Raw genomic sequence first — 49,818 nt, 5'->3', positions numbered from 1 at the left:
AGATGGCTACGTAGCTCAGTTGGTTAGAGCACATCACTCATAATGATGGGGTCACAGGTTCGAATCCCGTCGTAGCCACCAAATTAAGATTATCGATTTGTTTCGGTAATAAAAAATTGTTGGGGTATCGCCAAGCGGTAAGGCACCGGATTCTGATTCCGGCATTCCGAGGTTCGAATCCTCGTACCCCAGCCAATTTAAAAGTCGTTAAGCAGTCTGTTTAACGCAATTGGGGTGTCGCCAAGCGGTAAGGCTCTGGTTTCTGATACCAGCATTCCGGGGTTCGAATCCCTGCACCCCAGCCACTTAAAACAAACAAGCCCGCTCTGCGGGCTTTTTTGTTTTTGTTGCTCAGAATAGTGCGGCCTGATGCTCTCACCCTACCCCTCTCCCACGGGGAGAGGGAATTAAGATTAGAGTCCGAGGGCGTATTTCAGCGCCTGACGCTTCAGCCCACCGGCACGCTCTGCCGCCATTAAGCCAATGTTACGCAGAATGCGCACCGGGGCCAGATCATTGCTGAAACCGGCATAGAACAGATCCATCCCTGACTGCATGATGAAGTTATCCGCCATACGGCGCGTCTGGTAGCGCTTCAGTACCTGATGGCTGGCCCAGGCTTCCGCGTGAGCGCGTGCGTTGCCCAGCACGTCCAGTAACGCATCGACGTCACGGTATCCAAGATTGACTCCCTGCCCCGCCAGCGGGTGGATGGTGTGTGCCGCATCGCCCACCAGCGCCAGCCCTTCTCGGGCATACTGTAAAGCATGACGGCGCGTGAGCGGGAATGCACCTGCGGTGACTGGCGTCACGTTGCCAAGGCGGCTCGGGAAGTGAAGCAGGATCTCGCGCTGCAGCTGCTCCATCGACAGCCCCTGCAGCTGGCGAATGCGCGCCGGTTTGTCGTACCACACCAGCGAAGCCCAGTTATCAAACAGCGGCAAGAATGCATGCGGGCCGTTCGGCGTAAAGTGCTGCCAGGTGCTTTCGCCCGGAGCATTCTCACACTGAACGGTGATTAACATGCAGGATTGCTGATATTGCCAGGCATGAACCCCAATACCCGCCATCTCCCTGACCTGCGAGTTAGCGCCATCGGCCCCGACGACCAGCTTCACGGCCAGTTCATCGCCGCTGTCGAGCGTCAGCAAATAGCCGCTTTCATGAGGATGCAGTGCCTTAAGTGACGCAGGCATACGCAGCGTCACCTTCGGATGTGCCTCCAGCGCCTGCCAGAGCGCCAGCTGGAGCACGTTGTTTTCCACCATATAGCCCAGGCGCGGCAGCTTCAGCTCGGCGGCGTCAAACGACACGTGGGCATTTTCCCACTCCCAGGTTTCAAGGCGGCTGTAAGGGTGCGCGCGCATCGCCTGCACCGCCTCCCAGACGCCCAGGCCGCGCAGCAGATCGACGGACGCCGCGCTGATGGCGGAAATGCGCACGTCCGGTTTGCTGGCGGGATCGAATGCCGGGGGAGCCGCCTGTTCAATAACGGTTACATCAAATCCCTGCTGCGCCAGCCCCAGCGCCAGCGCGCCGCCGACCATACCGCCGCCGACAACGGCAACTTCGGTGTGTTGGAGTGTCATGGTCAATTTTCCTTATTGGAGAATCCCTTAAGTTTACCGGATTTTTGCGGTCCTGAGACACACAACCTTCATACTGGTCACAACCCCACCAAAGCATTACAATACGCGGCTTGCAATCCTGAGCTGAGCAAGTCGATGACTAAAAAACTCCATATAAAAACCTGGGGCTGTCAGATGAACGAATACGATTCATCCAAGATGGCCGATCTGCTGGATACCACCCACGGATACCAGCTGACTGAAAATGCGAAAGAAGCCGATGTGCTGCTGCTGAACACCTGTTCAATTCGTGAAAAAGCACAGGAAAAAGTCTTTCATGTGTTAGGCCGCTGGAAGCTTCTTAAACGGAAAAATCCGGACCTGATCATTGGCGTCGGTGGCTGCGTCGCCTCGCAGGAAGGTAAGCTGATCCGCCAGAGAGCCCCGTATGTGGATATCGTCTTTGGTCCTCAGACCCTGCACCGCCTGCCGGAGATGATCAATCAGGTTCGCGGTAACCGTAGCCCGGTCGTTGACGTCAGCTTCCCGGAGATCGAGAAATTTGACCGTCTGCCAGAGCCGCGCGCCGATGGCCCGACCGCCTTCGTCTCGATCATGGAAGGCTGCAACAAATACTGTACCTACTGCGTGGTGCCTTACACCCGCGGTGAAGAGGTCAGCCGCCCGGCGGACGACATTCTGTTTGAAATTGCCCAGCTTGCCGCGCAGGGCGTTCGCGAAGTGAACCTGCTGGGCCAGAACGTTAACGCCTGGCGCGGCGAGAACTACGACGGCACCACCGGCAGCTTTGCCGAACTGCTGCGCCTGGTAGCCGCGATTGACGGCATTGACCGTATTCGCTTTACCACCAGCCATCCGATGGAGTTTACCGACGACATCATTGACGTGTATCGCGATACGCCAGAGCTGGTGAGCTTCCTGCACCTGCCGATTCAGTGCGGCTCTGACCGCGTGCTGAACCTGATGGGCCGCCCGCATACGGTGCTGGAGTACAAATCCACCATCCGCAAGCTGCGCGAAGCGCGCCCGGATATCCAGATTAGCTCTGACTTTATCGTCGGTTTCCCTGGCGAAACCGCTGATGACTTCGAGCGCACCATGAAGCTCATCGGTGAAGTGAACTTTGACGTCAGCTACAGCTTCATCTTCTCAGCGCGTCCTGGCACGCCTGCGGCCGACATGGTTGACGACGTGCCGGAAGAAGAGAAAAAGCAGCGTCTGTATATTCTTCAGGAACGCATCAACCAGCAGGCCAACGCCTGGAGCCGCCGCATGCTCGGCACCGTCCAGCGCATTCTGGTGGAAGGCACCTCCCGCAAGAGCATCATGGAGCTGTCCGGTCGTACCGAGAACAACCGCGTGGTGAACTTCGAAGGCACCCCGGACATGATTGGTAAATTTGTGGACGTCGAAATTGTCGAAGTGCTGACCAACTCGCTGCGCGCGAAGGTGGTACGCACCGAGGACGAAATGGGCCTGCGTATTGCCGAGTCACCGGAATCCGTTATTTCTCGTACCCGCAAAGAAAACGATTCTGGCGTTGGGATTTACCAGCCTTGATCCTTCAGGCCTGCCTCTTCGGCAGGCCTTGTATTTCCTCTCATCACCCCCAATATCTACCGCAACGCTTGCGCCTTTATTCTGTGGCGTGAATAATTTCGGTAATGACCGTTCTATTGCGCCGTGTGGCAGCGGGTCAGTTAACCAATTAAAGAGGAACAGTTTGAACATAGATACGCGTGAAATTAGCCTTGAGCCCGCAGACAACGCTCGCCTGCTGAGCCTGTGCGGGCCGTTTGATGACAACATCAAACAACTGGAGCGACGTCTGGGTATCGAAATCAATCGTCGCGATAACCATTTCAAACTCACCGGACGCCCTATCTGCGTCAACGCGGCAGCAGATATTCTGCGCAGCCTGTATGTCGATACCGCCCCGATGCGCGGCGAAATTCAGGATATCGAGCCGGAACAGATCCACCTCGCCATTAAAGAGGCGCGCGTGCTTGAGCAGAGCGCGGAAAGCGTGCCGGACTACGGCAAGGCGATCAATATCAAGACCAAGCGTGGCGTCATCAAGCCGCGTACGCCGAACCAGGCGCAGTACATCGCCAATATTCTTGACCATGACATCACCTTCGGCGTGGGTCCCGCGGGTACAGGTAAAACCTATCTGGCGGTTGCCGCTGCGGTGGATGCGCTGGAGCGTCAGGAGATCCGTCGTATCCTGCTGACCCGTCCTGCCGTTGAAGCGGGTGAAAAACTCGGCTTCCTGCCCGGCGATCTGAGCCAGAAGGTCGACCCTTACCTGCGCCCGCTGTACGACGCGCTGTTCGAGATGCTCGGCTTCGAGAAAGTGGAGAAGCTAATCGAACGTAACGTGATCGAAGTGGCCCCGCTCGCCTACATGCGCGGCCGCACGCTCAACGATGCGTTCATCATTCTCGATGAAAGCCAGAACACCACCATCGAACAGATGAAAATGTTCCTGACGCGTATCGGCTTCAACTCGAAAGCGGTGATCACCGGTGACGTCACCCAGATCGACCTGCCGCGCAGCACTAAATCAGGCCTGCGCCACGCCATTGAGGTGCTGTCAGAGGTAGACGAAATTAGCTTTAACTTCTTCCACAGTGAAGACGTCGTTCGCCACCCGGTGGTCGCGCGCATCGTTAACGCCTATGAAGCCTGGGAAGAGGCGGATCAAAAACGCAGGGCCGAACAGGCCGCGGAACGTAAGCGCGAAGCGCAGGAGCAAGAACAGAAATGAGTCAGGTGATCCTCGATTTACAGCTGGCATGTGAAGACAATTCCGGCATGCCAGAAGAGGCACAGTTTCAGAAATGGCTGGATGCGGTAATCCCCCAGTTTCAGGAAGAATCAGAAGTCACGATTCGCCTGGTGGATGAAGCGGAAAGCCATGAGCTTAACCTGACCTACCGCGGGAAAGATAAGCCAACCAACGTGCTCTCTTTCCCGTTCGAAGCGCCGCCGGGTATTGAGATGCCGCTGCTGGGCGATCTGATCATCTGCCGTCAGGTGGTTGAGCAGGAAGCCAAAGAGCAGCAGAAACCGCTGGAAGCCCACTGGGCGCATATGGTGGTACACGGCAGCCTGCACCTGCTGGGCTACGACCACATTGAAGATGACGAAGCGGAAGAGATGGAGTCCCTTGAGACAGAGATAATGCTTGCTCTGGGCTATGAGGATCCGTACATTGCCGAGAAAGAATAGTCAGTTACTGACTACCATGCCGCCGCGCAGGGACATAGCGCGGCGGTTAACGTTGAACTAACAAGAGAACCCTTAACAAACGCCATGAGCGACGACAATTCACACAGTAGCGACACGACAACCAGTAAAAAGGGATTTTTCTCCCTCATTCTGAACCAGCTTTTCCACGGCGAGCCGAAAAACCGTGATGAACTGCTGGAGCTGATTCGTGATTCCGGGCAGAACGACCTTATCGACGAAGATACGCGCGAAATGCTCGAAGGGGTCATGGACATTGCCGACCAGCGCGTCCGCGACATCATGATCCCCCGCTCGCAGATGATCACCCTGAAACGTAACCAGACGCTGGACGAGTGCCTCGATGTGATCATCGAATCCGCCCACTCGCGTTTCCCGGTCATCAGCGAAGATAAAGATCACATCGAAGGGATTTTGATGGCCAAAGATCTGCTGCCGTTTATGCGCAGCGATGCCGAAGCCTTCAGCATGGAAAAAGTGTTACGCCAGGCCGTGGTCGTGCCGGAAAGTAAACGTGTGGATCGAATGCTGAAAGAGTTTCGCTCTCAGCGTTACCACATGGCGATTGTTATTGATGAATTCGGCGGTGTCTCAGGTCTTGTCACGATCGAAGATATTCTTGAGCTGATCGTGGGCGAAATCGAAGACGAGTACGACGAAGAAGAAGATATCGACTTCCGTCAGCTTAGCCGACACACCTGGACCGTGCGCGCGCTGGCCTCGATTGAAGATTTCAACGACGCCTTCGGTACCCACTTCAGCGATGAAGAGGTCGATACCATTGGCGGGCTGGTGATGCAGGCCTTTGGCCATCTTCCGGCGCGCGGTGAGACCGTTGACATCGACGGTTACCAGTTCAAAGTGGCAATGGCCGACAGCCGACGTATTATACAGGTTCACGTCAGAACGCCGGACGATTCACCGGTGCCAAAACTGGAAGATTAATGTAAATGGCATTTGCCCCATTGCTTGAACGCCAGCGCGTCCGTTTGCTGCTGGCGCTGTTACTCGGAGCCAGCGGTACGCTGGCTTTTTCTCCTTACGATATCTGGCCCGCGGCCATTCTCTCCCTGATGGGGCTTCAGGGGTTAACCCTGAATCGTCGTCCGGTACAGGCCGCTGCGATCGGCTACTTCTGGGGGCTGGGGCTATTTGGCTCCGGCATTAACTGGGTCTACGTCAGCATCGCACAGTTTGGCGGGATGCCGGGGCCGGTTAACGTCTTCCTGGTCGTCCTGCTCGCCGCCTATCTCTCGCTCTATACCGGTCTGTTCGCCGGGATTCTCTCTCGCCTGTGGCCTAAAACCACCTGGCTGCGTGTCGCCATTGCCGCGCCGGTGGTCTGGCAGATTACCGAGTTCCTCCGCGGCTGGGTGCTGACCGGCTTCCCGTGGCTGCAGTTCGGCTACAGCCAGATTGACGGCCCGTTGAAAGGTCTGGCACCGGTAATGGGCGTTGAAGCCATTAACTTCCTGCTGATGGTGGTGAGCGGCCTGCTGGTACTGGCGCTGGTCACGCGCGGCTGGAAGCCGCTGGCTGTGGCGCTGGTGCTGTTCGCTCTGCCCTTCCCGCTGCGCTACATCCAGTGGTTCACGCCCGAGCCCGAGCGCGCCATGCAGGTTTCCATGGTGCAGGGGAATATCCCGCAGTCCATGAAGTGGGACGAAAAAGAGCTGCTGAACACGCTGAAGATCTACGCCAACGCCACCGAAGAGGTGATGGGCAAATCGCAGCTGATTATCTGGCCAGAATCCGCTATTCCCGATCTGGAAATTAACCAGCAGCCGTTCCTCAACATGATGAACGATCTGCTGGTGGCGCGCGGCAGCACCCTGATTACCGGCATTGTTGATGCGCGACTGAATCAGCAGAACCGCTACGACACCTACAACACCATTATTACGCTCGGCAAAGACAGCGAATATAGCTACCACTCCACCGACCGGTACAACAAGAACCACCTCGTGCCGTTCGGTGAATTTGTGCCGCTGGAGTCTATTTTGCGTCCACTGGCACCGTTCTTTGACCTGCCGATGTCCTCCTTCAGCCGCGGTCCGTACGTTCAGCCCCAGCTTCACGCGCACGGTCTGGCCCTGACGGCCGCCATCTGCTACGAAATCATCCTCGGCGAGCAGGTGCGCGATAACTTCCGCCCGGACACCGACTATCTGCTGACCATCTCCAATGATGCGTGGTTCGGTAAATCAATCGGCCCGTGGCAGCACTTCCAGATGGCACGCATGCGTTCTCTGGAGCTGGCGCGTCCGCTGCTGCGTAGCACCAATAACGGCATCACCGCCGTGATTGGCCCGCAGGGCGAAATCCAGGCCATGATCCCGCAGTTCACCCGTGAAGTGCTGACAACCAAAGTCACGCCAACCACGGGCCTGACGCCGTATGCCCGCACCGGCAACTGGCCGCTGTGGATCCTGACCGCGCTGTTCGGCTTTGGCGCCGTGCTGATGAGCCTGCGTCAGCGTCATAAATAATCTTGCCTTCTGATGCCGGGTGGCGGCTGCGCCTTACCCGGCAATTTCCTCCCAATCTTCAATTCTGGCACGCCTGTTGCTTTATTTATTCACGTAAACGCTGTCTGGCTTAACGTGCAACCTTGTCGCACCAGTGTAGATCGTCGCTAGCACCGAAACGGTGCAACGGGAGATTATTGCCTCTGAATGGTGCGGCGCGCTTCGCAAAAATAAACAATAACGCAGCAAAATCTTTACATTAAGCCAGACTAAATGTTAACAAGCTTGCATAACACTGCACTCGCATTGCGCGAGATATAACAACATCACAATGGGTATCTATGCGTCACTGGCGCTGATAAGAAAGGAGTTGGGTATGCAATTACGTAAACTGGCCACAGCAATGCTGGTTATGGGAATGTCCGCAGGCGTGGTTCACGCTGAAGACGCTCCGGCAGCAGGCAGCACTCTCGACAAGATTGCCAAAAACGGCGTCATCGTGGTCGGCCACCGTGAATCTTCCGTCCCGTTCTCTTACTACGACAACACGCAAAAAGTCGTGGGCTATTCACAGGATTACTCCAACGCTATCGTTGAAGCTGTGAAGAAAAAGCTGAACAAACCTGACCTGCAGGTGAAGCTGATCCCAATCACTTCACAGAACCGTATTCCACTGCTGCAAAACGGCACCTTTGACTTCGAGTGTGGTTCCACCACCAACAACCTCGAGCGTCAAAAACAGGCGGCCTTCTCTGACACCATCTTTGTCGTAGGCACCCGTCTGCTGACCAAGAAAGGCGGCGCGATCAAAGATTTTGCGGACCTGAAAGGCAAGGCGGTCGTTGTGACCTCCGGTACCACTTCTGAAGTCCTGCTGCACAAGCTGAACGACGAGAAGAAAATGGATATGCGCATCATCAGCGCGAAAGACCATGGCGACTCCTTCCGTACGCTGGAAAGCGGTCGTGCCGTCGCGTTTATGATGGATGACGCCCTGCTGGCGGGCGAACGTGCGAAGGCGAAGAAACCAGACAACTGGGATATCGTCGGTACCGCGCAGTCCAAAGAAGCCTACGGCTGTATGCTGCGTAAAGACGATCCGCAGTTCAAAAAGCTGATCGATGACACTATCGCCCAGGTGCAGACCTCCGGCGAAGCGGAAAAATGGTTCGACAAGTGGTTTAAGAACCCGATTCCACCAAAAAATCTCAATATGAACTTTGAACTGTCTGACGACATGAAAGCGCTGTTCAAATCTCCAAATGACAAGGCTCTTAACTAATTAGAACAACAGGGGCGGGATCTCCTGCCCTCTCGATTGTCGGGAAGCATGGACAGACATATGCGCTGAGTGGTCGTTCCCCACTCAGCGCGAAAAAAGAGCTTCTCACCAATCTTCGAGGGTAGCGCTGCTACCCTCTTTTTTCTGGAGTTTATTATGTCAATAGACTGGAACTGGGGCATCTTCCTGCAACAAGCCCCGTTCGGCAACACCACCTATCTTGGCTGGCTGTGGAGCGGCTTTCAGGTTACCGTGGCATTATCGATAACGGCGTGGATCATCGCGTTTCTTGTCGGTTCGCTGTTCGGTATTCTGCGCACCGTCCCTAACCGTTTTCTTTCAACAATTGGCACACTGTATGTGGAACTGTTCCGTAACGTTCCGCTCATCGTGCAGTTCTTTACCTGGTATCTGGTCATCCCGGAACTGCTGCCGGAAAATATTGGCATGTGGTTCAAGTCGGAGCTGGATCCGAACGTGCAGTTCTTTGTCTCCTCCATGATGTGTCTGGGGCTGTTTACCGCTGCGCGCGTTTGCGAGCAGGTGCGTGCCGCCATTCAGTCATTGCCACGCGGACAAAAAAATGCGGGCCTGGCGATGGGCCTGACCCTGCCACAAACCTACCGCTACGTGCTGCTGCCTAACGCCTACCGCGTTATCGTTCCACCGATGACCTCTGAGATGATGAACCTGGTGAAAAACTCGGCCATCGCCTCAACCATCGGCCTGGTGGATATGGCTGCACAGGCGGGCAAGCTGCTGGATTACTCCGCTCACGCGTGGGAATCCTTCACCGCGATCACGCTCGCGTATGTTCTGATTAACGCTTTCATCATGCTGGTGATGAACCTGGTTGAACGCAAAGTACGCCTGCCGGGCAATCTGGGAGGCAAATAATGTACGAATTTGACTGGAGTTCTATTGTTCCATCCATGCCTTACCTGCTCGATGGCCTGGTGATTACCCTAAAGATCACCGCGATCGCTATCGTCGTGGGTATCGTCTGGGGCACCCTGCTGGCCGTCATGCGCCTGTCGAGCTTTAAGCCGCTCGCCTGGTTTGCGACTGCCTACGTTAACGTCTTCCGCTCCATCCCGCTGGTGATGGTGCTGCTGTGGTTTTACCTGATTGTTCCAGGCTTCTTACAGAATGTGCTGGGACTGTCGCCGAAAACCGACATCCGCCTGATCTCTGCGATGGTGGCGTTCTCGATGTTTGAGGCCGCTTACTATTCAGAGATTATCCGTGCGGGTATCCAGAGTATCTCCCGTGGGCAGTCCAGCGCCGCGCTGGCGCTGGGAATGACGCACTGGCAGTCCATGCAGCTCATCATTCTGCCTCAGGCGTTTCGCGCCATGGTTCCGCTCCTGCTGACCCAAGGTATCGTGCTGTTCCAGGATACCTCTCTGGTTTACGTTCTGAGTCTGGCGGACTTCTTCCGTACCGCGTCGACCATAGGTGAACGTGATGGTACGCAGGTCGAGATGGTACTCTTCGCGGGTGCGGTCTATTTTGTGATTAGTTTAAGCGCGTCGCTGTTGGTCAGCTGGCTGAAGAAAAGGACGGTATAATGATTTCCCTGAAAAATGTTTCTAAATGGTATGGGCACTTTCAGGTGCTGACCGACTGCTCCACCGAAGTCAAAAAAGGCGATGTGGTGGTGGTGTGCGGGCCGTCCGGTTCCGGTAAGTCTACGCTGATCAAAACGGTTAATGGTCTGGAGCCTGTGCAGCAGGGCGAAATTGTTGTTAACGGCACGAAAGTGAACGACAAGAAAACCAACCTGGCCCAGCTTCGCTCTCACGTCGGCATGGTGTTCCAGCATTTTGAGCTGTTCCCTCATCTGTCCATTATTGAGAACCTGACGCTGGCTCAGGTCAAAGTGCTCAAGCGTGATAAAAAAGCGTCGCGCGAAAAGGGGCTCAAGCTTCTGGAACGCGTGGGGCTTTCTGCACATGCCGATAAGTTCCCGGCACAGCTTTCCGGCGGCCAGCAGCAGCGTGTGGCGATTGCGCGCGCGCTGTGCATGGATCCGGTGGCGATGCTGTTCGATGAGCCCACGTCAGCGCTCGATCCTGAAATGATCAACGAAGTGCTGGACGTGATGGTCGAGCTGGCGCACGAAGGGATGACCATGATGGTGGTGACGCACGAAATGGGCTTCGCCCGTAAAGTGGCCAACCGCGTGATCTTCATGGACGAAGGGAAAATTGTCGAAGACTCACCGAAAGAAGAGTTCTTCGCCAATCCGAAATCCGAACGCGCCAAAGATTTCCTCGCGAAAATTCTGCACTAATCTTCTCGGTGCGCAATCTGCGGATTGCGCACTGCTTCACGCTTTAGATCTCTTTTTCTATTCGGCGTCACATCGCAGCGTTAACCTTGTCACAAAATAATGCTAAGAATGGAGAACGCTATGGCACACCCTATAATTCTCGACTGCGATCCGGGTCATGATGACGCGATCGCGCTCGTCCTCGCGCTTGCCTCACCTGAACTGGACGTGAAAGCGGTCACCTCGTCCGCCGGAAATCAGACGCCGGACAAAACCCTGCGCAACGTTTTACGAATGCTGACGCTGCTGAAACGCACCGATATTCCTGTCGCAGGCGGCGCCGTTAAGCCGCTGATGCGCGAGCTGATCATTGCCGACAACGTTCACGGTGAAAGCGGGCTGGATGGCCCGGCGCTGCCGGAGCCAGGTTTCACACCGCAAGACTGCACCGCCGTCGAGCTAATGGCGAAGGTGCTGCGTGAAAGCGCAGAGCCCGTGACGCTGGTGGCTACCGGCCCGCAGACCAACGTTGCGCTTCTGCTGAACAGCCATCCTGAACTGCACAGCAACATCGCCCGTATCGTCATCATGGGCGGATCAATGGGGCTGGGGAACTGGACGCCTGCGGCCGAATTCAACATCTTTGTTGATCCGGAGGCTGCGGAGATCGTCTTCCAGTCGGGCCTGCCGATTGTGATGGCGGGGCTGGACGTGACGCATCGGGCACAGATTATGGCAGACGATATTGACCGCTTCCGCGCCGTGGGCAACCCGGTTGCGACAACCGTAGCCGAGCTGCTCGACTTCTTTATGGAGTATCACAAAGCCGAGAAATGGGGCTTTCACGGCGCGCCGCTGCATGACCCGTGCACCATCGCCTGGCTGCTGAAGCCTGAAATGTTTACCACGGTGGACAGATGGGTTGGCGTGGAGACGCAGGGGAAATATACCCAGGGGATGACGGTGGTGGATTACTATTCGCTGACGGGAAATAAACCGAATACGACGCTGATGGTGGATATCGACCGGGCGGCGTTTGTGGATTTGCTGGCGGAAAGACTTGCTTACTATTGTGCGGCCTGACGCCCTCACCCTGGCCCTCTCCCACGGGGAGAGGGAACTAAACTGCGCTTTTACTTATGGCTCAAACGGGCGACGCTGGAACTGATCGTGCCCGCACTTCGGGCACAGCGGCAACACATCCGGCGTATATACCGCAATATGGTGATGGCACTTCTCGCACACCAGATTCCCCAGCCCCACCACTTCACCGCTCTGGTACACGCCGTGATGATTTAAATCCTGGAACACCTCGCGCCACTCCAGCTGGGTTTTATCGGTAATATCCGCCAGCTCCTGCCACAGGCTCTCTTTGATCACCCGCATAAAGACGCTGTCGGCGATCTCATCCTGGCTCTCTTCGTAGCTGCGCGCGAACTCTTCCAGATCGCGGCGTACGGCGCGCGTCACCTCTTCCACTTCGGTTCGCGTTAACTCACCCGTTTGCGTCACCCGTTCACGCGCCTGTTCGACCAGCGCGTCAATATCGCGCTCGCCGTTACGCAGCCGTTCCGTCAGTGTCGCCACCAGTTCGCGGTAAAATTGAGCAACCTTGTTCATCATTTTGCCTCCCGGGTAAGTAACTATTTCTAATAATAGACCTTATTTCGCCGCCGCTTTGTCAGGTGAAGCACAGACCCGGTAAATTCCTGCAAAGTGCAATTGCGCGAAAGGCTGTTTTGACGCGGGCGTTTGGGCTATGCTATGCGGATCTGAATTACCACATCCATTGGCTACATTTTTGTAGCTGTATTGAACACAGGACCACTGGCTGCCATGCAAGAGCAATACCGCCCGGAAGAGATAGAATCAAAAGTCCAGCAACACTGGGACGAGAAGCGCACCTTTGAAGTAACCGAAGACGAGAGCAAAGAGAAGTATTACTGCCTGTCGATGCTTCCCTATCCTTCTGGTCGACTACACATGGGCCACGTGCGTAACTACACCATCGGTGATGTGATCGCCCGTTACCAGCGCATGCTGGGCAAAAACGTTCTGCAGCCAATCGGCTGGGATGCGTTCGGCCTGCCTGCAGAAGGCGCAGCGGTAAAAAACAATACCGCTCCGGCACCGTGGACGTACGACAACATCGCGTACATGAAAAACCAGCTCAAAATGCTGGGCTTCGGCTATGACTGGAGCCGCGAGCTGGCGACCTGCACCCCGGAATACTACCGCTGGGAGCAGAAGTTCTTCACCGAGCTGTACAAAAAAGGCCTGGTGTACAAGAAGACCTCTGCCGTTAACTGGTGCCCGAATGACCAGACCGTTCTGGCGAACGAGCAGGTTATCGACGGCTGCTGCTGGCGCTGCGACACCAAAGTTGAGCGTAAAGAGATCCCGCAGTGGTTTATCAAAATCACCGCTTACGCTGACGAACTGCTGAACGATCTGGATACACTGGATCACTGGCCTGACACCGTTAAGACCATGCAGCGCAACTGGATCGGCCGTTCTGAAGGCGTGGAAATTACCTTCAACGTTGAGAACTACGACCAGACCCTGACCGTCTACACCACCCGTCCGGATACCTTCATGGGTGCGACCTATCTGGCCGTGGCCGCAGGTCACCCGCTGGCGCAGAAAGCGGCAGAGAACAACCCGGAACTGGCGACCTTCATCGACGAATGCCGCAACACGAAAGTGGCCGAAGCCGACATGGCGACGATGGAGAAAAAAGGCGTTGCGACGGGCTTCTATGCTAAGCACCCGCTGACGGGCGAAGCGATCCCGGTCTGGGCTGCAAACTTCGTTCTGATGGAGTACGGTACTGGTGCTGTCATGGCCGTTCCGGGCCACGATCAGCGCGACTACGAGTTTGCCACCAAATACAACCTGCCGATTAAAGCCGTTATTCTGGCCGCCGATGGTTCTGAACCTGACCTGTCCGAGCAGGCGTTGACCGAAAAAGGCACCCTGTTCAACTCCGGTGAGTTCAGCGGCCTCAGCTTCGAAGAGGGCTTCAACGCCATCGCCGATAAGCTGGCCTCATTGGGCGTGGGCGAGCGTAAAGTGAACTTCCGTCTGCGCGACTGGGGCGTGTCCCGTCAGCGTTACTGGGGTGCGCCAATTCCAATGGTGACCCTGGAAGACGGCACCGTCATGCCAACGCCTGAAGATCAGCTGCCCGTGATCCTGCCGGAAGACGTGGTTATGGACGGCATCACCAGCCCGATCAAAGCCGATCCTGAGTGGGCTAAAACCACCGTCAACGGCCAGCCTGCACTGCGTGAAACCGACACCTTCGATACCTTTATGGAGTCCTCCTGGTACTACGCGCGCTACACCTGCCCGCAGTATAAAGAAGGCATGCTGGATTCTGACGCCGCCAACTACTGGCTGCCGGTAGATATCTATATTGGTGGTATCGAACACGCCATCATGCACCTGCTCTACTTCCGCTTTTTCCATAAGCTGATGCGCGATGCCGGCATGGTGAACTCTGACGAGCCCGCTAAACAGCTGCTGTGCCAGGGTATGGTGCTGGCAGACGCCTTCTACTATGTTGGCGCGAACGGAGAGCGTAACTGGGTTTCTCCGGTTGATGCGATCGTTGAGCGCGACGAGAAAGGCCGTATCGTGAAGGCGACAGACGCTGAAGGCCATGAACTGGTTTATACCGGCATGAGCAAGATGTCCAAGTCTAAAAACAACGGTATCGACCCGCAGGTGATGGTTGAGCGTTACGGCGCGGACACCGTACGTCTGTTCATGATGTTTGCTTCTCCGGCTGATATGACCCTTGAGTGGCAGGAATCCGGCGTAGAAGGCGCGAACCGCTTCCTGAAACGCGTCTGGAAGCTGGTGTACGAACATACCGCACAGGGTGATGCTCCGGCACTGAACGCCGCTGCGCTGAGCGAAGATCAGCAGGCGCTGCGTCGTGATGTTCATAAAACGATCGCGAAAGTGACCGATGATATTGGTCGTCGTCAGACCTTCAATACCGCAATTGCGGCTATTATGGAACTGATGAACAAGCTGGCGAAAGCCCCGCAGGACGGCGAGCAGGATCGTGCCATCATGCGTGAAGCGCTGCTGGCCGTGGTTCGCATGCTTAACCCGTTCACGCCACACGTCAGCTTCACCCTGTGGCAGGAGCTGAAAGGCGAAGGCGATATCGACAACGCGCCGTGGCCGGTAGCTGACGAAGCAGCGATGGTGGAAAACACCACGCTGGTGGTGGTCCAGGTCAACGGTAAAGTCCGTGGTAAAATTACCGTGGCGGTCGATGCAACTGAAGATCAGGTTCGCGAGCGCGCGGGCCAGGAACCTCTGGTTGCGAAATATCTTGAGGGCGTTACCTTACGTAAAGCGATCTACGTACCGGGTAAACTGCTCAATCTGGTCGTTGGCTAAGCGCGGGAGGAAACGTGCGACAACTGGCAACAATACTCTTATCTCTGGCGGTGCTTGTCACCGCTGGCTGTGGCTGGCACCTGCGCAATACCACGGCGGTGCCTGCTGAGATGAAAACAATGATCTTTGATTCCGGGGATCCAAACGGACCGCTCAGCCGGGCCATTCGTAATCAGCTGCGCCTGAACGGCGTTGAGCTTATTGAGAAAGGTACGCTGCGCCAGGATGTACCGTCTCTGCGCGTACTGGGAATGACGCTGGGCCAGGATACGGCGTCCATCTTCCAGGACGGCCGCACGGCTGAATATCAGATGGTGCTGTCGGTCAACGCGGCTGTACTGATCCCGGGTAAAGACATCTATCCGATCAGCGCAAAAGTGTATCGTTCGTTCTTTGATAACCCGCAAACCGCGCTGGCAAAAGATGCCGAACAGCAGATTATCATCAACGAAATGTACGACAAGGCGGCGGAACAGCTGATCCGCAAACTGCCGGGTATTGCAGCGTCTAACCGAGAAGGCTCTGACATTATTGAAAAACCGGATGCCAGTACGCCTCCTGTTTCTACCTCTCTGGGTAAATGATGATCAGGCTGTATCCTGAACAACTCCGCGCGCAGCTCAATGAAGGGCTGCGCGCGGCGTATCTGCTGCTCGGAAACGACCCGTTACTACTTCAGGAAAGCCTGGATGCCGTGCGGCATGCGGCCGCGGCTCAGGGCTTTGATGAACACCATACCGTTCAGGTGGATAACGCCACCGACTGGAACGCCCTCTTCTCACTCTGTCAGGCGATGAGCCTTTTTGCGTCGCGCCAGACAATCCAGATCCTGCTGCCGGAGAACGGCCCTAACGCTGCCATCAATGAGCAACTCGCCACGCTGGTCAGCCTGTTACACAGCGATCTGCTGTTGATTGTGCGCGGCAGCAAGCTCACCAAAGCGCAGGAAAACGCGGCATGGTTCACCCAGCTCGCGACCCACGCGGTGCTGATCACCTGCCAGACGCCTGAGCAGGCGCACCTGCCTAAATGGGTCGCCGCGAGAGCGAAGCAGCACAACCTTCAACTGGACGATGCGGCGAACCAACTGCTCTGCTACTGCTATGAAGGCAACCTGCTGGCACTGGCACAGGCGCTGGACAGGCTCTCCCTGCTCTGGCCGGACGGCAAGCTGACTTTACCGCGCGTTGAGCAGGCGGTTAACGATGCCGCACACTTCACGCCGTTCCACTGGGTGGATGCTCTGTTGTCGGCGAAAAGCAAACGCGCCCTGCATATTCTCCAGCAGCTGCGCCTGGAGGGCAGTGAACCCGTCATTCTGCTGCGCACGCTGCAGCGCGAGCTGTTGCTGCTGATAACGCTCAAGCGCCAGTCGGCCCATACGCCGTTACGCTCCCTGTTTGATAAACACCGGGTGTGGCAAAACCGGCGGGCAATGACCACCGAGGCCATCAACCGCTTGAGCCATGAACAGCTGCGCCAGGCGGTGCAGCTTCTGATGCGCGCCGAGCTCACCCTAAAACAAGATTACGGCCAGTCGGTGTGGGCGGAGCTGGAAAGCCTTTCCCTGCTGCTCTGCCACAAGGCGCTGGCTGACGTATTTATTGATGGATAGTATGCACTCTTTACAGGCCCTGTATGGCGGCACCTTTGACCCGGTACACTACGGGCATCTGAAGCCGGTAGAAATTCTGGCAAATCTGATCGGCCTGCAGCGCGTTACCATCATGCCCAATAATGTTCCGCCGCACCGCCCCCAGCCTGAAGCAACCAGCGAGCAGCGCAAAGAGATGCTCGCTCTGGCTATCGCGGATAAGCCGCTCTTCAGGCTGGATGAACGGGAATTGCGTCGCGACACCCCCTCGTGGACGTCGCAAACGCTGCAGGAGTGGCGGGCCGAGCAAGGGCCTGACCAGCCGCTCGCCTTTATCATCGGTCAGGACTCCCTGCTCAATTTCCCCACGTGGCACAAGTATGAAACCATTCTGGGGAACAGCCACCTGCTCGTCTGCCGCCGTCCGGGCTACCCGCTGACCATGCGCGAAGCGCAATATCAGCAGTGGCTTGAAGACCATCTCACCGATAACGTTGAAGATCTTCACAACCAGCCCGCCGGGAAGATTTATCTGGCGGAGACGCCGTGGTTCGACATCTCTGCGACCGTTATTCGCGAACGTTTACAGCAGGGTTTAGCCTGTGACGATCTGCTGCCTGCCCCGGTGCTGGCGTATATTCATACGCACGGGTTGTATCAGAAAACCGCAGATAAATAGCCAGAGGGCATAAAAAGCAGCATATTGATTATCCTGCCTTGACAGGTTAAGCCATACTGTTATCCTCCGCTGCCAGACTTTCCCGCCGATCGTTGCTTTACAGAAATTGTTTTACAAAAATGGCGATGCAATCTCAGGCGGAGGGTGGGATGATACCCGCCTTCAAAAGCCCGGACGGTGACATTTGTCCCGACAGGGGCGTCAGTTCAGGTATACTGTCTGGCCACGAATTCATAGTTGTACAATCTCATTCACCCAGGGGGAAAACTTGCAGGGTAAAGCACTCCAGGATTTTGTTATCGACAAAATTGATGACCTGAAAGGTCAGGACATCATCGCTATCGACGTTAAGGGTAAATCCAGTATTACCGACTGCATGATTATCTGCACCGGTACCTCTACGCGTCATGTTGTTTCGATTGCCGACCATGTGGTTCAGGAATCGCGCGCAGCAGGACTCTTACCGCTTGGCGTTGAAGGTGAAGCGACCGCTGACTGGGTGGTTGTTGACCTCGGCGATGTGATTGTCCACGTCATGCAGGAAGAGAGCCGTCGCCTGTATGAGCTGGAAAAACTCTGGGGTTAATGCGTGAAGTTGCAGCTGGTCGCCGTCGGCACCAAAATGCCGGACTGGGTACAAACCGGTTTTACTGAATATCTGCGTCGTTTTCCCAAAGATATGCCGTTCGAACTGGTGGAGATCCCCGCCGGGAAGCGCGGTAAGAACGCGGATATCAAACGTATTCTCGACAAAGAGGGTGAACTGATGCTTGCTGCCGCAGGCAAGAACCGCATCGTCACCCTTGATATTCCAGGTAAACCCTGGGATACGCCGCAGCTGGCGCATGAACTGGAGCGCTGGAAGCAGGATGGCCGCGACGTCAGTCTGTTGATTGGCGGACCTGAAGGGTTATCCCCCGCCTGCAAAGCGGCAGCAGAACAAAGTTGGTCTCTCTCCGCGCTGACGCTGCCCCACCCGCTCGTGCGGGTCCTGGTGGCGGAAAGCTTGTATCGCGCGTGGAGCATTACTACCAACCACCCCTATCACCGCGAGTAATGACTGACCAGGGTAGATTAAGCAGCGGATGAAACTACAGAATTCTTTTCGCGACTATACGGCTGAGTCCGCGCTGTTTGTGCGCCGGGCGCTGGTCGCCTTTACGGGGATTTTGCTGCTTACCGGCGTGCTGATCGCCAACCTTTATAATCTGCAAATTGTCCGCTTTACCGATTACCAGACGCGTTCTAACGAAAACCGCATTAAGCTGGTGCCTATCGCACCCAGCCGCGGCATTATCTACGACCGTAACGGCACCCCTCTGGCGTTAAACCGCACCATCTATCAAGTCGAGATGATGCCGGAGAAGGTCGATAACGTGCAGAATACGCTGGAAGCGCTAAGGAGCGTTGTCGATCTTAACGATGATGATATCGCGGCCTTCAAAAAAGAGCGCGCCCGCTCTCACCGTTTCACCTCCATTCCGGTTAAAACCAATCTGACGGAAGTCCAGGTCGCCCGTTTTGCGGTGAACCAGTACCGCTTCCCCGGTGTGGAAGTGAAGGGTTACAAGCGTCGCTACTATCCTTACGGATCCGCGCTGACGCATGTGATTGGCTACGTTTCCAAGATTAACGATAAAGACGTCGAGCGCCTCGATAAAGACGGCAAGCTGGCGAACTACGCCGCGACGCACGATATCGGCAAGCTGGGGATTGAACGCTACTACGAAGATGTCCTGCACGGGCAGACCGGCTATGAAGAAGTTGAGGTTAACAACCGTGGCCGCGTCATCCGCCAGCTTAAAGAAGTGCCGCCTCAGGCGGGGCACGACGTCTATCTGACGCTCGATCTCAAACTGCAGCAGTATATTGAAACCCTGCTGGCGGGCAGCCGCGCCGCCGTGGTGGTCACCGACCCGCGCACCGGCGGCATTCTGGCCATGGTTTCCATGCCAAGCTATGACCCGAACCTCTTTGTTGACGGCATCTCCAGCAAAGACTACTCCGGCCTGCTGAATGACCCTAACACCCCGCTGGTGAACCGCGCCACGCAAGGCGTTTACCCGCCGGCATCCACGGTTAAACCGTACGTGGCGGTCTCGGCGCTGAGCGCGGGCGTTATCAACCGCAATACCAGCCTGTTTGACCCTGGCTGGTGGCAGCTACCGGGCTCTGAAAAACGCTATCGCGACTGGAAGAAATGGGGCCACGGCCATCTGAACGTTACGAAATCTCTGGAAGAATCTGCAGATACCTTCTTCTATCAGGTGGCGTATGACATGGGCATTGACCGCCTGTCAGAGTGGATGAGCAAATTCGGCTACGGGCACTACACCGGCGTGGATCTGGCTGAAGAGCGCTCCGGCAACATGCCAACCCGTGAGTGGAAGCTGAAGCGCTTTAAGAAGCCGTGGTATCAGGGTGATACCATACCGGTGGGTATCGGCCAGGGTTACTGGACGGCCACCCCGCTTCAGATGAACAAAGCGATGATGATCCTCATTAACGACGGCGTGGTGAAAGTTCCGCATCTGCTGCAAAGCACCGTTGAAGATGGCAAAAAAGTGCCGTGGGTGCAGCCCCATGAAGCGCCGGTAGGCGACATCCATTCCGGCTTCTGGGAAATAGCGAAAGACGGTATGTACGGTGTGGCAAACCGTCCAAACGGAACCGCGCACAAGTATTTCGCCGGTACGCCATATAAAGTGGCCGCGAAATCCGGTACGGCGCAGGTCTTTGGCCTGAAAGCCAATGAAACCTATAACGCACACCGCATAGCCGAACGTCTGCGTGACCATAAGCTAATGACGGCGTTTGCCCCTTATGATAACCCGCAGGTGGCGGTGGCAATGATTCTGGAGAACGGCGGCGCTGGCCCGGCAGTAGGGACCATCATGCGCCAGATCCTGGACCACATTATGCTGGGTGATAACAACACCGAACTGCCGGCTGAAAATCCGGCCGCCGCTGCGGCGGAGGACCAATAATCATGACGGATAATCCAAATAAAAAATCGCTGTGGGATAAAATTCACATCGACCCAGCCATGCTGCTGATCCTGCTGGCCCTGCTGGTTTACAGCGCCCTGGTTATCTGGAGCGCCAGCGGCCAGGACATCGGCATGATGGAACGCAAGATCGGCCAGATCGCGATGGGTCTGGTCATTATGGTGGTGATGGCGCAGATCCCGCCGCGCGTCTATGAAGGCTGGGCGCCGTATCTCTACATCTTCTGTATTATTTTGCTGGTGGCGGTAGATGCGTTCGGTGCCATCTCAAAAGGGGCACAGCGCTGGCTGGATCTGGGCGTTGTTCGTTTCCAGCCCTCGGAGATTGCCAAAATCGCAGTCCCGCTGATGGTGGCGCGCTTTATCAACCGTGACGTCTGTCCGCCGTCGCTGAAAAATACCGCTATCGCCCTGGTGCTGATATTCCTGCCGACACTGCTGGTTGCGGCGCAGCCTGACCTCGGCACCTCGATCCTTATCGCCCTCTCCGGCCTGTTTGTCCTGTTCCTGTCGGGCTTAAGCTGGCGTCTGATTGGTATCGCGGTGATGCTGGTTGCAGCGTTTATCCCTATCCTGTGGTTCTTCCTGATGCATGACTACCAGCGCCAGCGCGTCATGATGCTTCTCGATCCGGAAACCGATCCGCTCGGTGCGGGCTATCATATTATTCAGTCCAAGATTGCGATTGGCTCCGGCGGCCTGCGCGGTAAAGGCTGGCTGCACGGTACCCAGTCGCAGCTGGAGTTTTTACCGGAGCGCCACACCGACTTTATCTTTGCGGTACTGGCGGAAGAGCTGGGACTGGTTGGCATCCTGATCCTGCTGGCGCTCTACGTGCTGCTCATCATGCGAGGTTTGTGGATTGCGGCCCGCGCGCAGACCACCTTCGGCCGCGTCATGGCAGGCGGACTGATGTTGATTTTATTCGTTTATGTCTTCGTAAATATTGGTATGGTGAGTGGTATTCTGCCGGTGGTAGGCGTACCGCTGCCGCTGGTGAGTTACGGAGGCTCGGCACTGATCGTGTTGATGGCCGGGTTTGGTATCGTGATGTCGATCCACACCCACAGAAAAATGTTGTCAAAAAGCGTATAAAAATAAGGGGATCGGAATGCGTAAGCAGTGGCTGGGTATCTGCATTGCGGCAAGTTTACTTGCGGCCTGTACAAGTGATGATGGTCAGCAACAGGCAACCGTCGCGCCGCCGCAGCCTGCGGTGTGTAATGGCCCAATCGTTGAAATTAGCGGTGCCGATCCCGTTTATGAACCGCTGAATGCCAGCGCGAATCAGGATTACGAGCGCGACGGCAAAAGCTACAAAATTGTGCAGGATCCGTCCCGCTTTAGCCAGGCTGGCTTTGCCGCCATTTATGATGCTGAGCCGGGCAGTAACCTGACGGCATCGGGTGAAACATTTGACCCAATGCAGCTGACTGCGGCGCACCCGACGCTACCGATCCCTAGCTACGCCCGTATCACCAACCTGGCGAACGGCCGTATGATCGTCGTGCGTATTAACGACCGCGGCCCGTACGGTAATGACCGGGTGATTTCCCTGTCCCGCGCGTCTGCCGATCGCCTGAATACCTCGAACAACACCAAAGTTCGCATTGACCCAATTATCGTGGCGCAGGATGGTTCGCTCTCCGGGCCGGGAACCGCGTGTACCACGGTGGCGAAACAGACCTATGCCCTCCCCGACCGCCCAAATCTGGACGGCGGCATGGGAAGCGTCTCCTCGCCGGCAGAGCCTTCTCAGCCGGCGGGAGAAATACGCCCGATCAGCAATGACACGCTGCAAAGCGATGATGCCACTGGCGCACCGGTAAAAAGCAGCGGCTTCCTTGGCGCACCAACGAACTTAGCCTCGGGCGTGCTGGAGAGCAGTGAGCCGACGCCAGCCCCTGTTGCCGCTCCCGTCGTGCAGCAGCCTGCCCCGGTAACGGCTCCGGTCACGACCCAGAGCGCAGCCGTTGCCGCTCCCGCAGCAGCCAGCGGCGGCTTTGTCGTCCAGGTGGGCGCAGTGAGCGATCGGGCCCGTGCCCAGCAGTATCAGCAGCGTCTAAGCCAGCAGTTTGGCGTGCCAGGACGCGTTGAGCAAAACGGCGCGGTCTGGCGTATTCAGATGGGGCCGTTTGCCAGCAAGTCGCAGGCGGCATCCCTGCAGCAGCGTTTGCAGAGCGAGGCACAGCTGCAGTCCTTTATCGCTGTTACGAAGTAATTAATCGGCGGTATCCGAAATGTCAGTTTGTGTAAAACACATTCACAAACTCATGCTTAAAGTCGGATGCCTGCCTGAATAGCATTTGCTATAGTAAGGCACTTTTTTTAATTCCATCACGGATGTCGTAGTTCTGACCATGAAGACCACTTTTTCTGCTCGTTTTGTGCAGCGCATGGCGCTGACCACGGCCCTTTGCGCGGCTGCACTCTCTGCAGCTCATGCTGATGACCTGAATATCAAGACCATGATCCCTGGCGTTCCGCAAATCGACGCGGAATCCTACATCCTGATCGATTACAACTCTGGCAAAGTGCTGGCAGAACAGAATGCCGATGCCCGCCGTGACCCGGCCAGCCTGACCAAAATGATGACCAGCTACGTCATCGGCCAGGCAATGAAAGCCGGTAAGTTCAAAGAGACGGATCTGGTCACCATCGGCAACGATGCGTGGGCTACCGGGAACCCGGTTTTCAAAGGTTCCTCGCTGATGTTCCTGAAACCGGGAATGCAGGTTCCGGTTTCTCAGTTAATTCGTGGCATTAACCTGCAGTCCGGTAACGATGCCTGCGTGGCCATGGCCGATTTCGCCGCCGGTAGTCAGGATGCGTTCGTGGGCCTGATGAACAGCTACGTAAATGCCCTGGGTCTGAAGAACAGCCATTTCCAGACCGTACACGGTCTCGATGCAGACGGTCAGTACAGCTCCGCACGTGATATGGCGCTGATTGGTCAGGCGCTGATCCGCGACGTACCTAACGAGTATTCTATCTACAAAGAGAAAGAGTTCACCTTCAACGGCATTCGTCAGACCAACCGTAACGGCCTGCTGTGGGATAACAGCCTGAACGTTGACGGCATCAAAACCGGCCACACCGACAAAGCCGGTTACAACCTGGTAGCCTCTGCCACTGAAGGCCAGATGCGCCTGATCTCTGCCGTGATGGGCGGTCGCACCTTTAAAGGTCGCGAAACCGAGAGTAAGAAGCTGCTGACCTGGGGCTTCCGTTTCTTCGAAACCGTGAACCCGCTGAAAGCAGGCAAAGAATTTGCTTCTGAACCCGTCTGGTTCGGCGATAACGATCGTGCTTCTCTGGGCGTGGATAAAGACCTCTACCTGACCATTCCACGCGGTCGTATGAAGGATCTGAAAGCAAGCTATGTGCTCAACACCACCGAACTGCATGCCCCGCTGCAGAAAAACCAGGTGGTGGGCACCATCAACTTCCAGCTGGACGGTAAAACGATCGACCAGCGTCCACTCGTGGTATTGGAAGAAATTCCTGAAGGCAATTTCTTCGGCAAAATCATTGATTACATTAAACTGATGTTCCATCACTGGTTTGGCTAAAAATCGAACACTTGAAAGTGTGATTTTGATCCCCATATACTAAGTATCCTGATAACTCCCACCTGACGTGGGAGTTATTCTTTTTGACGTTACGCCGGAGCTGACATGAAAACCAAACTTAACGAACTGCTTGAATTCCCTACCCCGTTTACCTACAAAGTAATGGGTCTGGCGAAACCTGAGCTGGTTGATCAGGTGGTTGAAGTGGTACAGCGCCATGCGCCGGGTGACTACTCTCCGTCAGTAAAACCAAGCAGCAAGGGCAACTACCACTCGGTTTCTATTACCATCACTGCCACACATATCGAGCAGGTTGAGACGCTGTACGAAGAGCTCGGCAATATCGAAATCGTTCGTATGGTGCTGTAGCCCCTTTGCGGTTACCCGGTTTACCGGGTAACCCCTCTTCCCCGCTGTGATATACTCCCCCTCATCTTTTTCTCGTCTTCGGAGACGCGTTTTGTATCAGGATAAAATTCTGGTCCGTCATCTCGGGCTGCAACCTTATGAGCCTGTCTCTCAGGCTATGCACGAGTTCACCGATTCACGCGATGACACAACACCTGATGAGATTTGGCTGGTCGAACATCTGCCGGTATTTACGCAGGGCCAGGCGGGAAAAGCGGAACACTTATTAATGACGGGCGATATCCCGGTGATCCAGAGCGACCGCGGCGGTCAGGTCACGTACCATGGGCCCGGGCAGCAGGTGATGTACGTCCTGCTTAATCTGAAGCGCAGAAAGCTTGGCGTACGTGAGCTGGTGACGTTACTGGAACAGACCGTCGTCAACACGCTGGCGGAGTATGGTATTGACGCGCATCCGCGTGCCGATGCGCCGGGCGTCTACGTTGGCGAAATGAAGATCTGCTCTCTGGGGCTACGTATTCGTAAAGGTTGTTCCTTCCACGGTCTGGCATTGAATATTAATATGGATCTTACGCCTTTCCAGCGCATAAACCCCTGCGGCTACGCCGGCATGGAAATGACGCAAATGCGCCAGTGGGTCGATACCGCTACGCCAGAAAATATACGTCCCGTGCTTCTGAAGAATGTGTTAGCGCTACTTAACAATCCCCCGCACGAATATATCCCTGCTTAATATATCATCCAGAATGGCTCGATAATTTGACGGGCCACTGTTTATTTACCGCTTTTACGCTTTACAATAATCCGCAGATTCTATATTTTCGAAGCGCCCGAATATTGCCCTTACATATTATTTAGCCTCCGGACAGCACGGCATACACAGGCTAAGTAATTTGAGTGATAATCACACAACTGTTTGTTTTTGATAAACAAGTGGAACAAAAGCAACACTTTACGAATCTCTACAAGCATAATAAATAAATTGAACTATCATTCATGTTGTGAATGTATACGGAGTGAAAGCGTGGAGTATAATAATTTACCAGCCAAACGCCTGAATGACCCTGGTGGCGAAGATAAGCCGCAAATTTTTCGGACTTTACGTAATATTGATCTCAATTTACTGACTATTTTTGAGGCAGTATATGTCCATAAGGGTATCGTTAATGCTGCGAAAATTCTTAATCTCACGCCATCGGCAATAAGTCAGTCAATTCAAAAGCTACGGGCTATATTTCCCGACCCCTTATTTATCCGTAAGGGCCAGGGCGTCACGCCAACAGCCTATGCGACACATCTCCACGAATACATCAGCCAGGGGCTGGAGTCGATTCTGGGTGCGCTGGATTTAACCGGAAGCTATGACAAACAGAGAACCATCACCATCGGCTGCTCCCCTTCTGTCGGCGTGCTGGTGATGCCCGCGATCTTCCAGGCAGTGAAAGAGCATGCGCCTCAGCTTCTGCTTCGCAATGTGCCTCTTAACGAACCTGACGTTCAGCTTGCTCAGTTCCAGACGGACCTGGTCATCGAAAGCGGCAGCTTTAGCGCCCGAGCGCTGGGGCAAAATGTGCTTTACGCGGATAACCTGGTGCTGGTTTGCCGCAAGCAGCACCCCGTCCTCAGCGAGCCGTTATCCATTGAAAACCTGCGCAACTACGACCACTCGTCTTTCATGACCGAAGGACAGTCTAACCACGCTCTGCGTCAGCGTATTGACGAAATTTTCCCGGAACGTCAGATCAGTTTCAGCAGTTACAATATGTTCACCACCGCATCCCTGATTGGCAGCAGCGATATGCTGTGCATCATGCCTTCACGCCTGTATAACCTGCTGCGGAAATGCTGGCCGCTGGAGAGTATTCCGCTTAGCCAGCTCAATGCAGAATCTATCGAGATTTCACTGCATTACAACAAGCTCAGCTTGCGCGATCCGGTACTGGAAAACGTCATCCGCATTATCCGTCAGGCCTTCTGACAGAGCGTACCCGTACACGTCCCTGCCGCTCGCAGGGCAAAAGGCACAAAACAACAACTATTTTACAAATTGGCGACCTGGCAGGCTGCTTTAACGCCCCTATAAATGATATACTGCCTGTCGTTCGTTCAAAAATAGTTGATAAATACAACATTCCCTTGAATTGAAACGCTTTCCTTCGATATTCGCAACTGGAACACGCACGCTATGAGTAAACCCATTGTGATGGAACGCGGTGTTAAATACCGCGATGCCGATAAAATGGCCCTTATCCCGGTTAAAAACGTGGCTACAGAGCGCGAGGCGCTGTTAAGAAAACCGGAATGGATGAAAATCAAACTTCCGGCAGACTCTTCGCGTATCCAGGGGATCAAAGCGGCGATGCGTAAGAATGGCCTTCACTCTGTTTGTGAAGAAGCCTCTTGCCCGAACCTTGCTGAATGTTTCAATCACGGCACCGCGACGTTTATGATTCTGGGTGCCATCTGTACCCGCCGCTGCCCATTCTGCGACGTGGCGCATGGCCGCCCGGTGGCCCCCGATGCCAACGAGCCGCAAAAACTGGCGCAAACCATCGCCGACATGGCGCTGCGTTATGTGGTTATCACCTCCGTTGACCGCGACGATCTGCGTGATGGCGGTGCTCAGCACTTCGCTGACTGCATTACTGCCATTCGCGAAAAAAGCCCGAACATCAAAATCGAAACGCTGGTTCCTGACTTCCGCGGCCGTATGGACCGCGCGCTGGATATACTGACCGCGACGCCGCCAGATGTGTTTAACCACAACCTGGAGAACGTTCCGCGTCTTTACCGTCAGGTGCGTCCGGGAGCCGACTATAACTGGTCTCTGAAGCTGCTGGAGCGCTTTAAAGAAGCACATCCGCATATCCCGACCAAGTCAGGTCTGATGGTTGGTCTGGGTGAAACCAATGACGAAATCATCGACGTCATGCGCGATCTGCGCCGCCACGGTGTGACCATGTTGACGCTCGGCCAGTATCTGCAGCCAAGCCGTCACCACCTGCCGGTACAGCGCTACGTGAGCCCGGATGAATTTGACGAGATGAAAGCCGAAGCGCTGGCGATGGGCTTTACCCACGCGGCTTGTGGTCCGTTTGTTCGTTCTTCTTACCATGCGGATATGCAGGCGAAAGGCGAAGAAGTCAAATAACGCCGTAATATTCATTTACAGTAATGCAAAAAAACCGGCCTCATGAGCCGGTTTTTTTTCGCAAGCCCTCAGGCATTGCCGTTACTCTTTGTGGGAAAGCTTCTCTGCCGGGATGTCGTCAGCGCTTTTCTTCGCGGCTGCGTCATCGTCGTTCATCGCTTTCTTGAAGCCTTTGATGGCAGCCCCCAGGTCACCACCCAGCGTGCGTAACTTCTTGGTACCAAACAGCAGGACGACCAGTGCGGCAACCACCAGCAGTTTGGTAATACTAATCTCACCCATAGATACCTTCTTTACTTAAAACAGGCTGCATTCAGCGCCAAAACCCGATCGTATTAACGGTCATTTGGCGCGTGCACACAATAGCAATCTGTAACAAGGTGAATCAAGCATTGTTGAAAAAAACATCACAATAATTGCGGTGGCGCAAAGCGACGGTTGCGAAGAACAGGTAATTGCTGACGCGCAAGCGCAACTCTTTCTAAAATTATCTCCGCCATCAGCATAACCGACGCTTCCGCTGCGGCGGCAATCGTCACTCCCAGGGGATCAACCACCCTGCTCTGCCCGATGTTTTTATTGCCGCACTCCCCGGCGGCAACAACATAACAGGTCGTGTCCAGCGCGCGTGCCGCAAGCAGCGTAGCCCAGTGTTGCTCTTTTAGCGGCCCCTTAACCCATGCGGCGGGCAATACCAGCACCTCCGCCCCCTGCAGCGCCAGATGCACCGCCAGCTCCGGGAAACGCAGGTCATAGCAGGTCATCAACCCCACCTTAAACCCGTCGATATCAATGAGCGGTGGGACGACATCTCCCGGATCAACGCGTCGCGACTCCTGAATGCTGAACGCATCATAGAGATGAAGCTTGGCGTAGCGCGCAACAATGGCACCGTCACGGATAGCCACCAGCGTATTCACTGCGCGACCCGGCGTTGAGGGAACGTGCACGGTTAAGACGGTGGTCATCGTACTGCCTACGCTCTGGGCGAGCAGCTGTTGTAAAAATTCGCCGTCAAGGGCCTGTGCGGACTTCACGGACAAATCCGGGTCGTTATCATCCCTTGCCAGCAACGCCTCAGGAAGCACCAGCAGCGACGCGCCTTTCTGTCGGGCCTGTATCATCAGGTTAACGCACTGCACTGCGTTAAGCCGCCAGTCAGGCGTGACCGCAAACTGCCCTACCGCAACATACATATTTGTCCCCTCATTATAAACAGCGTTAAACTCGCTACTCTTACACATCAAATAGCAGGTATTTAGCGTGTTACAACTCCTTTTAGCTGTTTTTATTGGTGGAGGCACGGGGAGCGTTGCGAGGTGGTTACTGAGTATGCGGTTTAATCCCCTGCACCAGGCGATTCCATTAGGAACGCTGGCCGCCAACCTGATTGGTGCTTTTATTATTGGTATGGGGCTGGCCTGGTTTAACCGGATGACGCACATCGATCCCATGTGGAAAGTCTTGATTACCACCGGCTTCTGCGGCGGTTTGACCACCTTTTCAACCTTTTCCGCGGAAACGGTTTTTCTCTTTCAGGAAGGACGTATCGGCTGGGCGCTGGTGAATATCGCGATCAACATGATCGGATCTTTCGCGATGACGGGGATCGCATTTTGGCTTTTTTCCTCTGTAAGCACGCATTAACTGCCGGAGCGTTAATGTTGGCTTAATTTTTCTCTGTCACTCTGAAGGCAATACTGAACGAGGGTGACAAATGAAACAGAGTCTGATGAGCGCAGGCATGGTGTTGTTGAGCGTACTGATCGTGGCCAGCTTCCTGAAAATTTACCTGCTTGGCTGATTCATAACGAAAAAAACCCGCTCAATGAGCGGGTTTTGAAATTCTTGCTGACGCGTCTGAATTACAGAGCGATTACGTTAGCAGCAGAAGGGCCTTTGGCACCGTTAGTGATTTCGAACTCTACACGCTGACCTTCAGCCAGAGTTTTGAAACCATTAGACTGGATTGCAGAGAAGTGTACGAACACGTCTTTGCTGCCATCTTCAGGAGTAATGAAACCGAATCCTTTGGACTCATTAAACCACTTAACGTTACCTTTAATCTTAGACATCAAAATTACCTTTACATTAAAAAACGACACAAATGCTGTGTCGGTTACCAGTACATCAATTGTGGGACCTTTTGTCCAGCGGATCTTTGACAAAAAGTGACTAAAGTCGCGTTAATTTTCACTGACAGATTTTTATCGCTTACGAATCAACGGCTGCACGTTTTTTCACCACCAGGTAATGTTTTGTCAGTTAAAACTGAAAACGCATCCAGGCGAAGTAAACGTTACCGTTGTTATACGTTCCCGGAATGTAGGTCATCTGGAACGTTGCAGGGCCGTAACCAACAGAGGCCAGAGGCAGCAATACGGGGATCGGAATGTACTTCCAGTTGTCGCGCGCGGTCACCCCGGCGGTATAGCCCAGACCAACGTGGAAGTTCTCATCCGCCAGCGGGCGCCAGGTTTTTTCCCAGCCGTAGCCGCCAATCGGTTCCCACTTGTTAAAGGAGTCTTTGAAGGCCATCAGATAGATGCCATGCCAGTTTCCTTTATCATCCCAGCGCGACTGACCAAAACCCGCTCCCCAGGGACGCTCGTTGTATTTATCCGTTTTCTCTTTGTCGTAAGCAAAGCGCGCATGCCACGTTATTGCCGGGACATAGAGATCATAATGTTCAGGCGCTGACCAGGTCTGCGAAACATTATCCGTAAAAGTGGAGAACCAACCTTTATCCGTCGCGTTGTTCTCTGCCTGTGCAACAGAAGAAAACGTTAACTGGCCAATAATAAACAATAAAATAGAGAAAAAAGTATTACGTACAATCACAATGCAATTACCATTCTTGATATTCAAGGCAAAGTTTAACATAGAATAATTGAACCAAGCCTTAACGGTATCACCCCTACTCTTAAATATCAGGCCGCTTTTCGGGAATATTCCTAAAGCGGCGTTCTGCTTATCCCGAATAAACCCACATCATGTACGCCTAATGTCTGTTAACGGTCTCCAGTACTAACAGGCCAGACCACACAAAAGTTTAACATTTTGTTATCATTACATAGACATGTTACGCTGTCTTTGCCGGTCAAGATCCTTATGACATAAATGCCTTAGCCATGGCAAAACGCTGTTATGCTGTTCGTTAGTCGTCTGTTTATTGATTTTAATCAGCAAGGGCGGGCCATTAATTCGGCACATTTTCATCCTTCATTTTTATATTAATTTTTTATATCTCAGGGCAGAAAGACACAGGGGAAATCATGCTTACGTTTATCGAACTCCTAATTGGGGTCGTCGTCATTGTGGGTGTAGCTCGCTACATCATTAAAGGATACTCAGCCACGGGCGTTTTATTTGTCGGTGGTTTAACGCTGCTGATAATCAGCGCAGTAATGGGTCATCAGGTTTTACCTGCCAGCGCAGCCAGCACGGGCTACACCGCCACGGATATTGTTGAATATATTAAAATCCTGCTCATGAGCCGCGGTGGCGATCTGGGTATGATGATCATGATGCTGTGCGGTTTTGCAGCCTATATGACCCATATCGGCGCGAACGACATGGTTGTGAAGCTTGCCTCGAAACCCCTGCAGTACATTAACTCGCCGTATCTGTTGATGGTTGCCGCCTATTTCCTCGCCTGCCTGATGTCGCTGGCCGTTTCATCGGCAACCGGGCTTGGCGTACTGTTAATGGCCACGCTGTTCCCGGTGATGGTGAACGTGGGGATCAGCCGTGGGGCAGCGGCGGCAATTTGCGCCTCCCCCGCGGCCATTATTCTCTCCCCGACGTCAGGTGACGTTGTGCTGGCGGCGAAAGCAGCCGAAATGTCGCTTATCGACTTCGCCTTTAAAACCACGCTGCCGATCTCGATTGTCGCCATTGTGGGAATGGGTATCGCGCATTTCTTCTGGCAGCGCTATCTCGATAAGAAAGAGAACATCAGCCATGAAATGATGGATGTAAGCGAAATCACCACCACCGCGCCGGCGTTCTATGCCATTTTGCCGTTCACGCCAATTATCGGCGTGCTCATTTTTGACGGGAAATGGGGCCCGCAGCTGCACATTATTACTATCCTGGTTATCTGTATGCTCTTAGCCGCTGTGCTGGAGTTCGTGCGCGGTTTCAACACCCAAAAAGTCTTCTCCGGCCTTGAGGTCGCGTATCGCGGTATGGCAGATGCGTTTGCTGGCGTGGTGATGCTGTTGGTTGCAGCAGGTGTCTTTGCCCAGGGTCTGAGCACGATCGGCTTTATCCAGAGCCTGATCTCCATCGCCACCTCGTTTGGCTCGGCCAGTATTATCCTGATGCTGGTCCTGGTGGTACTGACCATGCTGGCGGCAATGACCACCGGTTCCGGGAATGCGCCATTTTACGCCTTCGTTGAGATGATCCCTAAGCTGGCTCACTCGTCCGGTATCAACCCGGCTTATCTTTCCATTCCGATGCTCCAGGCCTCAAACCTGGGTCGTACCATCTCGCCTGTCTCAGGCGTGGTGGTGGCGGTCGCCGGGATGGCCAAAATCTCGCCGTTTGAAGTGGTGAAACGCACGTCAGTGCCGGTGCTGGTTGGGCTAATCATCGTTATTATTGCTACCGAAGTGCTGGTTCCCGGCGCCGCCTAAGTGAAATTCCTGATTACCTAAAAGCGCCTGCGGGCGCTTTTTGTGCTTTAATAACCCACAAAAATGAATTGCGCACAACCAATCAGGAAATCACATGTTCAGGAAGGATATCGTTATCCCGTCTGGCGCAGTAGCGCTTGCACTCAGTCTCTTCTCAGCACAGGCCGAACCCCTCAAGGCCACGCAGTACGGCGATTTCGATCGCTATGTGCTGGCTTTGTCCTGGCAAACGGGATTTTGTCAAAGCATGGTCGAGCGTAACCGCAATGAACCGGATGAATGTCGTCTGCAAAAAGAGCGCGACAATAAAACCGATTTTCTGACCGTTCACGGGCTATGGCCCGGCCTGCCGAAATCCATTGCCGCACGCGGCGTGGATGAACGTCGATGGATGCGATTTGGCTGCGCCACGCGCCCTATCCCGAACATGCCGGAAGTGAAGGCCAGCCGCAAATGCGCAGCAGCCGAAACCGGGCTGTCGCTTTCCGGCGCGGCTAAGCTGAACGAGGTCATGCCGGGCGCGGGTGGAAACTCCTGTCTGGAACGTTACGAATATGCCAAACATGGCGTCTGCTTTGGTTTTGATCCCGATGCCTATTTCGGCACCATGGTGAGAATGAATCAGGAAATGAAAAACAGCGCCGTCGGTCATTTCCTTGCGGAAAATTACGGTAAAACCGTCAGCCGGAGTGATTTTGACAACGCCGTTGCCAAAACCTGGGGCAAGGAAAATATCAAAGCCTTCAAGCTGACCTGCAACGGTAATCCGGCCTATCTGACCGAGATGCAAATTTCACTCAAAGCAGACACCATTAACGCCCCGCTTTCTGCGACATCCTTTGCTCCGCAGCCGCATCCAGGCAACTGCGGAAAACAATTTGTCATTGATAAGGCCGGTTACTGATCGCCCACCACCGGTCGCACCATGTCAAACCGGTGTTCATCACTGATGCCATAGTAAGCCGTCGGCCCACCCGCACGCAGGATGGGCTGCGCTTTCGACGTCTGGTATATCCCCTCTTCCAGCAGCGTTTCGGCAATATGGATCCCGACCACTTCTCCCAGCACCAGCCAGGTATCCACCGGCGTACCGTCGGCGCCGGTAAGCTGAATGCACTGAGACAGGCGGCACTCAAAGTTGACCGGGCTTTCCGCCACGCGGGGGGCGCTCACCAGCTGGCTTGCCGCAGGCGTTAATCCGGAAAAGGTAAATTCGTCCTGGTCGTGAGGCAGCATGGCAGAGGTCTGATTCATCGCTTCCGCAAGATCGCGCGTTGCCAGATTCCAGACAAACTCCTTTGTTTCAACAATATTACGCACGCTGTCCTTCCAGCCGTTGCTTGAAAAGCCAATGATCGGCGGGCGATAGTTAAAGCAGTTGAAGAAGCTATACGGCGCAAGGTTGAGCTGACCGGCCTGGTCGCAAGAGGAGATCCAGCCAATCGGCCGGGGGCCGATAATGGCGTTCAGCGGGTCATGCGGCAGGCCATGCCCCTGAGACGGTTGGTAGAAGTACATAATTCTCTCTCGTTGATGGGTAACGCCCGGGTTCAGAACATACAGCGTAACGCAATCCGCCAGGAATGAAGACTGAATAAATTTCAGTGAAAATTCATATGGCACATGAATGTGACCTTCATCACTTCAAACTTGCGCGTTCAGCCAGTATCATCGGGAGAGTTAAACCCTCGCTGCCAGACGGCGAGGGTTTTCTTTTGGATTGGTTTCTGCGTTAGACGCAGCATTAACGACATGGAGTAAAAAATGTCCAGACCTACAATCATCATCAACGAGCTCGACGCAGAACGTATCGACAGGCTGCTGGAAAAAGCAGAATTCGCCTCACTTCCGGTGGCCGATGCCCTGAATGAGGAACTCGACCGGGCGCAGATGTGCACGCCTGAGACGATGCCGCATAACGTGGTCACCATGAACAGCCAGGTGAAATTCCGCAATCTGACCACCGGTGAAGAGCTGACACGCACGCTGGTTTACCCGGCCCAGATGACCGACAGCAGCGCACAGCTTTCGGTTCTTGCGCCGGTGGGGGCCGCACTGCTGGGGCTGCGCACGGGCGATACCATCCACTGGGACTTGCCGGGCGGTGCCTCCACCCATCTGGAAGTGCTGGAGCTGCTCTACCAGCCAGAAGCCGCGGGCGATTACCTGCGTTAATGTCATTCTGAACAAACGCGACCCGCGTTGCACAGAGGATGCGCCTGCATCCTCTTTCCGAACATCTTCACCCGATTGCGCTACATCGCAGGACAGTACCTTGAGCGCCACCGGCGAGTGACCTCACACCACGCCGCCCGGGAACGCATTTACCAGGCCCTTCACTTTTTGCTCAGCGGCCTCAGGCGTTTCCGCGCCGGGCACCAGAATCACCTTCCGGCACTCCTCCTCCCGTTTTTCGAAAATCTTATAGGCACGTTCCGCATCCGCCAGGGGGAGATAATGCGTCACAATCTCTTCTGGCGTCAGCAGCCCTTTTTCGATCAGCGGTAACAGTTCGCCCAGCCAGGCGTGGACGTGCGTCTGGCCCATCTTAAACGTCAGCCCTTTATCGAAGGCATCCCCAAACAGGAAGCCATGAATAAACCCGGCATACACGCCGGGTACGCTGACCACCCCGCCGCGCCGGACGGCAGCGATACACTGACGCAGCGCTTTGCCGCTGCTGCCCTCAATTTTAAGGTTGCTGAGGATCGTCTCCGTGGTGCTGCCCTTGGCTTCGAACCCGACGGCATCAATGACGGCATCGACACCCCGCTGCCCGGCGGTTTGCTCGATTATCTTTTCCGCCGCGTCGTTATCATCATCAAAATTGATGGGGATAGCACCGTAGCGCGCCTCGGCAAACCGCAGCCGATAGGGGTGATGGTCGATAACAAAGATCTGCTCAGCCCCTAACAGCCGTGCGCAGGCAATCGTCAACAACCCCACCGGACCGGCACCGAAAACGGCGACGCTGGAGCCTTTTTCAATCTGCGCATTTTTTGCCGCCTGCCAGGCGGTGGGTAAAATATCAGAAAGAAACAGGGCCTTATCATCGGAGAGCAGCTGCGGCACCTTAAACGGTCCGACGTTGCCTTTCGGCACGCGCACATATTCCGCCTGTCCTCCCGGCACGCCGCCGTAGAGATGGCTATAGCCAAACAGCGCTGCCGGCGCGGGAATTTGCTTTTTGTTCAGCGCAGCGCCCTGCCCGGCATTGGTATTCTCACAGGCAGCGTACTGCTGCAGACGGCAAAAGAAGCAGTCACCGCAGGCGATGACAAAGGGGATCACCACGCGATCGCCTTTTTGCAGGTCCTTCACCTCTCGACCGCACTCGACGATCTCGCCCATAAATTCATGTCCAAAAATGTCGCCGTGCTGCACCTTTGGGATCTTTCCACGATAGAGATGCAGGTCGGAGCCGCAAATCGCCGTGGCCGTGACGCGCAGGATGATATCGTCGGGCTGTTCAATGATGGGATCGGGGACATTCTCAACGCGAACATGGTGCGGACCGTGGTACGTGAGTGCTTTCATGCGACCTCCGAAAGGTTTCAGGTAAGTTTATAAAGGGTAGCTACCCCTGAAAGTCTGCCGGGAAATACGCGCCTTTTGAGATTTATCCTGGCGAGAGAGGAAAAGTGCCGAAGCGCTTACAGAAACCATTCATATTTTGTGGTTGAATGTATCCAGCGTTTATAAACAAGGAGAAACGGTTATGTATAAGACAATCATTATGCCGGTTGATGTTTTCGAAATGGAACTGAGCGACAAAGCTGTTCGCCACGCGGAATTCCTCGCGCAGCAGGACGGAATTATTCATCTTTTACACGTCTTACCGGGCTCTGCCAGCCTGAGCCTGCACCGCTTTGCCGCCGACGTGCGTCGCTTTGAGGAGCACTTACAGCACGAAGCCGAAACGCGGCTGCAGACCATGGTCGGGCATTTCAGCATCGACCCTTCCCGCATCAAAACCCACGTCCGGTTCGGTAGCGTGCGCGATGCCGTCAATGAACTGGCCGCGGAGCTGAATGCAGACGTGGTGGTGATCGGTTCACGTAATCCCTCCATTACCACTCACCTGCTGGGGTCGAACGCCTCCAGCGTGATCCGCCACACCCATATTCCGGTGATGGTGGTCCGGTAAATACCAACAAAAAACCCCGCTTTCGCGGGGTTTTGTTTATCAGTACAGGTGACCAATATTGACGATGGTGCTGACGGTATCGCCGAAGAAGGTCAGGCGGCTGAGTACCACGCCCACCAGCAGGAGCGCAAACACCGCTTTCTGCATCGGCTGGCGCTTCAGCGATAACGCGCCACCCACAACGCAGCACAGCAGGCTGCCCAGATAGAGCGGCGAGCTTAACCAGGCGTGAGCGGTCATTTTCATGATGGTACCGCCGCTGAGCCACATCACCGGCGCGGCAATCAGCAGCGCCATCAGGGCGATAATCCCCTGGCGCAGCGCGGCGTTTGATCCTTTCAGCCCGAGCAGCGGCGTTGCGGCACAGCCCATCACCCAGACCGTCGCAAAGAACAACATCATGGTGATGCCGTTGGCAATGGCCTGCATCGCCGGTGCCGCGTAGGTCATTCCCTGCACCACCACCAGCAGGATCCCGAACAGGGACGCCAGCAGCGCTGCGCCTTTGTTTCCCTTACTCAGGAAGGCCAGCCCAATCATGGCGCCGTACAGGGTCGCGCCCAGAATTTCGCGGCTCAGCCAGGCATGTTTCAGGTTAATCAACGCGTTGTATGCGTGTTCCGGGTGCGCCAGATGCAGCACCGCGGCAATGGAGGCAACGCCCAGAATCAGCCCGGTAATCAGCCAGTGAAGGCGGGTGCCATGCACTTCACCACGGAGCGTGCGCCAGGTCAGGAGCAGCGTCATCCCGACGGACATCTGGCTTAGCACGGTAAAGATAACGAGCGGTAATTCATACTTTTCCATTATTTATCCCCCGGCTGTTTTGGCTGACGGGCCAGAATGAAGCGCGTACCCGGATTAAGCTGAGGCATCTTCGGGAAGCCCGGCGGATACTGCACGGCATTGTTCGGCAGCGGATCGGCATCCAGATCGATAATCGACAAGGCACCGACCGGACACGCGTTCACGCAGGCCGGGGCCATACCGATATCGAGACGTTCATAGCACATGCTGCACTTCTCCGCCTTTTGCGTCTCTTCATTGAAGCGTGGCGCGCCGTACGGGCAGTTACGGATGCAGTTTTTACAGCCGATACAGCGTTCAGGGTTATGGACCACCACGCCGTCATCACGCTTGGTGTAGGCTTCCACCGGGCATGCCGCCAGACAGGCCGGGTTTTCACAGTGGTTACAGGCCAGCGAGAAAAACGCACGCTCCTCATGCGGATAAATTTCTTTATCCAGCGGATAGACATAGCGCCAGAAGCGATCCGGCTCAAGCTGGTTAAAGCTCTTGCAGGCCATGGCGCATCCGCGGCAGCCAATACATTTATCACTGTTCACTAAAAATGCGCGTCTCATGCGTCTGCTCCTTCATTCGCGATAAGGGCAATGTCGACAAACTGGCTGTGGATCGCCGCGCCAGGCGCGCCGGTTGCCATCTTGCCCATATCGGCTGGCGTATCTTTCACGACGTTCTGCACGTTGTACTTAAGCTTGTTAAACCAGGACTCATACATCACCACGAAATCTTCCGGCACGTTGGTGGTGATCTTCGCCCGCAGCTCCACTTCGCCCACGTCGTTAAACACGCGGACTTTCGCCAGCTCGCGAATACCCTTCTTGTGCGCGGCGGCTGGGTGGATATAGACAAACGGCTCCGGCCAGAAGACCTGCATCCAGTCGAGGTTGACGAACTGAGAGTGGAGGCCGTACTGCAAATGCGGAGTAAACAGATGGAACGGCAGCTTGCCCTCCGCGGCAGGCAGATACTCCGGCAGCGCTTTATGGCCGTTCTTTTCACACAGCTCGGAGAGGAACTCATACTTGCCCGATGGCGTTTTAAACTTGCGGTCGTGCCAGGCCGCCGAGCTGACCATTTTGGCTTTCACCGGACCATCCAGCAGATCGTCCCAGGAGCGGATGCCGAACTGCTTCGCCATGCCCTCATTGAACTCAAGGTCGAGCCATTTTTTCTGGTCAATGTCCTGCGGGAAGGTACAGGAGCCCGGCTCCATTTTGTTGATGGTACGCGAGAGCAGCACGGCAATATCCAAATCGCTCTTGCACTCGTACATCGGTTTAATGGCCGGTTCATTCACCGAAAGCCAGTAATGCCAGTAAGACGACGACAGGTTCCAGTGCTCAAAGGTGGTGGTCACCGGCAGCACAATATCGGCATGCTGCACCGTCTCGTTGAAGAACTGATCGACGCAGACCACCATCTCCAGCTTGCTGAAGGCTTTTTCCATTTTGTTGCGGTCAAAGTCCTGCGCGAACGGGTTCTTGCACGCCACCCACAGCATACGAATGGGCGGATCGTTGGCATCTAGAATGCTCTGCGCGGTCTGGTTCAGGTTCAGCGCGCGGTCGGAATAGTGGCTCTTTTCGCCGCTGTCGCTGACGAACTCCCCTACCGGACCGCTTTCTCCCACCATGCCAACAGATCCGACCGGTGGCTTCTGCGTCATCGCATGATAGTTGTAGCCCCAGGTCTGCAGATGGCCGTAGCGGGCACCGCCGCCTTCCACACCGATGTTGCCTGTCATGGCAACAAAAGCGTCAATGGCGCGCACGTTCGCCCCACCGTTGACGTGGCGCTGCATTCCGTAGCCGATCCAGACGGTGGCAGGTTTTACCGCGGTGAACTCTTCCGCCAGTTGGCGAATCACCTCTGCCGACAGGCCACAGATTTCAGATGCCCACTCCACGGTAATATTGCTGCGCAGATACTGTTCAAATTCCGGGAAGCCGTGCGCGAAGTTGTTCACAAACTCCTGGTCGACGCGGCCAATATCCAGCAGGTGCCGCGCCATTCCCAGCGCCAATGCGCCGTCCGATCCCGGGCGCACGCGCAGATACAAATCGGCTTTCGCGGCGGTTTGCGAGAACAGCGGATCAATGACCACCACTTTCGCCCCTTTCTCACGCGCCTGATAGATGTACTTCATGGTATGCATGGAGCACCAGGCCGGGTTTGCGCCCCAGATAATGATGTATTTGGCTTTCACCAGATCTTCCGGGTCGTTACACCACATGTCGCCCATGTCATAGTGCTGAGCATCGATACCTGCTGGCCAGCATGGCGTACCGGCGAACCGCGTGGTGTAACCGAGAGAAGACATCATCCCCTCCACGGCATAACTCATCACGCCCAGGTTGCCGGAGTATTTCGACAGCGCCAGGCCGAGCATAGACCCGTCTTTCTTTTTAATCTCCAGCATCTTGCTGGCAATGCGCTGCATGGCCTCATCCCAGGAGATGCGACGCCATTTACCGCTGCCGCGCCCATCCTGGATCATCGGGTATTTAATACGGTCCGGGGAGTAGACCCGGCGCGGGTAGGTCAGCCCTTTCACACACGGGGCACCGTGTGTAAACGTGGACTCGCTTGCCCCGTCAACGAAGGTGATGACGTCATCTTTGACCCAGGTTTTTAAGCTGCAGGTGTCGTAGCAGTTACGCGGGCAAGCGTTACGGAAAATTTTGTAGGTTTTTGGGTTAAACGGAATGGGGGGCTGTGCCATGGCACATCGGGATGATAATAGTCCGCCGGGTAATGCGGCAACGGTACCCAGCGCAATCAGTCCTTTTAAAAAGGAGCGCCGGTTTAGCTGCCCTTTATCAATACTCATAATATTACTCTCGTCTTTAATTCATCAAACCAATTAGTCATCTGCAACGCGAGACATTTAATTGCGGTTGTTTTCGCGCAATCCTTTATTTTTGCAATAAATGCGGGGAGCCATAATTCAAGATGCCCCTGCACAAAGCGGGCGAGTGCGTCATGATATTGCGGCGAATGTCTGGCATGCGCGGAGAGCATCACCACCAGCTCCATTTCATAGCTGACGTGATCGTCGGGAACGCTATTTTCCCCGGTCACAAAAAGCCCGATGCTGCGCAGAAATTCGCGTACGCTCAGCGTTGTAGCGCCCATCAGCAGAGGCTCTTCGTCCAGATACACCGAGGCATAAGGCGGCGCCAATAGCGTTGCAGGGCCGACAAACAGGGCGTTGAAATCATACTCAACCTCTAACGCCTCATCCTGCTGCCAGGTTTCACTTTCCGGGAATAAAGGATGTAACGAGGCGCATCGCGATGCCATGTCCGCCGCGTTAAAGAAATCACGAAACATCAATCCCTTTATTTCAAATGGGGTTAACGTCTCATATATTGAAGAAGTAGATGTATCTTTGCCATTCATATTAAATATAAATATTTATCGCTATAAAAACGACAAGATATTATCAGCAGGCTTATTATTTTCTTTGATCGAAGCAGGTAATTAACGCATGAGGGGGTTAATAACGAGGATAATTGAGGGTAAAAAAATCTAAAAAAAAGCCACCTCATAAAGAGGTGGCTACTGCAGGTATGTCTTACTTTCTTTTATTATGCGGTTTTGGTGCGGATCAGGTAGTCAAACGCGCTCAGGGACGCTTTTGCACCTTCGCCAGTCGCGATGATGATCTGCTTGTACGGCACGGTGGTGCAGTCGCCCGCGGCAAACACGCCCTTCACGCTGGTTTCACATTTCGCATCGATGATAATCTCGCCCATGCGGTTGCGCTCAATCGCGCCTTCAAGCCAGGTGGTGTTCGGCAGCAGGCCAATTTGCACGAAGATCCCCGAAAGCTGAACGCTATGAACGTCGCCGCTTACGCGGTCACGGTACTCCAGACCGGTCACTTTGCTGCCGTCGCCCTTCACTTCTGTGGTCTGCGCGTTCAGCACGATGTCGACGTTTTTCAGGCTGTGAACTTTATCCTGCAGCACCTGGTCGGCCTTCATCTCAGGCGCGAACTCCAGCAGCGTCACGTGTTCAACAATCCCCGCCAGGTCGATAGCCGCTTCCACGCCGGAGTTACCGCCGCCGATCACCGCCACCCGTTTGCCTTTAAACAGCGGGCCGTCACAGTGCGGGCAATAGGTCACGCCTTTGGTACGGTATTGATCTTCGCCCGGCACGTTCATGTTGCGCCATTTTGCCCCGGTAGCAACGATCACGCTGCGAGCTTTCAGCACCGCGCCAGAGGCGGTTTCAATCTGGTGTAAGCCCCCTTCCACCGCCGCCGGAATCAGCTTGCTGGCGCTCTGGCTGTCGATCACATCTACCTCGTAATCGCTGACATGAGCCTTCAGCGCACCGGCCAGCTTCTGACCTTCGGTTTTTGGTACGGAAATGTAGTTTTCAATATCCACGGTATCCAGCACCTGTCCGCCAAAGCGTTCGCCCATAAGACCGGTACGAATACCTTTACGTGCAGAGTAAACCGCTGCCGCCGCGCCCGCAGGGCCGGAACCGACAATCAGCACATCGTACGCATCGCGTTTGTTCAGTTCTTCCGCCGCGCGTTTTTCCGCGCCGGTATCCACTTTCGCGACGATTTCCGTCAGCGTCATGCGGCCCTGGCCGAACTCCTGACCGTTCAGATACACCGCCGGAACACCCATCACGTTGCGATCGGTGATTTCATTCTGGAACGTACCGCCGTCAATGGCCGTATGCTTGATGCGCGGGTTAAGGACCGACATCAGGTTCAGCGCCTGCACCACGTCCGGGCAGTTGTGGCAGGAGAGCGAATAATAGGTTTCAAACTCAAAATCGCCGTCGATATCGCGGATCTGCTCCAGCAGCGCCTGCGCTTCTTTTGACGGATGACCGCCGGTCCACAGCAGCGCCAGCACCAGTGAGGTAAATTCATGCCCCAGCGGAGAGCCGGCAAAACGCGGTCCCTTGTCCGAGCCCGGGTTAGTAATCAGGAAAGAGGGTTTACGAACCGCAAGCGAATTGTCTTCTTTGAAGGTCACTTTCGGAGACAGTTCAGCGATCTCCGCCAGCAGCTCTTTGATTTCTGCCGATTTCGCGCTGTCGTCCAGCGTGGCAATCAGCTCAACGGGTTTAGTCAGTTTCTCAAGGTAGGCCTTGAGCTGGGTTTTCATATTGGTGTCGAGCATAGTTCTCCCCTCTCTTAAGACGTCATCATGCAAGCTGCCTTTGCGGGCGGCCTGAATGCAACTTGCATCATGGTGCTGGAATGAAATGGGCGCGGGGGCGCCCATTGATTGCCGGATGGTGAAAACTTAGATTTTACCGACCAGGTCCAGGGATGGAGCCAGGGTCGCTTCGCCTTCTTTCCATTTAGCCGGGCACACTTCACCTGGGTGAGAAGCCACGTACTGAGCCGCTTTCACTTTACGCAGCAGGTCAGAAGCATCACGGCCGATACCTTCAGCGGTAACTTCGATAGCCTGGATAATGCCCTGCGGGTCAACCACGAAGGTTGCACGGTCGGCCAGGCCTTCATCTTCACGCATGTTGTCGAAGTTACGGGTCAGGGCGCCAGTCGGGTCGCCGATCATCGCGTATTTGATTTTCGCGATGGTTTCAGAGCTGCTGTGCCACGCTTTGTGGGTGAAGTGGGTATCGGTAGAGACAGAGTAAACGTCTACGCCCAGCTTCTGCAGTTCGTCGTAATGGTCAGCTACGTCACCCAGTTCGGTCGGGCAAACGAAGGTGAAGTCAGCCGGATAGAAGAAGAAGACGCTCCAGCGACCTTCGGTATCTTTCTCGGTTACTTCAATGAACTCACCGTTTTTGAACGCCTGGTTTTTGAAAGGTTTAATTTTAGTGTTAATCAAAGACATCTGTACTTCCTCCGTGTTTTCGTTGAGAGCTAAGGTAACCAACTTTGCTCATCGGGGCTAATGCGTATGCTTTATCAAATCAATCAGCCAAACCTTACAACTTCAACAAGACAGCAAGGTGAACCTGCTGCGGTACTCCAGAAAGTATAAAGGCCGCCTCAACGGGCGGCCCTGATACCTGAATGCCCGCAGGTACATTCAGTGCCAGCCGAGGCTGGCGTTGCGTTGCGCTCTACATACCTTGTATCAAGGTCGTAACAGCAAGTTGATTACACCACCAGCACCCATCGAGAGCAATCCATCAAAAGCGCGTTCCTGCCTATGGCTGTGATAGGTTTTGACTGAGAGAAATACATTACGCTCGTAAATTAACTTTACGTAATCAATTTACGGCAATATATAAATGTCAACATTTATTAAATTAAACCCAGCCCATTCAAAGATAAAATTATCTTAATCTCACATGTAATTCTATTTCAATAATCCGATGGCGTGATATATTAAGATAACTTAAATAACACTTTAAGTTAGTTAACCACAAGGATTGTAAATGGTTAGCTTTAATCTATAGTTATCATCAATATGTTAACAACAGACTCACGGCAAACAGGATGACACATGGCAAATCTTTATGACCTTAAAAAATTCGACCTTAATTTACTGGTCATTTTTGAGTGTATCTATCAACATCTTAGCATCAGCAAGGCCGCTGAAACGCTTTACATTACCCCTTCAGCCGTCAGTCAGTCTTTGCAACGCCTGCGTGGCCAGCTTAACGATCCGCTGTTTATCCGTTCCGGCAAGGGGATCTCCCCCACGACCGTCGGGACTAACCTGCACCTGCATCTTGAGCAAAACCTCAATCAGATTGAGCAGACCATCAACCTGATGCATAGCACCGATATCAATAAAAACTTTGTCATTTATTGTTCTCAGATGGTGACGCCAGGCTACCTTCTCAACCCTATTCAGTTGTTGATGAATCAGGAAAATTGCTCAGTAGAACAACGTGATATGCTTGTTTCTGCGGAGTCAGCAGAGGATTTACTGGCCTACCGTAAAGCCGATCTCATTTTTACCGTGGCGCCCGTTAATAATCGCTCCGTTGTCTGCTCGCATTTCACCACAATTCCCACAGTCATGATCTGCCGCGAAGACCATCCCAGAATAGGTACAGAAGTCTCCGTCGAGGAGTTGTACCAGGAAAAGTTCACGATGTATCAAAGCACCAACAGTGGCGTGAAGGAGCGTCAGGCTGAAGTCAACGAGGCGTTCCCGGAAAGAAACATCGCGTTTCGGTCAGACTCCCTCAGTTCGCTTCTCTCCATGATCGCCATGTCTGATTTAGTTGGTTATATTCCTGTGTCCATTTTTGAAACCTATAAAGCGGCCTTAAAATTAAAAATCGTTAACACTCCCTTTAAATTACCTGAAGTGGACATCTATATGGTCTACAACCGCGCGTCGTTAAACAGCAGCGTATTCGCCAGCTTTATTGAAAAAATGCATAAGCTGGCTCAATAGAATGGACGCGTCATCGCGAAGGTATTCCCAGCAAGAATAAAGTGAAGGCGTAAAATAATTAGTTGAGAATGAGAACATATAATAACATGATGGCAGTTTAATAGCATTAACGATATTCCATACGCAGGATGCGACTCATCATGTCTATCTATAAATACCCTCTTCAGGAAAACGTTCTGGAGGCTGCTTCAGAACGCATAAACTGGACGCTGCAAAATTTTACCCGCGTGTGCGTCTCTTTTTCTGGCGGAAAAGATTCAACGGTGATGCTTCATCTTGCTGCGCAGCGGGCGCGGCAGCTGAACAGAAAAATAGATGTCCTCTTTCTGGACTGGGAAGCACAGTTCTCCTGCACCATTGAGCATATTGAGAACATGAGGACCCAGTATCGTGACGTCATCAATCAGTTCTGGTGGGTGGCGCTGCCAATCACCACGCAAAATGCCCTCTCTCAGTACCAGCCGGAATGGCAGTGCTGGGAACCCGGCATAAGTTGGGTCAGACAGCCTCCGCCTGATGCCATCACCAGTACGTGTTATTTTGATTTTTATCAGCAGGGGATGACCTTCGAGGCCTTCGTCAGGGACTTTGCCGAATGGTATGCGCGAAGGCGCCCCGCCGCAGTGATGGTGGGCATCCGCGCCGACGAATCCTATAACCGCTTCCTGGCAATCGCCTGCGCGCGCAAGCAGCGCTTTTCCGACGACAAACCCTGGACGACCGTCGCGCCCGGCGGTCATGCCTGGTATATCTATCCTCTCTACGACTGGAAAACCGCCGACATCTGGACCTGGTTTGCCAAAACGGGCTGCGCCTATAACCCCCTCTACAATCTGATGTACCAGGCCGGCGTGCCGCCGCGCTACATGCGCATCTGTGAACCCTTTGGCCCGGAGCAGCGACAGGGCTTATGGCTCTATCATGTCGTTGAACCTGAACGCTGGGCCGCCATGTGCGCACGCGTTAGCGGTGTGCGCAGCGGCGGGATTTACGCGGGGCACGACAACCACTTCTACGGTCACAGAAAGATCCTCAAGCCCGACCACCTCAGCTGGCAAGAGTACGCCATGCTGCTCCTCGACAGCATGCCGCAACAGACGGCTGAACATTATCGCAATAAAGTCGCGGTGTACCTGCACTGGTATCAGAAGCGCGGGATGTCCGATCTTCCCGATACGCAGGAGGGTGATATCGGCTCAAAGGATATTCCGTCCTGGCGGCGAATATGCAAGGTTCTGCTCAACAACGATTACTGGTGTCGGGCCCTCTCCTTTAGCCCGAACAAACCAAAGCACTATCAGCGCTATAGCGAACGGATGAAATCAAAACGCAATGAGTGGGGGATCTTATGCAGCAACGACTGATTACCGAACTGGAAACCTATTTGCAGACGCTCACCGACGAGCAACGTATAGATGCCATCAATGCTTTTCGCCAGGCCATGCATCATCTCAGCCCCTTCAGCGACCAGCCCGTCGACTGCGTGCTGTGGATAAAGCAGGACGCTATCGTTGCCAACGACTACAACCCAAATAACGTGGCGCCGCCGGAAAAGCGTCTGCTGAGTCAATCGCTCGAGCTCGACGGGTTTACGCAGCCCATCGTGGTGACGGAAAGCGAGCCGGCGCATTACGAAATTGTCGACGGCTTCCATCGTCACGAAATCGGTAAAAGCAGGGCCGCGCTGAAGCGCCAGCTTCGGGGCTATTTGCCCGTCACCTGCCTGCGCAAAGATCGCCAGCAAAAGCTTGACCGGATGGCCGCCACCATCCGCCACAACCGCGCGCGGGGACGCCACCAGATCAACGCCATGTCCGACATCGTCCGGGAGTTGGCCCAGCTTGGCTGGAACGATGAGAAAATCGGTAAGGAACTGGGGATGGACAGCGACGAGGTGCTGCGCCTGAAGCAGATCAACGGCCTGCTGGAGCTTTTTGCAGACCGTCGCTATTCCGAAGCCTGGACGGTGAAATAGTCAGAGCGTCGCCAGACGCTCCGCCGCCGCCAGCAGCGTCGATTCCTGCTTCGCAAAGCACAGACGAACCAGCTTATGCGGGAAGGGATCGGCGCAGAACACCGACAGCGGAATAGCCGCCACGCCCACCTCCGTCGTCAGCCACCGGCAAAAGCTGACGTCGTCCAGATCGGAAATCGCGCTGTAGTCCGCCAGCAGGAAGTAGGTTCCTCCGCAGGGCAGTATTTCCAGGCGGCTTTTGCCGAGCGCGGCCACGAACAGATCCCGACGCGCGCGGTAAAAATCCGGCAGCTCGCGATAGTGCTGCGGTTCGCTGCGCAGCATGTCCGCCAGCGCCAGCTGGGCAGGCGTGTTGACCGCAAAGGTCAGGTACTGGTGCACCTTGCGCAGCTCCGCGCTGATGGCCGCCGGGGCCACGCAGTACCCTACCTTCCAGCCGGTCATATGGTAGGTTTTTCCAAATGACGACACCGCTACCGCTCGCTCGCGAAGCTGCGGATGGGCCAGCACGCTGGCGTGCCCTTCCGCCGCAAAGCAGATGTGCTCGTAGACTTCATCGCTCAGGACGTAAATTTCCCGTTCGGCAATAGCCTGCCACAGCGCGGCAAAATCGGCCTTTTGCCACACCGTAGCCGACGGGTTGTGCGGGGTATTCAGGATCACCAGACGCGTTTTATCACTCAGCAGCGCGGCGAACGCCTGCCAGTCAGGACGGAAGTGCGGCGGCTGGAGGGCCATGCGCTTCACCACGCCACCGGAGAGTTCAACCGCAGGCGCATAGCTGTCGTAGCTCGGGTCAAAGCAAATAACTTCATCCCCAGCGCGCACCAGCGCGGTGATGGCCGCGTACAGCGCTTCGGTCGCCCCTGCCGTCACCGTGATCTCGCTGTTCGCATCGGGGTGATAGCCATAAAGCGCCGCCGTTTTGTCGGCAATGGCTTCCCGCAGCGCCTGCACGCCGGTCATCGGCGCATACTGATTCGCCCCCTGCGCCACGTGGTGCGCCAGACGTTCCTGCAAATATTTCGGACCATCGAAATCGGGGAACCCCTGCGAGAGGTTAATGGCATTGTGCTGCTGCGCCAGGGCGCTCATCTGCGTAAAGATGGTGGTACCGAGATTGGGAAGTTTACTTTGCGGAATCAATGCATTAATGCTCATTGTGTTGTGCCTGCTTGTAATACTTATGTTGCTGCCACTATAACACGATGTTAGTCTTTGGCAATCAAGACGCTTAGACGTCTAAACAATATGAATATTCCTGTCCGAGAGGGTAAAGGGAAAATGACAGACAACCTGCAACTCACGCATCTGGTCGACGCCTGCCGCTGGATAGGTGCCAAAGGCTGGGCACCCGCCACCGGCGGTAATATGTCGGTGCGTCAGGACGAGCACCTCTGCTGGCTCAGCGAATCCGGCAAGGACAAAGGCAGCCTGACCACCGAAGATTTTCTACAGGTTGAGATCGCCACCAACCGCGCGCCGTCCGGTCGAAAACCGTCGGCGGAGACCGGGCTGCACACCCTTATCTATCGCCTGTTCCCGGAGGCTAACGCTGTCCTGCACGTTCATACCGTTAACGCCACGGTGCTGTCGCGTCTGGTCAAAGAAGCCGAACTGAATATCAGCGGTTTCGAGATGCAGAAATCGCTTACCGGGCAGACTACCCATCTGGATACCGTCGCCATCCCGGTGTTTGATAACGACCAGGACATCGACGCCCTCGCCTCGCGCATCGCCCATTACGCCCAAGAGCGTCCGCTTAATTATGGTTTTCTTCTGCGCGGCCATGGCTTAACCTGCTGGGGACGCGACGTGGCCGAAGCCCGCCGTCATCTGGAAGGTTTAGAATTCTTATTTGAATGCGAAATGCGTTTACGACAACTGGAGAGAGTATGATTCGCGCGATTGTGACGGATATTGAAGGGACCACCAGCGATATCCGTTTTGTCCATGACGTTTTGTTCCCCTACGCGCGTGAGCGGCTGGCGGCCTTCGTAACCGCTCAGCAGTACGCCGAGCCGGTCAAATCCATTCTGGACAACCTGCGCGAAGAAATCGCTCACCCACACGCCAGCGTCGGCGAACTTATCGATGCTCTGTTTGCCTTTATGGATGAAGACCGCAAATCGACCGCGCTAAAAGCGCTGCAGGGGATCATCTGGCACGACGGCTACGTCAACGGCGACTTTACCGGCCATCTCTACCCGGACGTGCTCCCCGCGCTGGAAAAATGGAAGGCGCAAGGAATTGATCTCTATGTTTATTCCTCTGGCTCCGTTGCCGCGCAGAAACTGTTATTTGGCTACAGCGTCGAAGGTGATATTACTCATCTGTTCAGCGGCTACTTCGACACCCGCATCGGCGCCAAGCGCGAGGTGCAGTCTTATCAGAACATTGCAGCGCAAACGGGCATTGCCCCGTCGCAGATCCTGTTCCTCTCCGATATCCATCAGGAGCTGGACGCGGCTGAACGGGCAGGCTTTCGTACCCTGCAGCTGATTCGCGGCGATGATGACGGCGCAAGCCACCACCATCAGGTCCACCAGTTTGACGAGATTAACCCGGAGCAGATCCCTTCATGAGCGCATTGACCATTTATTCCGACAAAGACGCCAGCCAGCACCAGTGGCACAGCACCGACGCCGCCGAGATTGCCCAACAGCTCAACGCCAAAGGCGTGCGCTTTGAGCGCTGGGCGGCAGACCGTGATTTAGGGCAGGATCCTGCGCCCGAAGCCGTGATCGCGGCGTATCAGCATGCGATCGACAAGCTGGTGGCAGAGAAAGGCTACCAGAGCTGGGACGTGATCAGCCTGCGCGCCGACAATCCGCAGAAAGAGGCGCTGCGCGCGAAGTTTCTCAACGAGCACACCCACGGCGAAGACGAAGTGCGTTTTTTCGTGGAAGGCGCGGGCTTGTTCTGCCTGCACATTGGCGATGAGGTGTACCAGGTACTGTGCGAGAAAAACGACCTGATTTCCGTGCCGGCGGGCACGCCGCACTGGTTTGATATGGGCTCAGAGCCGAGCTTTACGGCCATTCGTATTTTCGACAATCCGGAGGGATGGGTGGCGCAGTTTACGGGCGATGCAATCGCGGATGCGTATCCACGCCTGGCCTGATCTTTTCTCTCTCTCCCTGTGGGTGTACAGTCCGGGGACATGGTAGACAGGTGTTCGGGGACATGGTGAACACTTTTTAACATCCTTTACCCATG

At 54.8% G+C, this 49,818-nt stretch carries 50 protein-coding genes and 3 tRNA genes; 38 read left to right on the top strand and 15 right to left on the bottom strand.

What is annotated here, in order from left to right; translation table 11 throughout:
- The first annotated feature begins 4 nt into the window (after positions 1–4).
- From IM303_RS13450 to IM303_RS13440, 3 genes are all read left to right on the top strand, one after another.
- A tRNA-Met gene (locus tag IM303_RS13450) sits at positions 5–81 on the top strand.
- A 39-nt stretch (positions 82–120) separates the two neighbouring features.
- A tRNA-Gln gene (locus IM303_RS13445) sits at positions 121–195 on the top strand.
- A 35-nt stretch (positions 196–230) separates the two neighbouring features.
- A tRNA-Gln gene (locus IM303_RS13440) sits at positions 231–305 on the top strand.
- Between the two features lie 108 nt (positions 306–413).
- Here the strand turns inward: IM303_RS13440 and ubiF are convergent.
- The gene (gene ubiF, locus IM303_RS13435) at positions 414–1,589 is read right to left on the bottom strand and encodes a 3-demethoxyubiquinol 3-hydroxylase (protein WP_047363671.1); all 1,176 of its coding nucleotides are present in this window, start codon (positions 1,587–1,589) and stop codon (positions 414–416) included.
- 135 nt (positions 1,590–1,724) lie between these two features.
- Between ubiF and miaB the strand changes: the two genes are divergently transcribed.
- The 10 genes from miaB (at position 1,725) to rihA (ending at position 11,949) form a co-directional block, all read left to right on the top strand.
- Positions 1,725–3,149, top strand: coding sequence for a tRNA (N6-isopentenyl adenosine(37)-C2)-methylthiotransferase MiaB (gene miaB / locus IM303_RS13430; RefSeq protein WP_028012350.1), 1,425 nt, complete (start codon positions 1,725–1,727; stop codon positions 3,147–3,149).
- Between the two features lie 163 nt (positions 3,150–3,312).
- Positions 3,313–4,359, top strand: coding sequence for a PhoH family protein (locus IM303_RS13425; RefSeq protein ID WP_028012349.1), 1,047 nt, complete (start codon positions 3,313–3,315; stop codon positions 4,357–4,359).
- Positions 4,356–4,823, top strand: coding sequence for an rRNA maturation RNase YbeY (gene ybeY, locus IM303_RS13420; protein ID WP_003858677.1), 468 nt, complete (start codon positions 4,356–4,358; stop codon positions 4,821–4,823). Before IM303_RS13425 ends, ybeY begins: the two co-directional genes overlap by 4 nt.
- A gap of 84 nt (positions 4,824–4,907) precedes the next feature.
- The gene (gene corC / locus IM303_RS13415; protein ID WP_021242574.1) at positions 4,908–5,786 is read left to right on the top strand and encodes a CNNM family magnesium/cobalt transport protein CorC; all 879 of its coding nucleotides are present in this window, start codon (positions 4,908–4,910) and stop codon (positions 5,784–5,786) included.
- Positions 5,787–5,791: 5 nt separating this feature from the next.
- The gene (gene lnt / locus IM303_RS13410; protein WP_045630864.1) at positions 5,792–7,330 is read left to right on the top strand and encodes an apolipoprotein N-acyltransferase; all 1,539 of its coding nucleotides are present in this window, start codon (positions 5,792–5,794) and stop codon (positions 7,328–7,330) included.
- Between the two features lie 355 nt (positions 7,331–7,685).
- Positions 7,686–8,591: an amino acid ABC transporter substrate-binding protein gene (locus IM303_RS13405; protein ID WP_014831086.1), complete on the top strand. Its 906-nt coding sequence runs from the start codon at positions 7,686–7,688 to the stop codon at positions 8,589–8,591.
- 156 nt (positions 8,592–8,747) lie between these two features.
- A complete protein-coding gene (locus tag IM303_RS13400; protein ID WP_028012347.1) occupies positions 8,748–9,488 on the top strand; it encodes an amino acid ABC transporter permease in 741 nt (246 codons plus the stop codon).
- Positions 9,488–10,162, top strand: coding sequence for a glutamate/aspartate ABC transporter permease GltK (gene gltK / locus IM303_RS13395; RefSeq protein WP_028012346.1), 675 nt, complete (start codon positions 9,488–9,490; stop codon positions 10,160–10,162). Before IM303_RS13400 ends, gltK begins: the two co-directional genes overlap by 1 nt.
- Positions 10,162–10,887, top strand: a complete 726-nt coding sequence (locus IM303_RS13390) for an amino acid ABC transporter ATP-binding protein (protein WP_014883001.1) — start codon at positions 10,162–10,164, stop codon at positions 10,885–10,887. The genes gltK and IM303_RS13390 overlap by 1 nt, the downstream gene beginning before the upstream one ends.
- A gap of 120 nt (positions 10,888–11,007) precedes the next feature.
- Positions 11,008–11,949 carry a pyrimidine-specific ribonucleoside hydrolase RihA gene (gene rihA, locus IM303_RS13385; protein ID WP_192971409.1) on the top strand — a complete coding sequence of 314 codons (942 nt, stop codon included), beginning with the start codon at positions 11,008–11,010 and terminating at the stop codon, positions 11,947–11,949.
- Between the two features lie 54 nt (positions 11,950–12,003).
- Here the strand turns inward: rihA and IM303_RS13380 are convergent, their stop codons facing one another.
- Positions 12,004–12,486, bottom strand: coding sequence for a zinc ribbon-containing protein (locus IM303_RS13380; protein ID WP_028012343.1), 483 nt, complete (start codon positions 12,484–12,486; stop codon positions 12,004–12,006).
- A gap of 216 nt (positions 12,487–12,702) precedes the next feature.
- Between IM303_RS13380 and leuS the strand changes: the two genes are divergently transcribed.
- The 14 genes from leuS to lipA all read left to right on the top strand — a co-directional run bounded on the left by leuS (position 12,703) and on the right by lipA (position 27,657).
- Entirely contained in the window at positions 12,703–15,285 is a 2,583-nt protein-coding gene (gene leuS, locus IM303_RS13375) for a leucine--tRNA ligase (RefSeq protein ID WP_048338851.1), read from the top strand.
- A 14-nt stretch (positions 15,286–15,299) separates the two neighbouring features.
- Positions 15,300–15,869, top strand: coding sequence for an LPS assembly lipoprotein LptE (gene lptE / locus IM303_RS13370; RefSeq protein ID WP_045630867.1), 570 nt, complete (start codon positions 15,300–15,302; stop codon positions 15,867–15,869).
- On the top strand, positions 15,869–16,900 hold the full coding sequence (holA, locus tag IM303_RS13365) for a DNA polymerase III subunit delta (protein ID WP_193360034.1): 1,032 nt from the start codon (positions 15,869–15,871) through the stop codon (positions 16,898–16,900). Before lptE ends, holA begins: the two co-directional genes overlap by 1 nt.
- A complete protein-coding gene (gene nadD / locus IM303_RS13360; protein ID WP_028012339.1) occupies positions 16,893–17,558 on the top strand; it encodes a nicotinate-nucleotide adenylyltransferase in 666 nt (221 codons plus the stop codon). The genes holA and nadD overlap by 8 nt, the downstream gene beginning before the upstream one ends.
- 268 nt (positions 17,559–17,826) lie before the next feature.
- Positions 17,827–18,144: a ribosome silencing factor gene (gene rsfS / locus IM303_RS13355; RefSeq protein WP_003858696.1), complete on the top strand. Its 318-nt coding sequence runs from the start codon at positions 17,827–17,829 to the stop codon at positions 18,142–18,144.
- Between the two features lie 3 nt (positions 18,145–18,147).
- The gene (rlmH, locus tag IM303_RS13350; RefSeq protein ID WP_003858701.1) at positions 18,148–18,615 is read left to right on the top strand and encodes a 23S rRNA (pseudouridine(1915)-N(3))-methyltransferase RlmH; all 468 of its coding nucleotides are present in this window, start codon (positions 18,148–18,150) and stop codon (positions 18,613–18,615) included.
- Between the two features lie 28 nt (positions 18,616–18,643).
- Positions 18,644–20,545 (top strand): peptidoglycan DD-transpeptidase MrdA, encoded by a 1,902-nt coding sequence (gene mrdA / locus IM303_RS13345; RefSeq protein ID WP_028012338.1) that lies wholly within the window; start codon positions 18,644–18,646, stop codon positions 20,543–20,545.
- 2 nt (positions 20,546–20,547) lie between these two features.
- Complete coding sequence (gene mrdB, locus IM303_RS13340) at positions 20,548–21,660, top strand: peptidoglycan glycosyltransferase MrdB (RefSeq protein ID WP_193360014.1); 1,113 nt, start codon at positions 20,548–20,550, stop codon at positions 21,658–21,660.
- Positions 21,661–21,676: 16 nt separating this feature from the next.
- The gene (rlpA, locus tag IM303_RS13335; protein WP_028012337.1) at positions 21,677–22,786 is read left to right on the top strand and encodes an endolytic peptidoglycan transglycosylase RlpA; all 1,110 of its coding nucleotides are present in this window, start codon (positions 21,677–21,679) and stop codon (positions 22,784–22,786) included.
- A gap of 139 nt (positions 22,787–22,925) precedes the next feature.
- Complete coding sequence (gene dacA / locus IM303_RS13330; protein ID WP_045261014.1) at positions 22,926–24,137, top strand: D-alanyl-D-alanine carboxypeptidase DacA; 1,212 nt, start codon at positions 22,926–22,928, stop codon at positions 24,135–24,137.
- Between the two features lie 105 nt (positions 24,138–24,242).
- Entirely contained in the window at positions 24,243–24,506 is a 264-nt protein-coding gene (gene ybeD / locus IM303_RS13325) for a DUF493 family protein YbeD (protein WP_003858718.1), read from the top strand.
- A gap of 91 nt (positions 24,507–24,597) precedes the next feature.
- Positions 24,598–25,239, top strand: a complete 642-nt coding sequence (gene lipB / locus IM303_RS13320) for a lipoyl(octanoyl) transferase LipB (protein ID WP_028012335.1) — start codon at positions 24,598–24,600, stop codon at positions 25,237–25,239.
- Positions 25,240–25,530: 291 nt separating this feature from the next.
- Positions 25,531–26,484 (top strand): YbeF family transcriptional regulator, encoded by a 954-nt coding sequence (locus tag IM303_RS13315; RefSeq protein WP_041910920.1) that lies wholly within the window; start codon positions 25,531–25,533, stop codon positions 26,482–26,484.
- A 207-nt stretch (positions 26,485–26,691) separates the two neighbouring features.
- Complete coding sequence (lipA, locus tag IM303_RS13310; RefSeq protein ID WP_028012333.1) at positions 26,692–27,657, top strand: lipoyl synthase; 966 nt, start codon at positions 26,692–26,694, stop codon at positions 27,655–27,657.
- Between the two features lie 81 nt (positions 27,658–27,738).
- On the opposite strand, the gene tatE is transcribed toward lipA, so the two are convergent.
- Positions 27,739–27,939 carry a twin-arginine translocase subunit TatE gene (gene tatE / locus IM303_RS13305; protein ID WP_028012332.1) on the bottom strand — a complete coding sequence of 67 codons (201 nt, stop codon included), beginning with the start codon at positions 27,937–27,939 and terminating at the stop codon, positions 27,739–27,741.
- Between the two features lie 125 nt (positions 27,940–28,064).
- Positions 28,065–28,853 carry a deaminated glutathione amidase gene (locus tag IM303_RS13300; protein ID WP_048999850.1) on the bottom strand — a complete coding sequence of 263 codons (789 nt, stop codon included), beginning with the start codon at positions 28,851–28,853 and terminating at the stop codon, positions 28,065–28,067.
- A gap of 67 nt (positions 28,854–28,920) precedes the next feature.
- Here IM303_RS13300 and crcB point away from each other — a divergent pair, with 67 nt between their 5' ends.
- Entirely contained in the window at positions 28,921–29,304 is a 384-nt protein-coding gene (gene crcB, locus IM303_RS13295) for a fluoride efflux transporter CrcB (protein ID WP_041910922.1), read from the top strand.
- Between the two features lie 218 nt (positions 29,305–29,522).
- Here the strand turns inward: crcB and cspE are convergent, their stop codons facing one another.
- The gene (gene cspE / locus IM303_RS13290; protein ID WP_002439184.1) at positions 29,523–29,732 is read right to left on the bottom strand and encodes a transcription antiterminator/RNA stability regulator CspE; all 210 of its coding nucleotides are present in this window, start codon (positions 29,730–29,732) and stop codon (positions 29,523–29,525) included.
- Between the two features lie 190 nt (positions 29,733–29,922).
- Positions 29,923–30,540 (bottom strand): lipid IV(A) palmitoyltransferase PagP, encoded by a 618-nt coding sequence (gene pagP, locus IM303_RS13285; protein WP_192831208.1) that lies wholly within the window; start codon positions 30,538–30,540, stop codon positions 29,923–29,925.
- A 392-nt stretch (positions 30,541–30,932) separates the two neighbouring features.
- Between pagP and dcuC the strand changes: the two genes are divergently transcribed.
- Positions 30,933–32,300 carry an anaerobic C4-dicarboxylate transporter DcuC gene (gene dcuC, locus IM303_RS13280; RefSeq protein ID WP_028012328.1) on the top strand — a complete coding sequence of 456 codons (1,368 nt, stop codon included), beginning with the start codon at positions 30,933–30,935 and terminating at the stop codon, positions 32,298–32,300.
- 94 nt (positions 32,301–32,394) lie between these two features.
- Positions 32,395–33,204: a ribonuclease I gene (gene rna, locus IM303_RS13275; protein WP_028012327.1), complete on the top strand. Its 810-nt coding sequence runs from the start codon at positions 32,395–32,397 to the stop codon at positions 33,202–33,204.
- Here the strand turns inward: rna and IM303_RS13270 are convergent.
- Positions 33,198–33,818, bottom strand: coding sequence for a flavin reductase family protein (locus IM303_RS13270; protein ID WP_048999853.1), 621 nt, complete (start codon positions 33,816–33,818; stop codon positions 33,198–33,200). The two genes, rna and IM303_RS13270, sit on opposite strands and share 7 nt — an antisense overlap.
- Before the next feature lie 246 nt (positions 33,819–34,064).
- Here IM303_RS13270 and rnk point away from each other — a divergent pair, with 246 nt between their 5' ends.
- Entirely contained in the window at positions 34,065–34,475 is a 411-nt protein-coding gene (rnk, locus tag IM303_RS13265) for a nucleoside diphosphate kinase regulator (protein ID WP_028012325.1), read from the top strand.
- Between the two features lie 123 nt (positions 34,476–34,598).
- Here the strand turns inward: rnk and IM303_RS13260 are convergent, their stop codons facing one another.
- Positions 34,599–35,837: a zinc-dependent alcohol dehydrogenase gene (locus tag IM303_RS13260; protein ID WP_028012324.1), complete on the bottom strand. Its 1,239-nt coding sequence runs from the start codon at positions 35,835–35,837 to the stop codon at positions 34,599–34,601.
- A 181-nt stretch (positions 35,838–36,018) separates the two neighbouring features.
- On the opposite strand from IM303_RS13260, the gene uspG reads away from it, so the two are divergent.
- Positions 36,019–36,447: a universal stress protein UspG gene (gene uspG, locus IM303_RS13255; RefSeq protein WP_028012323.1), complete on the top strand. Its 429-nt coding sequence runs from the start codon at positions 36,019–36,021 to the stop codon at positions 36,445–36,447.
- Between the two features lie 39 nt (positions 36,448–36,486).
- Here the strand turns inward: uspG and IM303_RS13250 are convergent, their stop codons facing one another.
- The 6 genes from IM303_RS13250 to ahpC form a co-directional block, all read right to left on the bottom strand.
- A complete protein-coding gene (locus tag IM303_RS13250; RefSeq protein ID WP_041910926.1) occupies positions 36,487–37,254 on the bottom strand; it encodes a DmsC/YnfH family molybdoenzyme membrane anchor subunit in 768 nt (255 codons plus the stop codon).
- Complete coding sequence (locus tag IM303_RS13245; protein WP_028012321.1) at positions 37,254–37,811, bottom strand: 4Fe-4S dicluster domain-containing protein; 558 nt, start codon at positions 37,809–37,811, stop codon at positions 37,254–37,256. The genes IM303_RS13250 and IM303_RS13245 overlap by 1 nt, the downstream gene beginning before the upstream one ends.
- The gene (locus IM303_RS13240; RefSeq protein ID WP_193360013.1) at positions 37,808–40,084 is read right to left on the bottom strand and encodes a molybdopterin-dependent oxidoreductase; all 2,277 of its coding nucleotides are present in this window, start codon (positions 40,082–40,084) and stop codon (positions 37,808–37,810) included. The genes IM303_RS13245 and IM303_RS13240 overlap by 4 nt, the downstream gene beginning before the upstream one ends.
- Positions 40,081–40,587 carry a molecular chaperone gene (locus tag IM303_RS13235; RefSeq protein WP_048999857.1) on the bottom strand — a complete coding sequence of 169 codons (507 nt, stop codon included), beginning with the start codon at positions 40,585–40,587 and terminating at the stop codon, positions 40,081–40,083. The genes IM303_RS13240 and IM303_RS13235 overlap by 4 nt, the downstream gene beginning before the upstream one ends.
- Before the next feature lie 257 nt (positions 40,588–40,844).
- Positions 40,845–42,410 (bottom strand): alkyl hydroperoxide reductase subunit F, encoded by a 1,566-nt coding sequence (ahpF, locus tag IM303_RS13230; protein ID WP_193360012.1) that lies wholly within the window; start codon positions 42,408–42,410, stop codon positions 40,845–40,847.
- 126 nt (positions 42,411–42,536) lie between these two features.
- Positions 42,537–43,100: an alkyl hydroperoxide reductase subunit C gene (gene ahpC / locus IM303_RS13225; RefSeq protein ID WP_008501015.1), complete on the bottom strand. Its 564-nt coding sequence runs from the start codon at positions 43,098–43,100 to the stop codon at positions 42,537–42,539.
- A gap of 618 nt (positions 43,101–43,718) precedes the next feature.
- On the opposite strand from ahpC, the gene IM303_RS13220 reads away from it, so the two are divergent.
- From IM303_RS13220 to IM303_RS13210, 3 genes are all read left to right on the top strand, one after another.
- Entirely contained in the window at positions 43,719–44,624 is a 906-nt protein-coding gene (locus IM303_RS13220) for a LysR substrate-binding domain-containing protein (RefSeq protein ID WP_048999858.1), read from the top strand.
- A 140-nt stretch (positions 44,625–44,764) separates the two neighbouring features.
- On the top strand, positions 44,765–45,988 hold the full coding sequence (locus IM303_RS13215; protein ID WP_047367717.1) for a phosphoadenosine phosphosulfate reductase: 1,224 nt from the start codon (positions 44,765–44,767) through the stop codon (positions 45,986–45,988).
- A complete protein-coding gene (locus IM303_RS13210; RefSeq protein WP_028012316.1) occupies positions 45,973–46,599 on the top strand; it encodes a ParB/RepB/Spo0J family partition protein in 627 nt (208 codons plus the stop codon). The genes IM303_RS13215 and IM303_RS13210 overlap by 16 nt, the downstream gene beginning before the upstream one ends.
- On the opposite strand, the gene IM303_RS13205 is transcribed toward IM303_RS13210, so the two are convergent.
- The gene (locus IM303_RS13205) at positions 46,600–47,760 is read right to left on the bottom strand and encodes a pyridoxal phosphate-dependent aminotransferase (RefSeq protein WP_193360011.1); all 1,161 of its coding nucleotides are present in this window, start codon (positions 47,758–47,760) and stop codon (positions 46,600–46,602) included.
- Positions 47,761–47,883: 123 nt separating this feature from the next.
- Between IM303_RS13205 and IM303_RS13200 the strand changes: the two genes are divergently transcribed.
- From IM303_RS13200 to IM303_RS13190, 3 genes are read left to right on the top strand one after another with little or no spacing between them, the layout of a single operon-like run.
- Complete coding sequence (locus tag IM303_RS13200) at positions 47,884–48,498, top strand: methylthioribulose 1-phosphate dehydratase (RefSeq protein ID WP_193360010.1); 615 nt, start codon at positions 47,884–47,886, stop codon at positions 48,496–48,498.
- Positions 48,495–49,184, top strand: coding sequence for an acireductone synthase (gene mtnC, locus IM303_RS13195; protein WP_193360009.1), 690 nt, complete (start codon positions 48,495–48,497; stop codon positions 49,182–49,184). Before IM303_RS13200 ends, mtnC begins: the two co-directional genes overlap by 4 nt.
- Positions 49,181–49,723 carry an acireductone dioxygenase gene (locus IM303_RS13190; RefSeq protein ID WP_193360008.1) on the top strand — a complete coding sequence of 181 codons (543 nt, stop codon included), beginning with the start codon at positions 49,181–49,183 and terminating at the stop codon, positions 49,721–49,723. Before mtnC ends, IM303_RS13190 begins: the two co-directional genes overlap by 4 nt.
- Positions 49,724–49,818: the final 95 nt, after the last annotated feature.

Origin of the sequence: Enterobacter cloacae complex sp. P38RS, from assembly GCF_014930775.1 — a bacterium.
GTDB classification, from domain to species: Bacteria; Pseudomonadota; Gammaproteobacteria; order Enterobacterales; family Enterobacteriaceae; genus Enterobacter; species Enterobacter bugandensis.
The sequence above is the reverse complement of the archived record's forward strand: the minus strand, read 5'-3'. Positions and strand labels throughout refer to the sequence as shown.

Excerpts from the sequence above, each read along its gene's own strand:
- ubiF (WP_047363671.1), bottom strand. The coding sequence starts at position 1,589 with ATGACACTCCAACACACCGAAGTTGCCGTTGTCGGCGGCGGTATGGTC.
- miaB (WP_028012350.1), top strand. The coding sequence starts at position 1,725 with ATGACTAAAAAACTCCATATAAAAACCTGGGGCTGTCAGATGAACGAA.
- ybeY (WP_003858677.1), top strand. The coding sequence starts at position 4,356 with ATGAGTCAGGTGATCCTCGATTTACAGCTGGCATGTGAAGACAATTCC.
- corC (WP_021242574.1), top strand. The coding sequence starts at position 4,908 with ATGAGCGACGACAATTCACACAGTAGCGACACGACAACCAGTAAAAAG.
- lnt (WP_045630864.1), top strand. The coding sequence starts at position 5,792 with ATGGCATTTGCCCCATTGCTTGAACGCCAGCGCGTCCGTTTGCTGCTG.
- IM303_RS13405 (WP_014831086.1), top strand. The coding sequence starts at position 7,686 with ATGCAATTACGTAAACTGGCCACAGCAATGCTGGTTATGGGAATGTCC.
- IM303_RS13400 (WP_028012347.1), top strand. The coding sequence starts at position 8,748 with ATGTCAATAGACTGGAACTGGGGCATCTTCCTGCAACAAGCCCCGTTC.
- gltK (WP_028012346.1), top strand. The coding sequence starts at position 9,488 with ATGTACGAATTTGACTGGAGTTCTATTGTTCCATCCATGCCTTACCTG.
- IM303_RS13390 (WP_014883001.1), top strand. The coding sequence starts at position 10,162 with ATGATTTCCCTGAAAAATGTTTCTAAATGGTATGGGCACTTTCAGGTG.
- rihA (WP_192971409.1), top strand. The coding sequence starts at position 11,008 with ATGGCACACCCTATAATTCTCGACTGCGATCCGGGTCATGATGACGCG.
- IM303_RS13380 (WP_028012343.1), bottom strand. The coding sequence starts at position 12,486 with ATGAACAAGGTTGCTCAATTTTACCGCGAACTGGTGGCGACACTGACG.
- leuS (WP_048338851.1), top strand. The coding sequence starts at position 12,703 with ATGCAAGAGCAATACCGCCCGGAAGAGATAGAATCAAAAGTCCAGCAA.
- holA (WP_193360034.1), top strand. The coding sequence starts at position 15,869 with ATGATCAGGCTGTATCCTGAACAACTCCGCGCGCAGCTCAATGAAGGG.
- nadD (WP_028012339.1), top strand. The coding sequence starts at position 16,893 with ATGGATAGTATGCACTCTTTACAGGCCCTGTATGGCGGCACCTTTGAC.
- mrdA (WP_028012338.1), top strand. The coding sequence starts at position 18,644 with ATGAAACTACAGAATTCTTTTCGCGACTATACGGCTGAGTCCGCGCTG.
- mrdB (WP_193360014.1), top strand. The coding sequence starts at position 20,548 with ATGACGGATAATCCAAATAAAAAATCGCTGTGGGATAAAATTCACATC.
- rlpA (WP_028012337.1), top strand. The coding sequence starts at position 21,677 with ATGCGTAAGCAGTGGCTGGGTATCTGCATTGCGGCAAGTTTACTTGCG.
- dacA (WP_045261014.1), top strand. The coding sequence starts at position 22,926 with ATGAAGACCACTTTTTCTGCTCGTTTTGTGCAGCGCATGGCGCTGACC.
- ybeD (WP_003858718.1), top strand. The coding sequence starts at position 24,243 with ATGAAAACCAAACTTAACGAACTGCTTGAATTCCCTACCCCGTTTACC.
- lipA (WP_028012333.1), top strand. The coding sequence starts at position 26,692 with ATGAGTAAACCCATTGTGATGGAACGCGGTGTTAAATACCGCGATGCC.
- tatE (WP_028012332.1), bottom strand. The coding sequence starts at position 27,939 with ATGGGTGAGATTAGTATTACCAAACTGCTGGTGGTTGCCGCACTGGTC.
- IM303_RS13300 (WP_048999850.1), bottom strand. The coding sequence starts at position 28,853 with ATGTATGTTGCGGTAGGGCAGTTTGCGGTCACGCCTGACTGGCGGCTT.
- cspE (WP_002439184.1), bottom strand. The coding sequence starts at position 29,732 with ATGTCTAAGATTAAAGGTAACGTTAAGTGGTTTAATGAGTCCAAAGGA.
- pagP (WP_192831208.1), bottom strand. The coding sequence starts at position 30,540 with ATGTTAAACTTTGCCTTGAATATCAAGAATGGTAATTGCATTGTGATT.
- dcuC (WP_028012328.1), top strand. The coding sequence starts at position 30,933 with ATGCTTACGTTTATCGAACTCCTAATTGGGGTCGTCGTCATTGTGGGT.
- rna (WP_028012327.1), top strand. The coding sequence starts at position 32,395 with ATGTTCAGGAAGGATATCGTTATCCCGTCTGGCGCAGTAGCGCTTGCA.
- IM303_RS13270 (WP_048999853.1), bottom strand. The coding sequence starts at position 33,818 with ATGTACTTCTACCAACCGTCTCAGGGGCATGGCCTGCCGCATGACCCG.
- rnk (WP_028012325.1), top strand. The coding sequence starts at position 34,065 with ATGTCCAGACCTACAATCATCATCAACGAGCTCGACGCAGAACGTATC.
- IM303_RS13260 (WP_028012324.1), bottom strand. The coding sequence starts at position 35,837 with ATGAAAGCACTCACGTACCACGGTCCGCACCATGTTCGCGTTGAGAAT.
- uspG (WP_028012323.1), top strand. The coding sequence starts at position 36,019 with ATGTATAAGACAATCATTATGCCGGTTGATGTTTTCGAAATGGAACTG.
- IM303_RS13250 (WP_041910926.1), bottom strand. The coding sequence starts at position 37,254 with ATGGAAAAGTATGAATTACCGCTCGTTATCTTTACCGTGCTAAGCCAG.
- IM303_RS13245 (WP_028012321.1), bottom strand. The coding sequence starts at position 37,811 with ATGAGACGCGCATTTTTAGTGAACAGTGATAAATGTATTGGCTGCCGC.
- IM303_RS13240 (WP_193360013.1), bottom strand. The coding sequence starts at position 40,084 with ATGAGTATTGATAAAGGGCAGCTAAACCGGCGCTCCTTTTTAAAAGGA.
- IM303_RS13235 (WP_048999857.1), bottom strand. The coding sequence starts at position 40,587 with ATGTTTCGTGATTTCTTTAACGCGGCGGACATGGCATCGCGATGCGCC.
- ahpF (WP_193360012.1), bottom strand. The coding sequence starts at position 42,410 with ATGCTCGACACCAATATGAAAACCCAGCTCAAGGCCTACCTTGAGAAA.
- ahpC (WP_008501015.1), bottom strand. The coding sequence starts at position 43,100 with ATGTCTTTGATTAACACTAAAATTAAACCTTTCAAAAACCAGGCGTTC.
- IM303_RS13220 (WP_048999858.1), top strand. The coding sequence starts at position 43,719 with ATGGCAAATCTTTATGACCTTAAAAAATTCGACCTTAATTTACTGGTC.
- IM303_RS13215 (WP_047367717.1), top strand. The coding sequence starts at position 44,765 with ATGTCTATCTATAAATACCCTCTTCAGGAAAACGTTCTGGAGGCTGCT.
- IM303_RS13210 (WP_028012316.1), top strand. The coding sequence starts at position 45,973 with ATGCAGCAACGACTGATTACCGAACTGGAAACCTATTTGCAGACGCTC.
- IM303_RS13205 (WP_193360011.1), bottom strand. The coding sequence starts at position 47,760 with ATGAGCATTAATGCATTGATTCCGCAAAGTAAACTTCCCAATCTCGGT.
- IM303_RS13200 (WP_193360010.1), top strand. The coding sequence starts at position 47,884 with ATGACAGACAACCTGCAACTCACGCATCTGGTCGACGCCTGCCGCTGG.
- mtnC (WP_193360009.1), top strand. The coding sequence starts at position 48,495 with ATGATTCGCGCGATTGTGACGGATATTGAAGGGACCACCAGCGATATC.
- IM303_RS13190 (WP_193360008.1), top strand. The coding sequence starts at position 49,181 with ATGAGCGCATTGACCATTTATTCCGACAAAGACGCCAGCCAGCACCAG.